Source organism: Christiangramia sp. OXR-203 (assembly GCF_034372165.1).
In the GTDB taxonomy this organism is placed as follows: Bacteria; Bacteroidota; Bacteroidia; order Flavobacteriales; family Flavobacteriaceae; genus Christiangramia.
The window spans coordinates 1,960,103-2,017,773 of sequence record NZ_CP139698.1; the positions used below are offsets into that span (position 1 = coordinate 1,960,103).

57 protein-coding genes and 2 pseudogenes (2 of these 59 running past the window's edge) are annotated in these 57,671 nt (G+C 35.5%); 27 read left to right on the forward strand and 32 right to left on the reverse strand.

Going from position 1 to position 57,671, the window contains the following annotated elements:
- A protein-coding gene (locus T8I65_RS08920) for a RagB/SusD family nutrient uptake outer membrane protein (RefSeq protein ID WP_322300360.1) crosses the window boundary here: on the forward strand, positions 1-338 show its final stretch. It extends 1,066 nt beyond the left edge of the window; only the last 338 of its 1,404 coding nucleotides appear in the window; its start codon lies off the left edge, out of view; its stop codon occupies positions 336-338.
- Positions 325-3,141, forward strand: a complete 2,817-nt coding sequence (locus T8I65_RS08925) for a M16 family metallopeptidase (protein ID WP_322300361.1) — start codon at positions 325-327, stop codon at positions 3,139-3,141. Before T8I65_RS08920 ends, T8I65_RS08925 begins: the two co-directional genes overlap by 14 nt.
- A 66-nt stretch (positions 3,142-3,207) precedes the next feature.
- On the opposite strand, the gene T8I65_RS08930 is transcribed toward T8I65_RS08925, so the two are convergent.
- The 3 genes from T8I65_RS08930 to T8I65_RS08940 all read right to left on the reverse strand — a co-directional run bounded on the left by T8I65_RS08930 (position 3,208) and on the right by T8I65_RS08940 (position 5,039).
- Positions 3,208-3,492 carry a DUF6520 family protein gene (locus tag T8I65_RS08930; RefSeq protein WP_322300362.1) on the reverse strand — a complete coding sequence of 95 codons (285 nt, stop codon included), beginning with the start codon at positions 3,490-3,492 and terminating at the stop codon, positions 3,208-3,210.
- Positions 3,493-3,726: 234 nt separating this feature from the next.
- On the reverse strand, positions 3,727-4,650 hold the full coding sequence (locus T8I65_RS08935; RefSeq protein WP_322300363.1) for an AraC family transcriptional regulator: 924 nt from the start codon (positions 4,648-4,650) through the stop codon (positions 3,727-3,729).
- A 20-nt stretch (positions 4,651-4,670) separates the two neighbouring features.
- The gene (locus T8I65_RS08940; RefSeq protein ID WP_322300364.1) at positions 4,671-5,039 is read right to left on the reverse strand and encodes a hypothetical protein; all 369 of its coding nucleotides are present in this window, start codon (positions 5,037-5,039) and stop codon (positions 4,671-4,673) included.
- A gap of 224 nt (positions 5,040-5,263) precedes the next feature.
- On the opposite strand from T8I65_RS08940, the gene T8I65_RS08945 reads away from it, so the two are divergent.
- The 5 genes from T8I65_RS08945 (at position 5,264) to T8I65_RS08965 (ending at position 10,569) form a co-directional block, all read left to right on the forward strand.
- On the forward strand, positions 5,264-7,672 hold the full coding sequence (locus T8I65_RS08945) for an aminotransferase class I/II-fold pyridoxal phosphate-dependent enzyme (RefSeq protein ID WP_322300365.1): 2,409 nt from the start codon (positions 5,264-5,266) through the stop codon (positions 7,670-7,672).
- A gap of 100 nt (positions 7,673-7,772) precedes the next feature.
- Positions 7,773-8,606, forward strand: coding sequence for an RteC domain-containing protein (locus T8I65_RS08950; protein WP_322300366.1), 834 nt, complete (start codon positions 7,773-7,775; stop codon positions 8,604-8,606).
- A gap of 282 nt (positions 8,607-8,888) precedes the next feature.
- Positions 8,889-9,173: a helix-turn-helix domain-containing protein gene (locus T8I65_RS08955; protein ID WP_089663749.1), complete on the forward strand. Its 285-nt coding sequence runs from the start codon at positions 8,889-8,891 to the stop codon at positions 9,171-9,173.
- A gap of 3 nt (positions 9,174-9,176) precedes the next feature.
- Positions 9,177-9,929 carry a hypothetical protein gene (locus tag T8I65_RS08960; RefSeq protein WP_322300367.1) on the forward strand — a complete coding sequence of 251 codons (753 nt, stop codon included), beginning with the start codon at positions 9,177-9,179 and terminating at the stop codon, positions 9,927-9,929.
- Positions 9,913-10,569 carry an ATPase gene (locus T8I65_RS08965; RefSeq protein ID WP_322300368.1) on the forward strand — a complete coding sequence of 219 codons (657 nt, stop codon included), beginning with the start codon at positions 9,913-9,915 and terminating at the stop codon, positions 10,567-10,569. The genes T8I65_RS08960 and T8I65_RS08965 overlap by 17 nt, the downstream gene beginning before the upstream one ends.
- A gap of 6 nt (positions 10,570-10,575) precedes the next feature.
- On the opposite strand, the gene T8I65_RS08970 is transcribed toward T8I65_RS08965, so the two are convergent.
- From T8I65_RS08970 to T8I65_RS08995, 6 genes are all read right to left on the reverse strand, one after another.
- Positions 10,576-11,595 carry a PfkB family carbohydrate kinase gene (locus T8I65_RS08970; protein WP_322300369.1) on the reverse strand — a complete coding sequence of 340 codons (1,020 nt, stop codon included), beginning with the start codon at positions 11,593-11,595 and terminating at the stop codon, positions 10,576-10,578.
- An 8-nt stretch (positions 11,596-11,603) separates the two neighbouring features.
- Positions 11,604-12,740, reverse strand: coding sequence for a hypothetical protein (locus T8I65_RS08975; protein WP_322300370.1), 1,137 nt, complete (start codon positions 12,738-12,740; stop codon positions 11,604-11,606).
- Positions 12,725-14,608, reverse strand: a complete 1,884-nt coding sequence (locus T8I65_RS08980) for a hypothetical protein (RefSeq protein WP_322300371.1) — start codon at positions 14,606-14,608, stop codon at positions 12,725-12,727. Before T8I65_RS08980 ends, T8I65_RS08975 begins: the two co-directional genes overlap by 16 nt.
- Positions 14,608-15,696 (reverse strand): hypothetical protein, encoded by a 1,089-nt coding sequence (locus tag T8I65_RS08985; protein ID WP_322300372.1) that lies wholly within the window; start codon positions 15,694-15,696, stop codon positions 14,608-14,610. Before T8I65_RS08985 ends, T8I65_RS08980 begins: the two co-directional genes overlap by 1 nt.
- The gene (locus tag T8I65_RS08990; RefSeq protein ID WP_322300373.1) at positions 15,693-17,594 is read right to left on the reverse strand and encodes an SIS domain-containing protein; all 1,902 of its coding nucleotides are present in this window, start codon (positions 17,592-17,594) and stop codon (positions 15,693-15,695) included. Before T8I65_RS08990 ends, T8I65_RS08985 begins: the two co-directional genes overlap by 4 nt.
- A gap of 395 nt (positions 17,595-17,989) precedes the next feature.
- On the reverse strand, positions 17,990-18,235 hold the full coding sequence (locus tag T8I65_RS08995; RefSeq protein WP_322300374.1) for an N-acetylmuramoyl-L-alanine amidase: 246 nt from the start codon (positions 18,233-18,235) through the stop codon (positions 17,990-17,992).
- 357 nt (positions 18,236-18,592) lie between these two features.
- Between T8I65_RS08995 and T8I65_RS09000 the strand changes: the two genes are divergently transcribed.
- From T8I65_RS09000 to T8I65_RS09035, 8 genes are all read left to right on the forward strand, one after another.
- Positions 18,593-18,880, forward strand: a complete 288-nt coding sequence (locus tag T8I65_RS09000) for a hypothetical protein (RefSeq protein ID WP_322300375.1) — start codon at positions 18,593-18,595, stop codon at positions 18,878-18,880.
- A gap of 29 nt (positions 18,881-18,909) precedes the next feature.
- Entirely contained in the window at positions 18,910-19,194 is a 285-nt protein-coding gene (locus tag T8I65_RS09005) for a hypothetical protein (RefSeq protein WP_322300376.1), read from the forward strand.
- Positions 19,181-21,595, forward strand: coding sequence for a TraG family conjugative transposon ATPase (locus T8I65_RS09010; protein ID WP_322300377.1), 2,415 nt, complete (start codon positions 19,181-19,183; stop codon positions 21,593-21,595). Before T8I65_RS09005 ends, T8I65_RS09010 begins: the two co-directional genes overlap by 14 nt.
- Positions 21,592-22,173, forward strand: coding sequence for a conjugal transfer protein (locus tag T8I65_RS09015; protein ID WP_322300378.1), 582 nt, complete (start codon positions 21,592-21,594; stop codon positions 22,171-22,173). Before T8I65_RS09010 ends, T8I65_RS09015 begins: the two co-directional genes overlap by 4 nt.
- A complete protein-coding gene (locus T8I65_RS09020; protein ID WP_322300379.1) occupies positions 22,173-23,018 on the forward strand; it encodes a hypothetical protein in 846 nt (281 codons plus the stop codon). The genes T8I65_RS09015 and T8I65_RS09020 overlap by 1 nt, the downstream gene beginning before the upstream one ends.
- A gap of 66 nt (positions 23,019-23,084) precedes the next feature.
- Positions 23,085-23,699, forward strand: coding sequence for a conjugal transfer protein TraK (locus T8I65_RS09025; RefSeq protein ID WP_322300380.1), 615 nt, complete (start codon positions 23,085-23,087; stop codon positions 23,697-23,699).
- Positions 23,700-23,710: 11 nt separating this feature from the next.
- Positions 23,711-24,640: a conjugative transposon protein TraM gene (gene traM, locus T8I65_RS09030; protein WP_322302792.1), complete on the forward strand. Its 930-nt coding sequence runs from the start codon at positions 23,711-23,713 to the stop codon at positions 24,638-24,640.
- 28 nt (positions 24,641-24,668) lie between these two features.
- Positions 24,669-25,502 carry a DUF4138 domain-containing protein gene (locus T8I65_RS09035; RefSeq protein WP_322300381.1) on the forward strand — a complete coding sequence of 278 codons (834 nt, stop codon included), beginning with the start codon at positions 24,669-24,671 and terminating at the stop codon, positions 25,500-25,502.
- Between the two features lie 30 nt (positions 25,503-25,532).
- Here the strand turns inward: T8I65_RS09035 and T8I65_RS09040 are convergent, their stop codons facing one another.
- The 7 genes from T8I65_RS09040 to T8I65_RS09070 form a co-directional block, all read right to left on the reverse strand.
- The gene (locus T8I65_RS09040) at positions 25,533-26,510 is read right to left on the reverse strand and encodes a nucleotidyl transferase AbiEii/AbiGii toxin family protein (protein ID WP_322300382.1); all 978 of its coding nucleotides are present in this window, start codon (positions 26,508-26,510) and stop codon (positions 25,533-25,535) included.
- Positions 26,510-27,232, reverse strand: a complete 723-nt coding sequence (locus T8I65_RS09045; RefSeq protein ID WP_322300383.1) for a DUF6088 family protein — start codon at positions 27,230-27,232, stop codon at positions 26,510-26,512. Before T8I65_RS09045 ends, T8I65_RS09040 begins: the two co-directional genes overlap by 1 nt.
- An 81-nt stretch (positions 27,233-27,313) precedes the next feature.
- Positions 27,314-28,894, reverse strand: coding sequence for a type IV secretory system conjugative DNA transfer family protein (locus T8I65_RS09050; RefSeq protein WP_322300384.1), 1,581 nt, complete (start codon positions 28,892-28,894; stop codon positions 27,314-27,316).
- A gap of 19 nt (positions 28,895-28,913) precedes the next feature.
- Complete coding sequence (gene mobB, locus T8I65_RS09055) at positions 28,914-29,945, reverse strand: MobB family relaxase (RefSeq protein WP_322300385.1); 1,032 nt, start codon at positions 29,943-29,945, stop codon at positions 28,914-28,916.
- Between the two features lie 9 nt (positions 29,946-29,954).
- Entirely contained in the window at positions 29,955-30,344 is a 390-nt protein-coding gene (locus T8I65_RS09060; RefSeq protein ID WP_322300386.1) for a BfmA/BtgA family mobilization protein, read from the reverse strand.
- A gap of 580 nt (positions 30,345-30,924) precedes the next feature.
- Positions 30,925-31,374 (reverse strand): JAB domain-containing protein, encoded by a 450-nt coding sequence (locus T8I65_RS09065; RefSeq protein ID WP_026934546.1) that lies wholly within the window; start codon positions 31,372-31,374, stop codon positions 30,925-30,927.
- A 73-nt stretch (positions 31,375-31,447) separates the two neighbouring features.
- Complete coding sequence (locus T8I65_RS09070) at positions 31,448-31,807, reverse strand: single-stranded DNA-binding protein (RefSeq protein WP_026934547.1); 360 nt, start codon at positions 31,805-31,807, stop codon at positions 31,448-31,450.
- Between the two features lie 891 nt (positions 31,808-32,698).
- Here T8I65_RS09070 and T8I65_RS09075 point away from each other — a divergent pair.
- Both T8I65_RS09075 and T8I65_RS09080 read left to right on the forward strand, forming a co-directional pair.
- Positions 32,699-34,111 carry an MBL fold metallo-hydrolase gene (locus tag T8I65_RS09075; protein ID WP_322300387.1) on the forward strand — a complete coding sequence of 471 codons (1,413 nt, stop codon included), beginning with the start codon at positions 32,699-32,701 and terminating at the stop codon, positions 34,109-34,111.
- Positions 34,112-34,117: 6 nt separating this feature from the next.
- Positions 34,118-34,564, forward strand: a complete 447-nt coding sequence (locus tag T8I65_RS09080; RefSeq protein WP_322300388.1) for a protein tyrosine phosphatase family protein — start codon at positions 34,118-34,120, stop codon at positions 34,562-34,564.
- Positions 34,565-34,749: 185 nt separating this feature from the next.
- On the opposite strand, the gene T8I65_RS09085 is transcribed toward T8I65_RS09080, so the two are convergent.
- From T8I65_RS09085 to T8I65_RS09130, 10 genes are all read right to left on the reverse strand, one after another.
- Positions 34,750-35,538, reverse strand: coding sequence for a DUF2231 domain-containing protein (locus T8I65_RS09085; protein ID WP_322300389.1), 789 nt, complete (start codon positions 35,536-35,538; stop codon positions 34,750-34,752).
- A 297-nt stretch (positions 35,539-35,835) separates the two neighbouring features.
- Entirely contained in the window at positions 35,836-36,288 is a 453-nt protein-coding gene (locus tag T8I65_RS09090; RefSeq protein WP_322300390.1) for a heme-binding domain-containing protein, read from the reverse strand.
- Positions 36,289-36,897: a DUF3347 domain-containing protein gene (locus tag T8I65_RS09095; protein WP_322300391.1), complete on the reverse strand. Its 609-nt coding sequence runs from the start codon at positions 36,895-36,897 to the stop codon at positions 36,289-36,291.
- 130 nt (positions 36,898-37,027) lie between these two features.
- On the reverse strand, positions 37,028-39,418 hold the full coding sequence (locus T8I65_RS09100) for a multicopper oxidase domain-containing protein (RefSeq protein WP_322300392.1): 2,391 nt from the start codon (positions 39,416-39,418) through the stop codon (positions 37,028-37,030).
- An 11-nt stretch (positions 39,419-39,429) separates the two neighbouring features.
- Complete coding sequence (locus tag T8I65_RS09105) at positions 39,430-39,924, reverse strand: DUF305 domain-containing protein (RefSeq protein WP_011709132.1); 495 nt, start codon at positions 39,922-39,924, stop codon at positions 39,430-39,432.
- 31 nt (positions 39,925-39,955) lie between these two features.
- Positions 39,956-40,501 carry a DUF3347 domain-containing protein gene (locus T8I65_RS09110; protein WP_011709131.1) on the reverse strand — a complete coding sequence of 182 codons (546 nt, stop codon included), beginning with the start codon at positions 40,499-40,501 and terminating at the stop codon, positions 39,956-39,958.
- A 77-nt stretch (positions 40,502-40,578) separates the two neighbouring features.
- On the reverse strand, positions 40,579-41,148 hold the full coding sequence (locus T8I65_RS09115) for a helix-turn-helix domain-containing protein (protein WP_011709130.1): 570 nt from the start codon (positions 41,146-41,148) through the stop codon (positions 40,579-40,581).
- Positions 41,149-41,167: 19 nt separating this feature from the next.
- On the reverse strand, positions 41,168-41,743 hold the full coding sequence (locus T8I65_RS09120) for a DUF2911 domain-containing protein (protein WP_011709129.1): 576 nt from the start codon (positions 41,741-41,743) through the stop codon (positions 41,168-41,170).
- Positions 41,744-41,942: 199 nt separating this feature from the next.
- On the reverse strand, positions 41,943-42,551 hold the full coding sequence (locus T8I65_RS09125) for a DUF3347 domain-containing protein (RefSeq protein ID WP_041250025.1): 609 nt from the start codon (positions 42,549-42,551) through the stop codon (positions 41,943-41,945).
- 219 nt (positions 42,552-42,770) lie between these two features.
- Entirely contained in the window at positions 42,771-43,169 is a 399-nt protein-coding gene (locus T8I65_RS09130) for an HYC_CC_PP family protein (protein WP_011709126.1), read from the reverse strand.
- Between the two features lie 574 nt (positions 43,170-43,743).
- Between T8I65_RS09130 and T8I65_RS09135 the strand changes: the two are divergent.
- Positions 43,744-43,860: pseudogene (locus T8I65_RS09135) on the forward strand (transposase); the annotation flags it as partial.
- 33 nt (positions 43,861-43,893) lie between these two features.
- On the opposite strand, the pseudogene T8I65_RS15755 reads toward T8I65_RS09135, so the two are convergent.
- From T8I65_RS15755 to T8I65_RS09150, 5 genes and pseudogenes are all read right to left on the reverse strand, one after another.
- Positions 43,894-43,953, reverse strand: a pseudogene (locus T8I65_RS15755) (hypothetical protein); the annotation flags it as partial.
- A gap of 10 nt (positions 43,954-43,963) precedes the next feature.
- On the reverse strand, positions 43,964-44,083 hold the full coding sequence (locus tag T8I65_RS15760; protein ID WP_367183336.1) for a BfmA/BtgA family mobilization protein: 120 nt from the start codon (positions 44,081-44,083) through the stop codon (positions 43,964-43,966).
- A gap of 642 nt (positions 44,084-44,725) precedes the next feature.
- Positions 44,726-45,175, reverse strand: coding sequence for a JAB domain-containing protein (locus tag T8I65_RS09140; RefSeq protein WP_300439970.1), 450 nt, complete (start codon positions 45,173-45,175; stop codon positions 44,726-44,728).
- Between the two features lie 78 nt (positions 45,176-45,253).
- The gene (locus T8I65_RS09145) at positions 45,254-45,610 is read right to left on the reverse strand and encodes a single-stranded DNA-binding protein (RefSeq protein ID WP_041250022.1); all 357 of its coding nucleotides are present in this window, start codon (positions 45,608-45,610) and stop codon (positions 45,254-45,256) included.
- 364 nt (positions 45,611-45,974) lie between these two features.
- Positions 45,975-46,703, reverse strand: coding sequence for a phosphatase PAP2 family protein (locus T8I65_RS09150; protein WP_011709116.1), 729 nt, complete (start codon positions 46,701-46,703; stop codon positions 45,975-45,977).
- A 131-nt stretch (positions 46,704-46,834) separates the two neighbouring features.
- Between T8I65_RS09150 and T8I65_RS09155 the strand changes: the two genes are divergently transcribed.
- The 5 genes from T8I65_RS09155 (at position 46,835) to T8I65_RS09175 (ending at position 52,920) form a co-directional block, all read left to right on the forward strand.
- On the forward strand, positions 46,835-47,509 hold the full coding sequence (locus T8I65_RS09155) for a response regulator transcription factor (RefSeq protein ID WP_011709115.1): 675 nt from the start codon (positions 46,835-46,837) through the stop codon (positions 47,507-47,509).
- 73 nt (positions 47,510-47,582) lie between these two features.
- Positions 47,583-48,773, forward strand: a complete 1,191-nt coding sequence (locus tag T8I65_RS09160) for a sensor histidine kinase (RefSeq protein WP_011709114.1) — start codon at positions 47,583-47,585, stop codon at positions 48,771-48,773.
- Between the two features lie 68 nt (positions 48,774-48,841).
- Entirely contained in the window at positions 48,842-51,265 is a 2,424-nt protein-coding gene (locus T8I65_RS09165) for an outer membrane beta-barrel family protein (RefSeq protein WP_300439964.1), read from the forward strand.
- A 364-nt stretch (positions 51,266-51,629) separates the two neighbouring features.
- The gene (locus T8I65_RS09170) at positions 51,630-52,391 is read left to right on the forward strand and encodes a membrane protein (protein ID WP_011709112.1); all 762 of its coding nucleotides are present in this window, start codon (positions 51,630-51,632) and stop codon (positions 52,389-52,391) included.
- Positions 52,392-52,458: 67 nt separating this feature from the next.
- The gene (locus T8I65_RS09175; RefSeq protein WP_011709111.1) at positions 52,459-52,920 is read left to right on the forward strand and encodes a PepSY-like domain-containing protein; all 462 of its coding nucleotides are present in this window, start codon (positions 52,459-52,461) and stop codon (positions 52,918-52,920) included.
- 67 nt (positions 52,921-52,987) lie between these two features.
- Here the strand turns inward: T8I65_RS09175 and T8I65_RS09180 are convergent, their stop codons facing one another.
- Positions 52,988-53,923 carry an NAD-dependent epimerase/dehydratase family protein gene (locus tag T8I65_RS09180; RefSeq protein ID WP_011709110.1) on the reverse strand — a complete coding sequence of 312 codons (936 nt, stop codon included), beginning with the start codon at positions 53,921-53,923 and terminating at the stop codon, positions 52,988-52,990.
- A 149-nt stretch (positions 53,924-54,072) separates the two neighbouring features.
- On the opposite strand from T8I65_RS09180, the gene T8I65_RS09185 reads away from it, so the two are divergent.
- The 4 genes from T8I65_RS09185 to T8I65_RS09200 form a co-directional block, all read left to right on the forward strand.
- Complete coding sequence (locus T8I65_RS09185; protein ID WP_011709109.1) at positions 54,073-54,786, forward strand: glycosyltransferase family 2 protein; 714 nt, start codon at positions 54,073-54,075, stop codon at positions 54,784-54,786.
- Entirely contained in the window at positions 54,783-55,412 is a 630-nt protein-coding gene (locus tag T8I65_RS09190; protein ID WP_011709108.1) for a lipid-A-disaccharide synthase N-terminal domain-containing protein, read from the forward strand. The genes T8I65_RS09185 and T8I65_RS09190 overlap by 4 nt, the downstream gene beginning before the upstream one ends.
- Before the next feature lie 70 nt (positions 55,413-55,482).
- Complete coding sequence (locus tag T8I65_RS09195) at positions 55,483-57,138, forward strand: ArnT family glycosyltransferase (RefSeq protein ID WP_011709107.1); 1,656 nt, start codon at positions 55,483-55,485, stop codon at positions 57,136-57,138.
- A gap of 120 nt (positions 57,139-57,258) precedes the next feature.
- A protein-coding gene (locus T8I65_RS09200; RefSeq protein ID WP_011709106.1) for a phosphatase PAP2 family protein crosses the window boundary here: on the forward strand, positions 57,259-57,671 show its 5' portion. It continues 175 nt past the right edge of the window; 413 of the gene's 588 nt are visible here — the first part of the coding sequence; its start codon is at positions 57,259-57,261; its stop codon lies off the right edge, out of view.

Consider the following 57,671-nt stretch of genomic DNA (forward strand, 5'->3'; position numbering starts at 1 on the left):
AGCAATATCTAATTCGGGCAGAAGCAAGAGCAAATTTGGGTAAGATCAACGATGCACTAAATGATCTTGACGTGATTCGTAAGCGAGCGGGGTTACCTGCTTTAACGGAGATTACACCAGGTATAGCTGAGGAAGAATTAATGGAAAAGATATTTCTCCAGCGAAGGCTTGAACTATTTACAGAATGGGGACATCGCTGGTTTGATCTTATAAGAACCGACCGAACTACAAATGTTTTTGGGAATAACCCAACCTGGCAGAATACAGATATACTTTATCCAATTCCAGCCGAAGAAATTTCGAAGAACCCAAACTTAATTCAGAATGATGGCTATTAAAAAACATTATGCTTTTATCCTACTCTTTGGTTTTAGCACCTTCCTCTCCTATTCTCAAATTTTTCAGCAAAGTTTGTCTGAAAAAGCTATACCTCTGGATAGTACGGTGAGATTTGGAGTACTAGATAATGGTTTTACATACTATTTGAAGAATAATAACAATCCTAAAGGCGAAGTGGTTTTAAAAATGTTGTTGAAATCCGGAAGTTTCCATACCGACGAAGACCAGATTGAATATGCGCACCTTTTGGAACACGTAGCAGTAAAGGATCTTGAAAAGTTCAAAGATCTGGATGTAATCCTTACTGTAAATGGTATTCATCTTACAGCGTTTACGCGACGACTTTCTACCGGTTATACCCTACGAATACCTAACTATAATCAGGAGAAACTCAACCTTGGACTGAATGTTTTGAAACAATGGGCAGAAGGTATTGTAATTGATTCCTCCCGGCTGGATATGCATGCAGGAAGTATTCTTGGCGAAATGCGACCTAATGATACATACGCGAGCAATCTTTATGATAAAAAATTAAAAATCATTCTTAAAAATATAGAATTTCCGTTTAAAGATAGCAAGGAAAGTATTGAAAGTATAAAAACGCTGAATATTAATCGCTTAAGAAATTTTTATAAAGACTGGTATAGACCAAATCTACAAGCGGCAATTGTGGTAGGTCCTATCAACCTGGACAGCATAGAAAATGTCTTCCGTAATAAGTTCTCACGGTTATCGGGGCCAAAGATCGAAAGGGATCCTTCGTCAGCCATTAAAAAGTTCAATTATCAGTTAACCGGAAAAAATCAATATGAATCCATAAAGGATACCCTAAACACTAATTGGAGGTTAAATATAATTTCCAAAAGACCTAACCATGAGTTTAAAATTAAATCAGAGAAAGATTTTTATATAGCTGTCATTCAAAATTTATACGAACTCATAATAACAGAAAGAAACAGAAATTATTTAAGTCAATATAATCCAAAATTCTCGGGTAACGCAGTTAGTTACCACGGGAATGGAGCTGCCAGTAGTCAGGTTAGTATAGGGTTAATGAATATTGAACTGGGATCTGAACCCTCAAAAATAGGAATTAAGATTGCTGATGCGGTAGAAGCTGATAAAATCATTCATTCCAATTTTACCCTGGAAGAATTGAACGATGCTAAGGAGAAGCTCATATCAGCATGGAAGGACGAATCTTTAAGTTCTATCAATTTAGCAAATCAATATGAAAATCATTTTGTTTATCAGAATTCAGCACCTTCTGAAAACAGACTTAAAAATCTGCAAAAACTGCTACAGGAATTGACTCTTTCCGAGCTACAGAACTTTTCAGATAACCGAAAGAATTTACTCAAAGACACGGATTTTATTTTTATTAATGTTCCCGAGGCTTTCATTCCGGGAGAGAAAAAAATCGAAAGGATTATTTCAAAGGTATATAAGTCTAATACACCGGAAAATCATTCTCCAATTAACAAGATAGATGAGATTAAGGAAGTAATTAAGGTAGAAGATATATCCGAACTTAGTCTGAATGAAGACGTAATAGGTGTTACTACCCTAAATTTAAAAAATAATATTAAGGTATTATTCAAACCAACAGCCCCACAATCCTCACAATTCAAGAACCGGATTGAGTTTTTGGGCTTTCAACCTATACGGTTTGATGGTGATTCAATTAATTATGAACTTGAGTTATTAGCACATAATTATGCTACATTCACAGGTACCGATCACCATAATCATTTTCAGATAGAAGAATTTAAGCGTAATCATAATATGAAATTGAATTTTGGTTTCGATCATGCTAATTTTCTCATAGAGGCTCAGTTTTATAAAAAAAACTTACACGATTTTTTCAACCTATTATATCAGTATATTCAATCCCCTGAGGATCACGACCAGGCTTTTCAATATTGGAAAAAGAAAAGGATTCACCGAAAAAGTCCCTATGCGAATAAAGGAGGGTCTAATTTTTACAAGGAAGGAATAGAAACAATTTGGAACCCTTTGTATCCAAATCTTGACAAGATCTCCTACGATGATATTAATAAGAAAGCTTTAATGAAAGCTTACAAAGATCATTTCTCTAATTTCAACGAATATACTTTTATCGTTACTGGAGATTTCAAAACTAAGGAGTTGGTTAAAGAAATATCACTCTATCTGTCTGAGTTTCCAGTATCCGGTCGTAGAGAAGGAAAAAAAATTACTGAATGGAGTAACAGGAGTGAAAATATAAATGACACCTTAATATATCCCGGAATTGGTCAATCATTTTCTGAAATATTCTTGCCCATAAAAATAGAGCCAAGCATAAAGAATCAAGTGTTACTGAATCTTGTTAATACTGCCTTCTATGAAAGACTGGTAAAGGTTCTGCATGAGGATTGTTATGCACCAGGGGCTGGCGGACAATGGATCGATTTGAACGATAGTTTATATGCTTTTCACATTAGATTCAATAGTGAGCTTGGTAACGAACACAATATGTTTTTAAATTCAATGAATGAAATCAAAAAACTGAAGAAAGACGGGATTGATAATGAGTGGTTGGAAGCTCATATCAAACATGCGAGTCAACTTTTTAAATCCCGAATCAATTCTTTTGGATATTTCAATTTTTGGCCACAATTTTTAAAAAAAAGTCTGGAACAAGGGAGGAATTATGAAGAGTACATTTTACAATATACTGGAATATTGGAAAATTTTGTAACCCAGGAAGATGCAAATAAGGCTATTAATAACTATATTAAAACAGATAATTTACAGAAGTTTCTTGTATTGCCTGAATAAACCAGAAAGGGGAAAAATAAATAAAAGCCTACCGGCTAAATAACCGATAGGCTTTTTTATCAATTTCTATTGAAGAATTATTATGGTGCCATCACTTTGATCCTTTTTGGTAGACAGATCCATCTCGTCATAAAGATCATAGATCGGTCCACCGGCACCAAACTGAACTCGACAAACTTCGTTGCCACCGGTACAGTTTTGTTCAGGAACAGCTCTCCAGGTACCGTTATCATTCACATAGTCATTGGCAACAACTTCAGGTTGCTCTTCAATTTCGCTTCCCAAGTTTGTAAAGGACATGCCTAATACTACCAGAAGCGCCATAATCGGAATTAAAAATAACTTTTTCATAATATTAAAGTTTAAATTCACCTACTCTTTCAAGGATTTTCGGCTTCTCCTACTTTCTGCGCAAAAAGATTTTATAATTTCTTTCATTGGGTGTAAAAGCCAGCATGGTACTGAAAAGTAAAGAAGTAATAAAAATCTTAGTATTTCAATTTTTATAACTCTGGCATTTTACAATAGTAAATTTCACCAAATCCTGTCAAAGAAAATGGTTGCTAAAGCCGTTAAACTATTCTATTATAAAATCGACCGTTGATAATCCCTTCTATATTGAGAAGGTGTCTGCCCAAATTGTTTGCGGAAATTCTTGGAAAAATGAGAATGATCCTTAAAACCGCATTTTTGAGTAATTATGGAAATTGGTAATTCCGTAGTTCTAATCAAGAGTGCTCCTTTGTCAAGCCTTTTTTCCATATGAAACCTATGGATGGTAGTGCCATACATTTTTTTAAATCCTTCTTTGAGTTTCGTTTTATTAGTACGATGAATAAGACCTAATTCTCTAAGAGATGGAAGATCGGTATGAAGATTTTTAAGGATATAAAGACGTACTTGTTTCAGTAAAATTTTTGTTGCAGCGCTTTCCTTTTTTCCTGATTTTAATGAATGTCTTATACTACTTACTTTTCTCAGAGGTTCTTCACCATTCGTAAAACGAAAAGCTGTAATGACATATGCACAGGAGGGATCTACTCCCACCATCCTTTGAATAGTGCAAGGACATCTATGTAATCCTTTATTTTCAACAATGAAGTCAACAGGAATAAATTGCTGATACATTTTTCCAGTAGCTGAATCAAGTTCGTCCGTCAGCGCTTTCTCCGAGTTTTTTGAAAGAATTTCAGAAACCGGGCAGTCAAATTTGTCCTGATTCCATTTCAAAATTTCAGGAGTGTTGGAAGAATATGACGTGATGTAAAAATCCTTATCTAAAAAGATTGAAAATTGTATTTCCGGTTGCTTTATTTCCTGATTTGCTCCAAAACAAAAATTATATATTTCCTCTGACATCATATTCAGCAGTACGGTAACAGTATCAATGGGATCTCTTCTGCCGGAAGGCTCCTGACGAAACATGAAGTTACCACAGGCAATTTCTATGATTTGCTGATATAAAGAATTGAATCTCATTTTATCCTCATTGTTGAATGCATATTCCATAATTCTTATATTAAAGATTACTATTTATAGTCCTGCAGAAACAAAAGCGCCTTCTTTTTATCTTTAAATACCCGCATAGGGTAATCCGGGGTGCTTGTTTTTATAAAGAGTTGAGTAATAGCCATCGCATGATCATCTTTCACCAGAAGAGCCAGAGCTGTCGTCATAAAGGCACCTTCTATTGCGAGATAATCCCTGGCTTCCTTCTGTGCATTGGTAATGGCCCTTAGATCACAAAATATAGGGTACGAATTTTCATTTTGCAGCTGCAAACGTTGACTAACGATCTCTCTGGCCATACTCCTATTGATCTCATAAATTTCTTTATAGACAAAGAATAAGATCCCCTCAGAGATCCACATTTTCGCGTAGGTTCCATCCACCACCATCCCGTAAAGTTTTGGATATCACTAATATATAATAAAAAATAAATAGTCTTATCAGAACACCTTAAATGATTTCATTTAACATGTTTTAAAATTATAAACATAGATTTTACCTGCATTTGGATGAAAAGCCGTATGACTGTTCTGAAAAGACTTTTACCAATAACGGTTAGATTTATAATAATTTTTTGTCATAGTTTAATATGAGAATTTTCAAATCTATAGTTATGGCTAAAATAAGACACAACAATTTTCTTGATACCGTAGATGAAGTAATCACCAATGCAACAAATGCAGGAGTCTTACACCTGCATGCTGAAGGTCCGAGTTTAAACGGACGGAAAATAAAAGTTAATGGAATAGAATCCTTTCATTTTGGAACCACGGGCTATCTGGGTCTCGAACAAGACCAGCGTCTTAAAAATGCAGCCATAGAAGCTATTCAAAAATATGGCACCCAATTTCCACTTTCAAAGACTTATATCTCTCATCCATTGTATGCGGAGTTAGAAGAGAAAATAGAAGCCATCTACAACAATCCAATTCTTATAACCAAGAACAGTACGTTAGGTCATATCGCGGTTATACCAACTGCGGTAAGGGATGAGGATGCGGTAATCTTAGATCACCAGGTGCACTGGAGTGTTCAAAACGCGGCCCAATTCCTTAAAATTAGAGGTATACCTGTAAGCCTAATTCGCCATAATTCCATGGACATGCTTGAAGACCGAATAAAGAGATTATCCGGGAAGGTTAAAAAAATATGGTATATGGCAGATGGGGTTTATTCCATGTATGGTGATTATGCCCCCATAGAAGATCTTATCTCCCTTTGTGAAAAATATCCTCAGCTGCACTTGTATTTTGATGATGTGCATGGAATGAGCTGGAAGGGCCATAACGGTAGTGGCTATGTAATGGAAGTCCTAAAAGGACTACCGGAAAATATTTTACTATTTGGCACTTTAAGCAAAACCTTTGGAGCCTCAGGAGCGGTACTGGTCTGTCCAGATCGAAAACTCTTTAGAAAAATTAAAAATTTTGGTGGCCCCCTCACCTTCTCTGCCCAACTTGAACCCAGCGCTGTTGCTGCGGCAAGTGCTTCGGCAGACATTCATCTTTCTTCGGAGATTTATTCTCTACAAAAGGCACTACAGCTCCGGATAAATTATTTTAATGATCTTCTTGCAAAAACCAACCTACCCTTAATTTCAAAGAACGACTCCCCGGTTTTTTATATTGGTACGGGCTTACCCGCCACCGGCTATAATTTTGTAAAACGAATGCTGGATGATGGATTCTTTGTAAATCTGGGATTATTTCCAGCGGTTCCTGTGAAAAATACTGGAGTAAGAATTACAATTTCCTACCACAATGAATTAGAAGATATAAAAGCCTTGGTGGATGCCATGGAGTTTCATTATGAAAAAGCATTGAAAGCAACGAATAGCACTTTGGAAAGGGTTGGCAAAGCTTTTAATATAAACGTGAAGCCTACTACAATAAAAGAAAAATCAGATTCAAATATATCAGTGATTTATGCCGAAAGTATTGAGAACATAGATACAGATTTATGGAATAAACTTCTTGGAAGTCAAAATATGCTTAATAAAAATGGTCTTCAATTTCTGGAAAAATGTTTTTCCAATAATGAACAGAAAGAGCATAACTGGAAGTTCCATTATTTCATAATTAAAGATCAGAAGGATGATCCAGTGTTAGCTACATTTTTAACAAGTGGCTTATGGAAGAATGATATGCTTGCCCCTGAATCGGTATCTAAAGCCATAGAGCAAGATAGGGAATCCAATCCCTATGCGATGACCACTAAAGTACTGTCTATGGGATGTCTCTTTACCGAAGGTAGTCATTTGTATGTAGACCACAAGCATTCACAATCTGAGGAAGCTATCAAAGAACTCTTATTAAGAATCGAAACACTGGGAGAAAAACTGGGAACTGGAATGTCCGTACTACGTGATTTTTCAAAATCAACAGCCTTAGCAGAACTGTTTCAAAAGGAAGGTTACATTCCCGTCTCCATGCCGGATTCCTGTGTAATTAATAATTTGAATTGGAATAGTGAAGAAGAATTTATTGAAACATTAAGCTCCAGGTCTCGAAAACATTTCAGAAAAGAGGTACTGCCGTTTGAAGATAAGTTCCATATATCAATTTTAGACTCCCCTACTCCTGAAAAAATTGATATCTATCATGAACTCTATAAAAATGTGAAATCAAAAAATTTCGGATTAAACACCTTTACCTATCCGAAGAAAGTATTTCAAAATATGGCATCCGATTCAAACTGGGAGTTCATCGAATTAAAGCTTAAGAAGGAAAAGCAGATAGCCGGTGTAATGTTCTGTTACAAAAATAAAGAAGGTATATACGTCCCCAATTTAATCGGAATGGATTATGAATATTCCAGGGAATATCAGGTATATCGTCAGTTATTACATCAGACCATAAAAAGGGCTAAGAACTTAAACTTTCAGAATATAGATTTAGGTTTCAGCGCCTCCTTTGAAAAACGAAAATTTGGTGCATCCATAATTGAAAAACAGGCATTTATTCAAACTTCCGATAATTTTCTGTTAGAACAATTGGATATGATGAGAAATGAAATTTCATAATTGATATTGTAATCGCGGTCCTTACCTAGTCTTTATAAAACCAAACGATTTGAAGATCCCGTTACCACACTATTTTTTAATGATTCAAGGTAATAATAAGATGTTTGATGACGTAATACATGAGTTTCACAATAGTTTAAATACTACGGTGGTTCCAATTCCCCATCCCTTAAAAAAAGCGGATAAAGGGATTGATATTTCAAATCACACCCTCTCTAAATTAAAAGAAATAGTAGAAAAAGAGGATTTTGAAAATACCCCGGAAGAGATCGAATTCTTTAAAAAAATCAAACCCTGCCCCATGAGTTATCTCATCTATTTCTCAGAGGTGCGATCCTGTGAAACCCGAAAGCCTAAAGCAGGCAAAAACTTTCAGTTTAGATTTTTTGAAAAGGAACTACGTAAGATCAATAAGTTCTTTTATAAGAACAATGATTTTGTTCAATATATGGAACAAGGGCATGAATACCTGGATCACCAGCTTTTTACTAGGAACCATCGTAAGAACTATCCTTTCACTCCCATGATCAATTACTACCAGTATCCTGAATTTTCAAGCTCTCATGATATGCTATGGGCAAAGATCCAGGCTATGTATCGGCTCATCCATTTCATTAGAGAAGCAATGGAAACTCTACGACCAGGAAAACAAAGTGGTTTGATGGATAAAAAACATAAGGTCATGCTGTGGTCAGGGTCAAAAACTTCACTGGTAGAACTTATCTATGCCTTATACGCCAATGGAGATCTTAACCATGGTACTGTTGATATCAGCACAATCACTTCTTCTTTTGAGGATTTCTTCAATATCAAACTGGAGAACATCTACAAAACCTACTCTGAAATAAAGTCCCGAAAAGGTCCCAGAGCAAAATATCTTCATAATCTTATCCTGCGTTTGGAAGCTAAGATGAACCAGGATGATGAAAAATGAACTTTTCGTAGTTACGAGTTACTACGAAAAATCCAAGAATTGCCGTACAAAATCAATTTTCTAATAGTTTGGTTTATAATTCTAAGCAATACTTCCTCAAAAAAGACCATACTATAGCAATAGATATTAAATGTTAAATTTTCTCGTAACTACGAAACCCATAGGGAAAGATATCCACCAAACAGTACCAATTTAGTAGAACGAAAGTCAAACTATGATAGGGGCTATCAATTAAAAAGCTTTAACCATTTGGTAGTCCCTTTCTATTAAAAATGTTCTATTATGCCAACAAGTATTATTACCACAGACGATCTTCGAGAATTCAAAATGGAATTACTCGAAGAATTAAAAACCCTTCTTTCCAAACAAAATTCCGGGACACTGAAACGCTATCTTAAATCCTCTGAGGTTATGGATCTGCTTCAAATCAGCCCGGGAACTTTACAAAATCTTCGAATCAATGGTACGTTGCCCTATACCAAGGTGGGTGGGATCATTTACTATGATGTCCAGGAGATCCATCGGGTGATGGATGAAAACAGAGTTAAACACAATTTTGATCTATAAAGGATGAATTATATTAAGCAACTCAACGCGGCTTTTGAGAAATTCTTTTTTGACGAGCGCCTAAACCCAACCCACATTAGCCTGTATATGGCCTTATTTCAGGAATGGAATAGTAGCCGGTTTGCAGATGTATTTTTTGTAAACCGTAGGGAACTGATGCGCGTGGCCAAGATAGGCTCTAAATCTACCTATCATCGTTGTATCACAGACCTTGATTCATGGAATTACCTCTCTTATTTCCCTTCCAATAATCCGTATAAAGGAAGTAAAATTAGGATGGCCATTATAGGGACAACTGATGAACCAGTTACAGGAGACTACGATCCCATATTGGAACAGCTTGCGGAACAGTACTGTCCCAAAGATGAACCAGTTGTGTACCAGCACCATCCCATCAATGGACAAGCTGCAGACCCGCACCGTCCCGCCAGTGGACAAGCATTGGTACCTTATATAAACAATACTAAACAAATAAACATTCATAAACAGCCAAAGGGCAGGCAGGCCGTTTTAATTTTTTTTGAAGAAAAAGGATTTAATGCTGATGAAGGAAAAAAATTCTTTGATCATTACCACTCCAATAATTGGAAAACAAGTGATGGAAACGAGGTAAGGGACTGGCAAGCCTTAGCGATCCACTGGATGGATAGAACCGAATTATTCAACGAAGATAACAAGGAAATAAAAAAGGAAGCGTCCCATAATCAGGACAACCTCAAGACCACTAAAACCAAAGATTATGCACAACCCCTCTAAAATAATCGAAGGCGGCGTAGAATATTCTTTAGGCAGGTTTGATGGAAAATCCGTGCAGTATGATTTTCCGAAAATCCTGGTGTACCTGAATGCGAAAGGTAAGCTCCTCTTTGGAGAAAAGTTTAAAATTTACAAGAAGGATAAAGAGATCTTATTAAAGCTATGCTCCTACTTCATCAAGGATAAGGAAAATTGCAAAAAATTTGATATTGACATAGATAAGGGACTCTTACTTACCGGTCCCGTGGGATGTGGTAAAACAAGTCTTATGAAACTCTTACATTTTTTAGTGCCACACCAACGAAAATATGTTGTGATGCCCTGCCGGAATATTGTTTTTGCCTTCAATCATTTGGGATATAAAACCATAGAAGATTATGGAGAAAGTAGTTTTTTCTGTTTTGATGATATGGGTGTAGAACCTATGGGGCGGCATTATGGAAAAGATTGTAATGTAATCGGGGAAATCCTGCTCTCCCGTTATGATCTTTTTCTTGAAACCAAACTGAAAACCCATGCTACTACTAATTTAAATGCAGAGGAGTTGGAAGAGCGCTATGGAAATAGAGTACGCAGCAGGATGAGGGAATTGTTTAATTTGATTGCTTTTGATGAGAAGGCTGGGGATAAGAGAAAGTAAAAGTATCTAAACAAGTTCTTTTAAAAATTCTTGATTGGTATTTGATTTTTCTTTAGCAATCACACTCTTCGTATAGTCAATGAATAATTCAGATTCTTTCCCTAGTATATCCGTCAACTTATCTAATTCTTTCTCATCAATATAATCCATTAATCCTCTAGCTCCGACATAGAGACAATTAATCGCACCTAACTTTTGTCCATAATTCAGGCAACAAGATATTTCATCGTAATTGAGCTTATCAATAGACTTTTCCATTCCCGATAATTTTTCAATGATTCCCGCAGAACACCAATCTCCTGCGCCAGCTGAGTCTATCAATCCATCTATATTGATTGGTTCAGAATGAATCCATTTACCGTTTTTAAATCTGTAATCTAGTCCCTCTTCACCAAGAGTTATTATCTCTAAAGTAATATTGGTTTTTTGAAATTTATCTTTGTAATCCGAAATTCTTTCATTTGAAACTTTGATAATATCAGATATTGCTAAAGCTTCTGCAAACATTTTTTCATTACCAATTGAAGATGGTTCAAAGAAAATTGTGGCACCATTCTTTTTATTGATTTTAGCTAACTCAATAGAGGATCGATTAAGTCTATCGAAATAATAAAAATCTGCTGATGGTAATCTTGGTTCTAAATCATTAACGCTCTTATTAAGCACTGGTTTAAAATTGGGAAACCATTTTCCTGTCTTTGGACTTCTGAATTCAAATCTATGCTTAGGATTTCCATTTCTATCCGTGAGGATCCTATGAATAATTATTGGCGCACTTCCATCCTCTTTTTTAGATATTAATGAAGTGTTAACATTATTTTTGGCGAGGTCTTCCAAAATAAGCTGAGTTGCCTCACTTTCGTCCAATCTTGCTATTGGATAACTATTCCAGCCTAAAAAGGATAAGATGGTCAGCACATTTCCGCAGGAACCCCCGGCTGTAATAAGAGGTTCTGTCTTTTTATTATCATTTAAAATTATATCAAGTGCCACTAAACCAGTGCCAACACAAACATTGTTATTCATCTAAAAATTTAATTTTGGTATGGAATTCCCGTTAGCCAATTTACGAAAAGTTCACTTTTTTTTACGGTATATTTTAATTCATTTTCGTATTCAATTTTGTAGTCCATAGAATTTACATTTAGGATACCAATACTGAGTTTCTTCTTTTTATTCTTGTACTCGTAAGCTGCTAAAATTGCTCCTATGGATAAAAGCTTACTGGAAAAACTCGATATAATAGCTTTGCAGCCGCCTAGCTCACTCAAAGTCTTGTTGTAGTTATCAGCTGCTTTGATTATTTTCTTGTAAGCCTCAAAAGGATTTTGTTCCGGTACGTACATAATATTTTGAGACTCAATTTGTAACTCATTAAAGAATAAATCGTGATTCTCAATATAAATATTATCAGACCGCCTTAAGTCTTTGGAAGGGAATGGCAACAAAGGACATATTTCTGCCGGCTCAATGAACTGATTAGCACTTCTAAACTGATTTGTTTTTCCCTCTCCCGTAAGAGGAAACCAAATCTTAGGGATGCTTTTTGAAACAACTTCTATTTGGCCACCAAAACCGTGTTGATACTCTAAATCATTATTTATCCCTACCTCTGTTATCATCGAATCAATTTCGGCGTTTTCGGTAGTTGCAATGAAAAAATTTATAATACTATCACATTGTAAATTATCTATTAGACTTAAAATTTTACCAGTAGTTGAAAAATATATGCTTCTGGGCAGCGAACTTATATCTAGAAAAATATCTGTGTAATCAGATATTAGTTGTTTTGTAAAAAACTTAGCAGCCTCTATTTCCCTTTTCTTACCTATATCCTGAAGCTGAATTTCAGTTATGTTTACATTTTTTAGTGATCTGATCTCTGCTAAATTTGAATCCGTTAAAGCTTTATACTTCTTGGAATGCTTATTTTTTTCTTGTCTGAATTTTAAAAGAATAACTTCGATTTCTAGAGGATCTACTTCGTTATTTAGCTCCTTGATACCGAAATTCATTCTGGGATCAAAACCCAATCCTAAAATAAACAGTATCTTTCTATTGTTTCCATTTTTTAAAAAATGCTTCTTAAAAAAAGTATTACACTGGTCGTTTTTGAAGAAGATATAAGGATCCCAACGAAGGTTTGAAGATTCTGCTACTTTTTTATCCATCTTAATAGTTCATTAGGTTTTATTTTATTCCAACCTCCAAACTGAAGAGGTAAATTGTACATGACACAAAGCCACCTATTTAGATAATAAATATCCCATTGCTGGCCTTTTTTTCCCTGTATAACTTTTTGAACTTCAAACAGATTATAAGCCAAGCACGTTTTTATAACATCCCTCAAGGGGTCATAGAATTCACTCTCTTCCCAATCTTCATCTTTTATGAGTTGAAGCGTCGATTTTTGATGAATAGCAAATCCTGTTATGCCTGGTGCATACGATGCGGTATCTGAAAAAGTTTTTGACTGTAGAAACCTACCTAAATTATTTAAAAACCTTTTTACCTCTAGCGAGTTAGGTAAAAGTATATCCAATTCATCCCATTTTTGAGCTACAACCTTTTTTATGATTTTTTCTTGACGCTCAGCTGTTAAGGACGGGTTTTTTCCAGCTATTGAATTGGATAATATCCCCTCAAATATTTCGGCCGAAAATGATAAAAATTGTTCAATGTTATTACTTGAAATTTTCGAAAGATTCGAAAAACCGTAATAGTAAGGTATCTTATCATACCTGTTTAAAAACAATTTACCTACACTAATTAATTCATTATTCCCTTCCAAGAGCTGTTCCTTAGAGAGTGAAAAGTTAAAATCGAGTTGATTCTTGTTTTCGTCTCTATGGATTAATAATATGGCCTTCCTGATTAGGTATGCCCTTTCCGGTGTAATTTCTTCACCAACTTCATTAACGAGGTAATCTACCCATTCACTAAATTTTGAATTGAAAGACGAAACTTTAAAAAGTTCTGTAATCGATTTATTAATCGCTGTACTTAATTTGTTTTTGTAAGTACTGGTCTCTATAAAATCACTCAAATATTCTCTAAATGACGTTATACCTTCTGTAGAATAACTTGCCCTACTCAGCGATATCTGTAAAAGCGCTTTGTTAAATTTGGCTGTATTGCTGCTCCAAAAACTCTCAAGGTTAATTTCATTATAATCCCTGTTTAAAAACGAACTGAAATCTTCAATCTTTACTAACCTTTCAGAAATCCATACGCTACAATACTGTCGCTGTTCTGTTACATATTCGAAGAGAGATTTTCGCTGATTTTTAGATAATTTGTGCGCATCGTCAATCATAAAAATTATTTTCTCCGCAACTTGCTCTCCATTGAACTTGATGTGTTCCGGATTCAAGGAATAGATTGAAAATAACTCATCGTGACCCTCTATGGAATCATAATCAACTGTCAAGAAGCTATCTAAGACCTCATATATTTCAACCTCAAGATTTGATGCCCAATTAAAAAGATCTTCCCCCGTGCAGGGCAGATTAATTTTTTTAAAGTAATTGTGGTTGTCCTTATATTCAAAAGTAATTTGGTCCAAATCGTCAGGGAAGTTCAGACTTTTTAGTTCTGTTACCCTTTTTAGGGTTGCCAAAATTAATCTTGAATTCAATAGTGCATAGAACAACCTTTTCTTGTGATGTGGGTTGATATCGATTTCTTCTAGCAATTCATAATTTCTTGTGCATTTAATCAATACACCGAGGGCTAAAACCTTTTTGTTATCAATTACTCCAAGCATTTTCAATTTAGAATGCGTTTCTTTGTAATCTGAATTGCCCTTGTGATTATGAACTAGAGACAATAAACCAGGCTCAAATATTCTCAACAATGATGTTTTGCCTGCACCTGCTGAACTTCTTATAAATAGTACGTTGCCCCATAGATTCTGTTCCTTTTGCTGCTCAATAAGTACGTTTAATACTTCCGGGCTGAATAGGCGCAGGAAATTAACATCTGATTCTATTTTTTCAGATGCTCTCATTTTGAAAGGATTTCTTAATTTATTGCTCATTAGAAATGCCTTGTTATCCTAGGAAATAAACCTCTATATTCTTTATCGTCAGGAAACCACAAAATAGGTATAGAATTATTGGGTGTATTATGGTTCAATACTAACGGCAAAGAACATTCATTAAAGCCTAAATATGGCTTATCACACTTGCCTTTTTTGTAATGTAAATCTATGATGCTATCGTCAAAATATTCTTTCATCAATTTATTGAATGCCTTATCCTCTGCGATTCCCTTTTTAATCGAATTGGGAATTATTTGAATTACACTTATGTTTATGGTTATTGAACTTTTATTTTCTTCTTTCCATTCCGCAATAGACTTCTCCAAATATTCTTTAGCTTCTTCCGTAGCAATGTAAAACAGTACATTTATCTCTAAGGAATCAATACTGATCAATTCTTGTAAAGAATTATCTTTGTAGTTTTCTGGATGCAATAAAAAGTCAATAAACTTAAAAATCTTGCCTTTGTATTTATCAGCTTCCAATCTAAAATAACTTTTACCGCTAGCTGTAAAATCATCTATGAGAAATATAGAACTAAATTTCTCGTGCCCATCTTTCTTTAATTCTTTTTGAAGGTCAGCAGATTTTTCTTCTGAAATATAGTAAGTGGAAAAAACCTGTTCGTTATTCAACCCACTCATTCTTCTAAAATAATCGATTCTGGAACCGTCACTAAGACCAATAAATAGTGTTTTCCTTTTATTGCTCTTATATTCATCGCTATGATAAATTTCATTTATTTTGAAATGGTCGATATTTAGTTCATAACCTGTTTTTGTGAACAAAAATGGTTGTACCGCATCGGAAAAAGCTAAAGACACAAGTTGCTGAATTTGGTTCTCAGATATAAAAACAAGTTGTGTCTTAACGAAATTATAGGCGACCTTTCTTTCCTCTATAGTTTTGAATTGTCGTAACCAACTGGTAAGACTACCTAAAAAAAGCATTCCAGGTGAGAATTGTCTGTATTCATCATATTTAAAATTAGATATTGCTTGTAGCATAGGTCTTTCAACCTGAACTTCATCTACATCCCATTGCATTATTTTAAGCAACAATTTTTCTGCTAATCTCTGCCTCATTTATTGATTTCGAATTTCATATGATTTTTGTAGAAACGAATTTTACTAAGATATTCTTCAGTAGCCTCTACATTACTTAATCCCAAACTGGCTAAATTCCAACAGGTGTCTCTCTCTAAAGAAACTTCGTCAACGCTAAGTGATAAACTTGTCCCAAGTAACTTATAATCATTGCCTGGCCACATCCCTTTATCCCCTATACATAAATAACTACCTTTTAACCCTAGTGTTTTTTCTTGCTGTTTACAGAAATTGACTATTGAAAGTTTTGATGTGTTTCTGGGAATTATATCAATTGAGTGGTCAGATTCTAATATTTGTACATTGAGGTCTGCGTGGCTTAATATTGTTCCTCTTATATAGGACTTTAGTTTTACGGCATTATTCTTACTTTCTATCTCAATAGTAATTTGACCTGGACGCAGTTCTATAGAAGCCTCATACCCCTTTAATTTGGATTTTAAAATTTCGTAAGATTTTAAAATAGACTCTTCGGCATCTTGCTTCAGGTTTGGAAGTTCATTTTGACCCAAACTACCTATCTCAAAACCATTATAATATGAGATAAAGACATTGTCATAAAACTTTTCAGGGATAAAAGTTTGCAGATTTTCTCTAGCAGATTTACCTCTGCCTGTTGAGATGCCAACTAAAAATCCATTTTCCAGGATTTCAATTAGTCTACTCTTAATTTTATTATCTACACCTTCATATCGTTTCAAGCTACTACATAATGTACCGTCAAAGTCAAATATGATTGTAGTAAGTTTTTCACTCTTAATTTTTTTGATAAAATTCTCATAGTTTTTGTTCCAGGCTTTCAGTAATTTAGGGTTGACAATATCAAGAGCACCTATTTTTCTATAAATTGAATTATAAGCCCTAGTAGATACAGAGAATTTTTCTTTAAATATAGAGTAGTAACTGAGATTATATAATTTTCTGCCAAATTCAGGGACACCTGGTCTGCCAGGATCGATATTTGCGTTCTTGCCTAGTTCCTGGACTAGCCGAAACGATTGCAACAATTGGTCTATGCTCGACATAGGAAACTGACATTTACTATCAATAATTATAGAAGGTATCGCCTCTGGTAGAACCTTAATAGTTTTTTCCGCAAGTGACCTGTCAATATTATTGGTGAGCAAAACTATTGCGGAATTTTGCGGTCTTTTGTCAAACCAATTATGTCTTCCATGTCCAAAATTTCGATAATCAGCGGTAGTCAAATCGCAAAGCGAAGCCTCAATGCATTTCGATTCAATATCCATTGCAACACATTTACTTGAACCGCTGTATAACACAAACAAAGTGTAACTCGCATCAATTTTATCCGAAAATTCTTTTATGGTTTTCGAAATATCCCTGACATTTTCTTTGAGAACATTTAAAGCTTTTAACTCACTGAAAACCCTAGTGAATATGGCAAAATATGCTAGTAGGGAATTGGTAGCCAAAAATCCATCTCTTCCTGTTGGGATTTCATACTCATAGACTTTAGCTTTGGAATATAAATCGGATAGCTTGCTTAAAGGAGAACCTTTCGCCATACAAATTGTATGCAACGCCTTAGGATTTTCTTTGATAATGCTCTTAAAAGCAAAAAGAATATCCTTATTTTTTCCACTTGAGCTGACCAAGAAAAAACTTGAGCCGCTAAAGTTCTTTTTAGAATACATTACTTCCAAAGGTGTAACAGACTTCGCTACGACACCAATTTGCTCAAATAAGAATTCAAGAAGATAACAAGCACTTAAAGAACCACCAGAACCTATAATATAGACAGTGGTATTTCGACAACTTTCTATTGATTTTTTTAGTGCATCAAGATTAAGCTCTGAAACCCAATTTAATAAGTCATAATTTAGTTTAAGTTCTTCAGTAAATGGTTTACCCATCTTAAATGACAGTATTAAAATTTGCGAATTTGCAATATAATATTATTCCACAGCTTTTTCTCATTTGCTGAAATTTATTTAAAACCTGTTTCTGAATTATTAAAATCCCCTGAAATTCCTTTCATAGAATTCTCAAAATTGATTGCGGATTAGATATAGTTTGAGACTCATTTCTTTCATAAATCTCTAAATTTTAATTAACCTTTCAAATAATAATAATAATAATAATAATGCTAGAGCTTTATAAGGTTTAAAAGTCTGGTAGTAAACCGCCTCCTCCTAATTACTCAAAAACCCCGATTCTAAAAAGACACTGGGATAATAATAAACCGTTTCCCTAATTACCTGAAAATTTCCAAACTTCACTCCCCTACTTTCAAAATCCAGCTTCTTATTTAGGTCATCTGTAACTGAAAAGCAAACCGAGTGGAATCATCTGAATATTTTGAAGTACCAACAGTCACATAAACTTCAATACCTCTTGCTTTTCGATTGTCCGAATGATTACAATGCAGCGAAATAAACATATCAGCCTTTAGTCTCTTAGCCAGCTTAGTTCTATCCGACAATGAAATCAAGGTATCACTATAGCGAGTCAAATAAATAACTAATGGCGCATCCTTCTGCTCATTTAGCTCCAAGACCGTGTCCTTTTCCTGAATACCATTTATTCCAAGGCACCGGAATCTTTTCCACCGTGTCCGGGATCAATAACTATTATTTTTTAATTCTGAGATCCCTGCCAGAAAATGAAACACATTTTCAGGAGCAAAATCATAAAGCTGACGTTTTTGAGTGTTTTCTAAATTTTCAAATTTCAGGTTATCAACAACTTACCCATTGATATTCATAGAATTTAACACCAAATAATAGCAACGAAATTGAAATAACAACAAATAATATTTTATTCACAAATATCTGATTTTCAATTATTTGAAAATATTTATGTGTAATTTTTCTTTAACGAAAACAACATCAAAAATCTAAACTTTTCCGTTATGAAAAAATCAATCTATTTGGCAACTGCAGTTTCACTGCTTTCAACATCTCTCTTTGCACAGATTGGAGGAATTGAAAACTCCGTTAACGATGTTTCTGATACTATTAGGAGCATCTTCCCTATTATCCTGGGGGTCATCTTCCTTATTGGATTTCTATTTAATGCTGGTCATTTCTTTGGAGAAAATTCTGATCTCAAAAAAGGAATCACCAGGGTCCTGGTCTTTGTTCTCATTGCCGGCGCTGTCGTGGGTATTTTTTCCTATCTGATCACCATTGTAGTATAAGATCGTGAAGTAATAAGGAACTAAACGTTATGAAAAAATTTGAGATCTATAGAAATATGAGAAAGAAGGCAATCATTTTTGGATTGCCTTTATCCCTGTTCGCACTGATGATGGTATCCATAATAGCTTCACTTCTGGTCGTCATCTTTTCTTTCAGTTTTGGGATTATTAGTGGGGTATGCCTTTTCAATTCGGTTTTATACATCGCCTTGATCAGGTCAGTGAATAATCCTCAGGTATTTCATGTGGCCAAAGTATTCCCAAAAATCATAAGTAATAAAAAAAATTCCGGCTTCGACTATGAAAAAGATTAACCTATCAGCCCATAATCCTATTGTAGATATTCGAGACAATATCATTTTTGCCAATAATGGTAATGTGGTTTTATGTTATGAGGTGATCTTACCAGAGATATATTCCCTATCTGAAAAAGATTTTGAAGATATACATGGAGCATGGTTTCAGGCACTTAAATCACTACCGGTAGGAACTGTTGTCCATAAGCAGGATATTTATTTAAAGACAGCCTATTCGTGTGAGAAATTACCACGCAAATCCTTTTTAGAAAAAGCCACCCATGATCATTTCAAAGGAAGAGGATATATGCAGCATCGCAGTTTTCTCTTTTTTATCCTGCCCAAAAATAAAGCCCTTAATAACTCCAAATATGTCAATCCGTTTAGAAATATCTCAAAAGCAATTGTTAGGGAATTAGATGATACTATACAGAGCTTTACAGCTGCAGTGAGCGATTCGGTATCATTTATCAATAACAGTCGTAAAATAGATATCCTCCCACTTGAAAGAAAATGTATAGAGCACCTGACTAACAGTTATTTCAATGGTTTCAATGAAGGTTTTGATACTGATATTCTATTAGAAAAAGGGAATATAAATATTGGTGAAAATTATTTTGACGCCCTGGCCATCAATAGCGAACTATGTTTTGGCGAAAGTGTTCAAAGTAGCAAGACCAATGAAAATTTCACTTCAGACGATTTTGTATTCCATCAGGGATTTATTGATGGTTTAGGGCTCACCCTGAATGAAAATCATATGATAAACCAGATCATATACCTGGACGATAAACATAAATGGCGCAGGCTGCTGGATAAAAAAGTTGAGGAATTAAAAAAGAGTTCCAATTTCGGATCTCAAAACAAAATAGTACTGGGGAAAATACAGGATACCCTTGATCGGATCAACGGGGACGAAAATTCCAGAATCATACGCGGTCATCTAAACATCATCTATTGGGATCGGGAAGCTAAAAATCTGGATAGGATTGCTTCCAAAATAAAGACCGAATTCAAAGAGCTTGACATTCTACCCTATTACCCTGGAGGTGAAGAACGTAAAAATTATATACTAAACAGTTATTGCTGTTTTTCGTCCAATTTCTCCAATGAAGATCTATATGTGACAGACCTAAAACATGCCCTGTGCCTGTTTATTAATAATACCAATTATAAGTCTGATCCTACAGGTATCATCTTTAATGACCGGGAACATAACATCCCTGTACTTAAAGATGTTTGGGACGAGAAAAAGAAACGGATCAAGGCACGGAATTTTGCCATTTTTGCCCCAACGGGTGAAGGCAAGTCTTTTTTGGCTAACAACATCCTGAGACAATATTTTGAAAGTGGGATACGCCTGGTCATTATTGACCTGGGAGGATCCTACACCAAATTTGCCAAACTATATCCGGGACAATATACTGTGCTTCGCTATGAGAGTGGAAAGAGTCTAGGTATCAATCCTTTCTACATCAATAATAAAAATGATCTAAGCCCGGAACGTCTGGAAGATTTATCGGTGTTCTTATTCGAACTATTCGGCTCTGATCTGAAAGTAACCAAGGCTCAGTCCGTATCAATTAAAAAGATTTTAAGCCACTATTATATAAACACATCTGAGAATCATTCTTTAGATAGCTTTTATCACTTCATCGAAATCAACCAAAAAGAGTTGTTGAGCAAACTCAAAATCCATCCCGACTACTTCAACATTACAAACTTCTTACATATCATGTCGGAGTATGTTGGTGATGGTCTATATAGTTTTCTATTTGAAGTCAGCGAAGATCAGACCTATAAAATCGAGGATAAACGTTTGATCGTTTTTGAACTGGATGAAGTAAAGGATAACAAGGAAATTCTTTCGGTAATGTTGAAGCTGATCAAGTCGGCTATACAAAGAACCATATGGAAGAATCGTTCGGAAAAAGGAATCATACTTTTTGATGAATTTGCCAAACAACTAAAATTTGAAAACGTACTGGAGAGCGTGGAATTTTATTACCAGGCTATCCGTAAACAGAATGGTGCTATTGGAATCATTTTACAATCGATCAACCAGCTTCCCAATAATTCCACTTCGGCGAGTATCCTGGAGAACACACAGGTGATTTACAGCCTCCATAACGAAAAAGGATATGAAGAGCTGGTAAGACGCTTAAGTCTTTCTACACACGATCTCAACCAATTAAGATCTATAAAGAACAACCTTACCGGTTCCAGAAAGTACACAGAGATCTTTATAAAGATTGGAAAACAAAGCAATGTGTTCCGGCTCGAAGTACCCATGGAAGTTTATGCGGCATATCTGACTGACGGGTCAGAAAATGATACCATCATGGCGCTGTATGACCAACATAACTCCATGGAAAAAGCAATTACAGAATTTATTAATCCTAAAACCAGGAAATCATGAAAAAGCAAACTCAAATTTTGATTGTAGTAATGGCTATAGCCTTTTTATTGCCTGCACGCGCTGCGTGCCAGGGAATGCCCGTTTATGATAATACCAATTTTATCAGTCTGGTAAAATCCCTTGTAGAATCTGCAAAACAGACAGCCAATCTGGTAAAGACGGTTAATTTTCTAAAGGCTCAAAAAGAGAATATAGAAAAGGTCAATAGTGTCATTCAGGATCTACAGGCTGTTCGGGAGATCGGACGAAATAATCAGCGATTGATCAGCGTCATGCAGAATGACCTTCGAGACATTCTGGATTCTCCGTATATCGAACCCGATGAAGTAATCAGGGTCACAGAATCCTTTGATGCAGTAGTAGAAAATTCCCTGGCAACCATGGATTTTATCGATGAGATCTTATCCAGTGACCATTTAAAAATGAGTGATGCAGAACGGGCCGAGGTATTAAAACAAAAAGAACTGGAAAGCCAGGAAATGGTGAATGATGTGCGCTTGAAAACCAGGCGTTACCAGGACATCATATCATTTAGGAAGATGCAGGACAGGATCAATAACCGGGAAACTACTTATTAATGACAGCTGGTGCCATCATATCCGCAGTAGGTCTGGAATATATTGATACTGTGTTCCAGACGATTCAGAGTAGTGAGTTCTCGCAATACACTATAGTAGGAATGAAAACCTTAGCTGTTTTATTTTTCCTGGTGAATATTCTGAAGGAATATAATGAGGGTGTAGCGGAAAAGGATGGATATACGTGGGGGCTTAGTCCTGGTGAACTGGCTAAGAATTTTGCCGTGGTATTGCTGGTTATTTTCTCTACTCAGATTTTAGGATTTTTTGATGAAATCCTGGTAGCCATAGAGAACCAATACCGTGAAACTGCTCCTGCCCTCCTCCCCTTACAAATGCAGGAAATCCCGATTGAAGAAGATGTTTCCGCACTGGATGCTATGCGCAAAGCCATGGCCTTACTATATGAAGCACTGGTCACTCCATTATATGGTTTTAAAACTTTTGCCTTTCTGATCAGCCTGTTTTTATGGATCCTGGATCTGTTCATTTATCCCCTTTTCCTTGCGGAGCGCTATTTCATACTAGGAATCATGCAGGCTTTCTTTCCTTTGATCCTTAGTCTTTCGGTATTTGAGAAGTTCCGTTCGATGGCCTATAGCTTTTTCAGATTATATGCGGGAGTATATATGCTTGTACCGGCTTTTTTTCTGGTCAATGTATTTATTAACGCGCTCTATACGGAGATTAATACTAACTTCTGGCAGAACCTTTTCGGAACCGATTTCGGGAGTAATTTCTTTGCTCCGGTGGTGGAACTGGGATCAATTGGTTTTATCGTCTTTTTAAAATTCAAATTATACCACCGCGCCATCTCCTTTACCCTGAGATTATTCACCAGCTAAACCTTTGCCAGTTATGGAAAAGATAGATCAGAATAAGCAGATGCAAAAACACTAAACACAAAAACTATGAAAACTCCTTATAAAGATATTTATACAGTCTTAAAGCTCAACCGATTTATAGTATTAGCTATTGTTATAAGCGCACAAATATTTAGTGCATTTGCCCTCTGGGTCACCTTCACAACGAATAAAAAAGCGTTGAACTCTGCTTTTGCCATTAACAATGACGGGAGTATTATTCCATTAAAGCTAGTCACCCAAAAAGAAAATTTCCAGGTGGAAGCATTAGCACATCTGAATTTGTTCCACACCTACTTCTATGGTATTGACGCCACCAATTATGAGAAGAACCTGGAAAAGGCCTTATGGCTGGGTAATAGTTCTGTTGCCGATCTATATCGTCAGAAAAAGGCCGATGGAGTTTATAATCGCCTGCTTCAGTATTCATTAGTACAGAAGGTCATCAGTATCGAATCGGACATCGAAGAAATGGATGATCAGTACAGGTTTAGAACCAAAACCATTTTTGAAATCAACCGAGGCTCTATTGTGGACACTTATGAACTTATTTCCACAGGAAAACTTATAACGGTAGACCGGCATTTTCCAAATAATCCACATGGCCTCCTGATCACGGATTACTTTGAAAACAGCCTAAGAAAAATCGTTCCTGAATCTTAAAGCATATTATGATGAAAATAGAAAAGAATAAGATCGTAGTTGCAAGTATCATCGCTATCACCATCATTTTTTTGATCTCTTATACGATCATGATCACAGGTGATGATCAAAATGAGGACAAGAACCTAAAACAAACAACGGTTCCAGAACTGCAGGAAGATCCACCATCCTATGATTCCAAACTGGATGCCATCAACGATTTAAAAGAGGTAAGAGAAACCAATGTCCCCAGTATTTATGACGAAAAACTGATGGATTCTCTGGGTTATTACGATGCAGAACTTCCCGAAAAGGAAAAACAGCACATTATCGATAGTATTTATTTTTTGGGAGAAAGAAGGTATGCGGAAGTAAGTGCGGTGGCTGCCCGGTCTAAAAAATCAATTCCCAGGAAAGTGCAAAGTACAGATACTTCAGCAATTCGGGAAGAAGTGAAGATCCAGGCTAAAGAGATGGGACTGGAGCATCAGCTATTTTTTGCATCCAATCCTAAATCAAACAAGATTGCAGCTTCCGGAAAAACCGATCCCAAAATTTTAGCTGTAGTCGATGGTACCCAGGTGGTCAGGGCTAATTCCCGGCTCCGTTTACGGTTGGACCAGGATGCGACTATTGGCAATAAGCCGGTCCCAAAGAATACCCCCCTTTTTGGTTTTGTAAGTTTTCAGCCTAACCGGGTGCTTATCGAAATAGAGAATATAAAACATCAACCAACCACATTAAAAGCTTTTGATCTACAGGATGGAAGTGAAGGTATTTATGTGGAAAATAATTTTCGTGAGGAAGCGACTACCGAAGTCCTGGATGATCTTTTAGGAGAGATCAATATTCCCAATGTTCCGCAGGTAAGTGGTGTAGGCAAACTTCTAAAAACCAAAAATCGTAATGTAAAAGTTACGGTCCTGAATAACTTTAAACTCATATTAAAACCAGGATTATAAAAACCTGGTGTAAATTAAATTCTATGTCATGAAAACATATCTTCTTATTTCCGCGATGCTCTTAACAGGCATCCAACTTTATTCTCAAAAGGCAGAACGCTTGGACACGATTTTTGCCAATGAGTACAAAAATGTAGCTCTATTTTTTCCGCAACCTATCAGCCAGGGTATTACAGGTGCCAGCCATTTTGTTTTTAGCCATAATAGGGAAAGACAACAACATTTTGCTTTATTACAGGCCAAACCAGGTAAAGAGAGTAATCTTCTGGTAATAGATGCCGGAGGTTCGGTGTACTCTTATATACTTAAGTATAAGAAGGATCTCTCCAGATTGAACTATTTCATCCAGAGTACAGCCCGAATAGGCACTGAAAAGCGTGATCTGCCAGCCCCCTTTAAGGATGTAGAACCAAAACCAAACCAGCTCGACAGAGACACCCATTATCGAAATTTTTGTTTCTATCTACTGAATAAAAAGGAACGGATTGGTAGGGTAAAGAAAAGAAACCAGGGCATCATCTTAAGTGTTGAAAATATAGTTTTTAACCAGAACGAACTGTATTTTGTAATTCAGATTGAGAACCAATCCAGCCTGGATTATGATGTCAATTTTCTAAATCTGTCTGTGGCTACCAGGCAAAAAGGAAAGAAAAAATCGATGCAATCACTTAAAAAAGATCTCGTGTTTGCCTATAAAGCTCCTACGAAAATTAAAGAAGGTCACACTGCTCGATTGGTGTATGTATTTCCTAAGTTTTCTCTGAGTAACGACCGGCAGGTATTACTGGAGCTTAACGAAGGAAAGGGTGAAAGGGACGTGGTATTAAAAATCTCTCATCGGTTAATAAATAATCCTAATTAAGAAAGATTTGACTAAAAAAAAGCTGAATTTTCAGATAGACCACTTTATATCTTTTAGTCTTGATGCGATATTCATTAAGGATTGCAATACTTCTTTTTCGTCTGGAAGTTCTCCGGTTAGTAATTCCCTGAATTGACCATTATAAGTTGGGCTTAAACTTTCCCAAACCTTCCCGGTATTTTTAAAAAATAAAGATTCTGACGGATGTCTGGATAACCATTCTTTATCTGTGGGAATAGCTTTATCATCATCTTTTCCCACCTGCAAAAGCATTGTTTCAAAATCATCTGATTTTAGGAATGTCGAAATTTTACACTCCTGCAATAACTGGTGTAAATCGTAGGTATGTCGGATCTTATTTTTTAAATCCTCTAAAGGATTCTCCGTATATGAAAATCTCACCAGGCTGATGATTTTCTCACAAAAGGTTCGTTCGATGCTTATTGCCGTTAGATTAAAAGGTTCGAGTTGATATTCTTTTATAAGGTCCTGATTGTTTGTTGTAGCAATAAACTGTGTGATCATGGAGTGTACGCTTACTTTTTGCGAAGGGTAAGATCTGCCTAAACTGGAAACTTCCAAAACAATCTGGTCCCGGACCTCCCCATATATACCCTTTACCCCGACTTTATCATAACCGTACACCAACTTTCTGATTTTGCCTTTTTTATTTTCCAGGGGGTGATCAGGAACAAGCTTCATTTCTGATTCCAACACGCTTGTGACCTTCTTAAGTTTTCTTTTTAAAGAGTTATCCGTTTCTCCATCCTCTTTTATGACAACGAGATCTATATCCTCGGAAAACCGTTGAATGATACCGTAACATTTAGACAGCGAAGTTCCTCCCTTGAAAACGGCAATATCTTTGGAGTTGGGCTCCGTAAAGATGATTTTAAGGGCAAAGGTCACCCAATAATCTTTTTCTACATAGATTTCGGAAATTCCGAAATGTTGGGCAGTGGCCACGATGGCACCTTCAAAAGCGGCTTTATAGTGATGTAATTTCATTAAGAAATATTCCAGTTTGAGATCGTAGGTAAGATGCTTTTAGATAAGCCAAATTTATAAGTACTCAGATAATTGATACTGTCTTTAAGTGATGTACTGAAGGAATTTAAAGAAAGAGCTTCAAGGATGGCCCCTAACAGTGCTCTCACTTTTGGAGGATATGCTTTGGCAATTGCTATCAGATTATTTTTCTCTACATCAGTAAGCTCCTGAATTTTTTTCCTTAAAAAGGTGATTCCCCTTTTTTTATCCATATCCGGAATATTTTTAAAATCTTTTATAACGTCTAATAATTGAAGTAACGATACATTGTTTTCTTCAACAGGCACATACGCTTTTGCAGGTTTAAGGACAAGATTACCTATTTTGGCTTTAATCTCTTTGTTACCAGCTACCCTTACCACATTAGAGATTTGAGTAGTCAATCCCAGTTCATTGTATAGTCGCAATCCGGTAACGTATGCAATCTGCTTGTCCTTTTCAAAGAGATACAAGTCAAGTAGTGTAGTTTCTCTGGGCTTTAATTCCCCAAAAGCAGTTTGTTTAGGTTTGTAATATACCCCATTTTTATATCTCCTGATTACATCATCCTCAACTAATCGGCTTAATGCCTTTGCAGCAGCAAGGAATTCATTTGGAGGAATTCCAAGGGTATCATAGGTAAAAACCTCTCCTGAATCTAACTTATTAATTTTACTTTTAATGGATGCTGCAATATTCATAGTACCGCAAAGATAATCTTTAAACTGAATTATGTCAAGTTTTTTATGGTTTTTACTTGACTAAATATAATGTTATTGTAGTTATTTAAAAATGGATTTAGCTTCCTGATAAATTCTTTCAAAATTCCTTTCCAAATCGGTTGAAGAAAACTCCTGAGCTTTTACTGGGAGCTCTCTTACAATCCTTTGTAATTTAAACTGTACTTTTTTATCCTTCCCATCAGCATAGGTAATGAACTCACCCTGTTTCAATCGAAAGAAAACATCTGCTCTAATTTTCGGAATTTCATTTTCCCCGGTAATCACTCGTGTATCGAAATTCAGGTTATGGCCACTACTCACACTCTTAGTCGGATCCTTTATAATTTCAAAGAAACGTTCATAATATTTCGCGGTATCAGGATCATTTACCTTCCCAAAGAACTGGTAAGATAGATTGCTTAGTATAGCCTTACTAGCTTTATCCCCATACATCATATCGTTCTGGATCTTATCCTGCATCACATATACAGTGGCAATATCATAACTTCTTAAAGTAGCCGGAATGCGGTGCATATTCAGTAAGCGTAAGGTAGGTGCTTCTTCCATCAATAGAAATGACGGATTGGAATTACGTACACTCATTTGTTTGGTAATGGTATGGATAATGGCTGCAATTACCGCAGAATAGGAAGATTCAAATTTAGGGTTATTCACTACGGAAATTACTGCGGGATTTTCGGGGTTATTTATGTTTAGAGGAACGTCATCTGCAGAAAGCGCCATAAATATACTTTGGGTACTGATTCGTTTTAAGGCATTGGCCAGGGTACTCTTTACTCCTGCTGTCTGTCTTTCCGAATCTTTACCGCTAATAAAGGCATCTGCCATCGCCCTGGAAGTTCTGTTCGAGTCCAAAAAGGCTATAAGGCTCTCAGTATCCAGAAATTGATATATCGCTATCAAATGGGGTAAAGTGCAGTACTGTGGATAGGATGTTTTCAATTTCCAGATCATCCCTCCTATTAAACCTTCTGCAGCATCATTAAAGAATTTTGTGGTTCCACTGGTGCCTGTTTCTTTTTGCTCTAATAGATTTTCAATAAGGACTCTGGAAATTTCATTGACGCTCTCTTCATTTTCCAGATAGCGGGGTGCAATCGGATTGACCCGGTGAATAATCTTATCAAAGGAAATGATCTTAAAAGGAATATCTGAATCCTTAAAAAGCGGATAAGCCATTTCGGTAAGTTCAAAATCCTTGTAATCATGAATCACCCCACAGAAATTGTACTGCTGAAAATGCTTTAGAAAACCATAGACCACACTTTCCGTTTTTCCACTACCGGCAGAACCGATGACAGATGCACCGCGTTTGATATTCCCAATTTTAAAGTCTTTGCCACTGGTTTTAAAATTTACCTGGTACTTCCTGGCAACCTTATCCTTTATTTCAGTGGAATGACAAAAAACATAGAAAACCGTATTGATTAGTAATAAGGGGCAACCCACAAACAGTAGGCCTTCTATAATCAGCTGGGGATAAAAGTAGTAAAGAATAAACCCTATTAGCAAAAGGGAATTGATCAAAAATGCATATCTGGAAATACGGTATAAACCGAAAAAAAGCAGAATACAAAAAGTGACGATTATGGTGATATTTACAATGTTGAATTCTTCCATATCATTTATATTATTTCATTTAAATTCCGATAGAGCTTGATTTAACTGCTATATCCACTCCCCTTCTCAACCGGTTAAATACTTTTAAAGCCAACTGGGCTTTATTGGTTGGGATGTTTGGCATCATAGGCATTCCGGTTTCTTTTAGCATTTTCATGGCAATTGCTTTTTCACTGGTTGGCAGTTTTATCAAATTTGAAAAATAACTTCTAGGGTTTTTAATGAACTCTTTCCTAGCGGTATAGGTTTCCACAAAATTCCGTTGATATCCGAAGTTTTTATCGAATGTTTTTTCAGCTTTCCCAAAGAACTTATCACGGTCAAAACCCCGTTTGACTATTTTCCCATTTAGCTCAACCTTCGATGCTTTGTATTTGCTACCGGGAGATAAGCTGTATTTATTCGAAGCATCCCTGCGGCTCACTATAATATGAATATGGCTTTGGCTCCCTTCTTTGGCCATTCCCTGAACGATTCGTTGCCCATCTTGTTTATGGGGAGCTGCTTTTTCCAATTTAGAGATTGCCCGTTTCATCTGGGCAATATTTCCGAGTTTCTCTCCGCGTTCAACTTTTTGGATATCATTTTTTATTTGAAGTATTTTGGTAGCAAAGGGCTGATTTTCCCGTACCTGTGTATCGGTGCCTTTAAAAAATCGTTGATGTTCAATTTTGGCGTAGTATTTTATATCATCAATATTGACCGGTCGGCCATTGAGTTCACGATTAAAAGAAGCCACATAATCTTTCATCACTTCTCGGGTATATTTTTTTAAATCTTCGCTGTTGTTTTTCAACCTGTTCAATTCATATTTAGAAGGGCTTATCGTAATAGTATAAAACCTTGGTTCCGTTTTTTCCAGTTTAGCGGTATTAGCATTAATTTCCCAAACTACTTCCTCTGCCGAAATTTGATCATTATACTGATTGAAAAAGTACTCCTTTTCCTCTGGATCCAATCCCTCATTTTCCTTTTCCAGATAGTCCACGAAGTCGGCTGAACCCTGAGAGTAATTCCCCCCTAATTTTTGTGCTGTGATCGTGATATACATCTTATTATTTTATGTATCCTTATTAATGCGTTCTTGATACTTAGGTTGGTTTTCTTGAGAATTTTTCTTCTCCAGAATAAGAGGTTCTTTTTTTGTTGCTGACTCCTCAAATAAGGATTGAAGCATTGCTACGGTAGGTTTGGTTTGTCCTTTCTCAATATCTTTTAAGATAGCGATGACTCCATTGATCCTTTTTTTAATCAGGTTTTCCAGGGTTTGCATTTTTGGGCCCATAGATTCCGTGGGAGAAATGCCATTCTCTTCAAAAAACTCAATCATCAACAGCAGGCTTATCGATTGGGATTTTGAGATGGCACGGCTAAACCGTCTAAACTTTTTAGCTACGGAAGACTTGATCTTCAATGTCTCGAATTGCTCTTTTTTAAATTTTTCATCCATTTTTTAGTAAAAAACTGACCATTTATCAGGGGCTGAGGAAGGCTTTTAGTAAAAAATGATTTCCTAACTCTCTGATTTAAAATAAATTAAAATTTAAATAACTGATTATCAGTTATTTAAAATATAGTATCAGATATATAACGCGGCTGTGCCCGTTATCCTCTTGCTATTCCTTTTCGTCCCGCCAGGCGGGACAAAAATCTCATACAAACTAGACCAATGTCCATTTGCATTTTGAGGAATAAAATTCCATTATGTAAAAAATTATGATTGGTAAGGATATCAGCGAAAGTCAAAAATTGGGATACCTTACATAAAACTATGTGCTGAAGTTCAGCTAATTAAATATACCATATTTTTTTTCAAAAGGAAATTAATATGCTATAGAATGGCTAAAATTTTTTAGTTTTATTATTCATTTATTTCCATACTTGGAAATTAAAAAAGGAAGATTCAGGTAACAGCGAATTTTCCTTTTCTAAAATTTTAGACTACCGGTAACTAATAAAAATTTGAGGGGTAGAATAAAAAAATACCCCTAAAGTTTTTAGAGGTATTTTATAAGGGATTAAAAAATAGTTTACAGGATACCTTCATCCGCAAAGCTTACATAATCACCATCTGGTGTCAGTATTAAATGATCCAGGACTTTAATATCTAACAGTTCCGCTGCTTTGGTAATTTTTTCAGTCAGGCGTTTATCTGCTTCGCTCGGTTTCAAAGTTCCGGACGGATGATTATGTGCAAGGATTACAGAACAGGAAAGGCTTTTAAGAATAACCGCAAACAAGATGCGTAGATCTACCAAAGTACCTGTAATTCCACCGGTAGAAACTTCAAAAATACCTTTCACTTTATTTGCGTTATTAAGCAGCATTACTTTAAAAGTTTCCTGCAAGCCGATCTGGTCTTTGTTCCAGGTATTGTATAATAGTTCAGCAGCATTAACGGATGAACTTATTTTAGGCGCCTGAGAGATCTTAAAATTCCCCTGATATTTTATCGATATTTCATTAACTTTCGTTTTCATTTTAATCTGATTTAAGGTTAAAATTGAAAAAGAGGGCGTTACCGTGAGCAAGTACCCGCCCTCTTTTAATTAACTACTGCTGGCTTTCTGTCTTAGCAGTTCCATTACCTAAAAGAAGAATTTCACTGGCTACCACTTCGGTGACATATCGCTTCTCTCCTTCTTTGGTCTCATAGGATCGAGTGGTCAATTTACCTTCAATGGCAATTTCTTTTCCAGTGCCCACATAATTCTCTACGATTTCAGCGGTTTTTCCCCATGTCACAACATTGTGCCATTGCGTATCCTGTACTTTTTCTCCTTTTGAATTTTTATAAAATTCATTGGTTGCAATTGAAAAGCTGGCTACTTTTTTACCACTTTCAAGATTTTTGATTTCCGGGGTTTGTCCCACATTTCCGATTAACTGAACTTTGTTTCTAAGCGTACTCATAATTAAAAGATTTAAAAATTAATAATTGATTTACTTATTATATCCGGGGCGTTTTCCTGTTTTTGATTTTTTTTACTTCGCTTCCGGGTATGTTGTTTTGAAATGATTTCATGAGATTTTTATTTGATTTACTTCCTATAGAGCCGTGTGCTGTTACCTTTTTTGATGCTGATACATTTTCAAGAGTTAGAATTAGGGAAGACTTATAAAAAGGAGTATGCGACTGGCTTATGCAGTCTGTACTAACTTCTAAATATTGGTATTTTGCATTACAAAAAAGGTAGGGACAGCAACGGCCGGGAAGGAAATGGAAATGCTGAAATTAAAAAACAACCGGAAGCGAAGTAAATGAATAAATGGAATTCCTATTAAGCGGGCGTCCTTTGTTACTTAGTTTATAGAATAAGGCTATAAGATTAGCACAACTTATTATTTATCGAATACATCAAGAGAAAAAATGAAAAGGATGCTCAAGATGTTCTTAAGAAAGCTCTTTACCCAAAATGGAGTATTTAGCGAAATGAAGCGGTAATGTACTGACTGCTATACAACTTATAGAATCATTGAAATTAATGGTCGCAATCTCTGGCTTTTTTCTGTTTCTACAGGTAAAGCTACTTGAATCAAATTTTTCCAAAAATTCTCTTTAGTAGAAAAGTAGGGCCAATTATGACCCCTTATTTATATAATAGTTGTATCTCACTTTATTTTTGATTATCTATTATCAAATCGTAAAAGCACGGTGTCAAAAACAAATATTCTAAAACCATTAACAACTAACAATGAATGTGTTAATCTCTTGTTATACCTATAAACCTTTCATTTTTCTTAACCTTATTTATCTTTTATAACTCTTAATTTAGATAGTCAAACTTGTATTTTATACATTCTATGGCTTTTAGATTTGAACCCATATTAGCAGAAGGTATCGCTCAGGTTTCATATTTTATATGTGATGAAAGTGCTGGGTGCGCTGCAGTTATAGATCCCCGGTCCGATGCCGATATTTACCTTCAAAAAGCACGGCAATATGGAGTAACTATTACACATGTTTTTGAAACCCACATCCATGCAGATTTTATGAGTGGGGCTCGTGAGTTGGAAGCCCGTTGCAAAGGAAGCGCTAAAATTTTTGTGAGCGTTGAAGGTGATGCCACATATGATTTTGCATATGAACCTGTTCGGGAAGGAGATGAGTTTGAATTCGGTCAAGTTAAAATGATGGCTAAGCATACTCCTGGTCATACACCCGAACATTTATCCTATTTATTATATGAATCGCATAAAGAAGACCCCTGGGGCATTGTAACTGGAGATTCACTGTTCGTTGATTCTTTAGGACGACCAGATTTATTGGGTGATGAGAAGACAGATGAATTGACCAAGGCCCTTTTTAACACCATGCGGGAAGTTTTCTGCAAACTGAGAGATGAAGTGATTGTTTATCCATGCCATGCAGCAGGCTCGGCCTGTGGTCCTGATATAGGCGACCGTATGAATACCACCATTGGATACGAGAAGAAACATAATCCATTTATGCAGATGGAGACTTTTGAGGAATTTAAAGAAGCCATTCAGGATAGTGCGCCTCCAGTACCTACTCATTATCCAAAGATGAAAAAACTTAACGCAAAGGGGCCAGAAACTTTTGGGCATACGCCCCCAGTCAGGTCTTTAAATGTAGAGGAGTTTGAAAAAGAAATGAAGAACCCCGATACGATCATTATCGATACGCGGGATATGTTGGCTTTTGGAGGCGGCCATATAGAAGGTTCTCTTAACATAGGACAACGTCCCACTCTATCGGTTTGGGCCGGTTGGTTAATTGAAATAGACGCTCCTCTTCTACTGGTCTTGCCTGAAGATAAAGATCTAGAACGGGTTGTAACTTTACTTTGGCGCACCGGACATACCAATTTTAAAGGCTATCTGGCTGGGAACATGCGCAGTTGGCAGGAATCGGGTAAACAAATTAAGAAATTGACCCAACTCAGTGTACATGAACTCAGCGCAAACAATGGGCAATATCAGCCATTGGATGTACGTAAAAAGAAAGAATTGCAAAATGGATACATACCTGATGCCAGGCATATTTTTCTTGGCGAACTCTCTGATAAGATAAGTACCTTAAATAAAAAACAAAAATTTGCCGTGTATTGCGCCAGCGGCTATAGAGCCAGCATTGCGGCCAGTCTTTTACAAAAAAATGAATTTCAGAATGTGAATAGCATTCCGGGAAGTTTTAAGGCATGGAAGGCTGCGGACTTATCAATTGAAAATAAATCACAATATCAAAAAAAGTAAGAAATTATGGAAAATGAAATCAAAAAAGTAAATGATGAAATTTCGGTGGCAGCATATGATCCGAATGAAAACAGCTTTAAAACTTTTGCTGATAAGGGTTTTAAGTCGGTTATTAATTTGCAGACCGATGAAGAAGAACAAAATGTTTCCCAAGAGAAAGAAAAAGAGCTGGCTAAGAAGCTTAACCTTGAATACAAACATATTGGTATATCTAAGGATAACTTATCAGATGCAATCGTTAATAATTTCCGACAGGAGCTTGAATCTCTTCCAAAACCAATCTTGGTTCATTGCAAATCAGGAAAACGTTCAGGCGCCTTTGTAATGATGCATATTGGGTGCCAGAAGGATATGTCCGGGGAAGAAGTGATTAAACAGGCTGAAGAAATGGGTTTTGAATGTGATGTACCGGAATTGGAGCAGTTTCTCAAGAAATATGTAAACGATCATTAACAAAGGTATATACAAAGAATCTATTTGTGATATAAGGACTGATACATCATAGATATAGTAACAAAGGAATGGCGCTACGTTTTTTTGACATTTATACAGGAATTTTATACCTGAAAATAATTCCATGCAAAATAAATGGTATGATTTTTATGATGCCTAATTAATTAGTGATTCGATATAGCTATCTATTGAAAAGAGGAAAAAGGAAGGATAACTAAAGTAATCCACCACAAATACGGCTGCCAGGCTATAATTAAACCTACTGCTATAATAATTGTTAAACCAATAGTTAAAAAAGCTTTCCTCATATTTTTTTGATGCGAATGCTCCCCATCTTCTCCATGGCTGTTTCCGTTTTCATCCCCTAAAAACTGCCCTTGTGGCCCTACCCCTTCGATATACACAAGTTGCGATCCATAATGCCCAGCCCAGCCCACAGAATAACCTGCAAAGGCAAGTACTAAAAAAACTGAAATCTCAAACCATCTTTTTTGTTTTAAAAGGAAGAGGCTTCCCAATTTTAGCACAGCAGCAATAGCACTAGTCCATATCGTCCAAGTGGCATATTTATCATGTTGTTCCAGCACTTTTTTAGCAGTCTCGGTAAGACCTTCAGTATTTGGATGTACAAATGTTCCGGCGACATAAGCTCCAATAAATCCAGCACCTACTGTAAGCAGAATGACCCAGTCCATAGTACGGTTCATTGTGAAGAGTTGTATAAACTGCAGCAACACGGCTAACAATAGTAAAGCAATGGGAAAGTGGACCACTAAAGGATGTAGGTTAGGAAATTCATCAAGACCTACAGCTTCAGAACCCTGGACTGGAGAAAAGGTATCAGGCACTGTATCTTCCAATGTTACTTCGACATTATTTAAGGATACTGAATTGATGTCCTTCACCAAGGCATTTGAGAAATTTACAAAAAAGACCAGAAGTAATGTGGTGAATAATAATTGTTTAGTTCTCATTTTTTATGTTTTTAAATTAGTTCCCAATTAACTGAAGGAACAAGGCTCCTATGATTATAATTACAATGAACCCAAAGATTATAAAGTTGAACCATTTTTTAAAGCCATTCCCTCTTTGTCCTTTTTCATTTCCAGTCTTGCAACATTCTTTCATCTAATTCTTTGTTGCGCCTGAAGGGGGAAGGGTTATTCAGTACATAACACCTCCCCTACAGGACTTTAAACACCAAGTACCAGAAATTTCAACTAACCAATCAAACAATTATAAAAATTATTCTTTCTGATACTGGGTTTTATTTATAATTCACTTTTAAGGCCGGTTATATAATTTATAATTTCTAACTTATCTTCACTTGAAAGTTTCGCTTCCCCATGGATCAGGGTATAAGAATCCAATGGCATCTCACCGTCTTCAATCTGGCTTATAATAGATCTCAACTTGCTGTTCTTTCTGCGATCTGAATAATCACCCCATTCGTTAAAATTAAGTTCTGCCTTTCCCTCTCTAATATGGTCCTCCAGGAACCAGGCCACCGGCTGTACTTTATTATACCAAGGATATTCAGTATTATTACTGTGGCAGTCGTAGCAAGATACCTGTATCTTATTCTGTATTTTTTCAGGCACAGTGTTGACCAACATAAAATCTGTACAGGACACTTCCTCACTTTGATTGCGTTCTATCGGAAAAAATTGTATTACAACCAATGCGACCAAAAAAAACCAGCCAATGAACTTAATTACTTTCAATTAATTAATCTCTTTTTGAATTTTTCCGCAGTCCATCATTTTACTTCCGAAATACGGGTTTTGAATTTCTTTACTAGCACTTAACCACTGTGCGCCTTTATTGTTGTTATACATTGGACAAAAATCCTGATATAACTTTTTATTCGTTCCGGTTATGGCAATCATATCTATAACATCTTTGCTCAAAATATCGAAATGTTCCCGTTGATGGTCAATGGCGCTTTCGGCAATATGTTCTGCATGTTCCTTTGCATCTTCAATGATATCCGTTAACTCCTGCTGTTCCTCTGAAGAATAATTGCTCTTGTCAAAATTCTCAAATTCACCAACCAATTTGCCTCCGGCCTGAGCCGCTGCTTCCTGATCATCTGCCACCAGGGCATTTTTCAGCTGCAGGTAGTTATCGATAATGGTATTTGTAGCATTATTACCTGCATTCTCGGCCATCATTTTTCCGGAACCTTCCTGATTATCAACATCTTCCTGATACATCTCACTGGACATCGGTTCAGAGACTTCCTCTTTCTGATTCGCGTCCTTACAAGACATTGCAGTTAGTGTCACCAATACCATAAGGTAAATTTTTATTGTCATTCTTACTTTTTTCATTTTGATTTGATTTAATTTAATTTATAATGAAAGTTTTAATCTGTTCTATTTTGCGAGAGTTGTAAAATTCGCTTAACATTATTCTTAATCCTATCTGTGTGTTTTTTACATTGCTATTTAATTTAAATTATTAAAATCTTAGTGAAAGTCCGCCTCCAGCTCCAAACCGGTTGTCATAACTTCCCATAAGAGAAAAGTTTTTTCCTAAAAAATATTCCAGGCCGGCGCTCCAGGTAATTTCTTTTTTAAAATTTTCATCTTCAGGTAAATCGTCTACCCAGCCAAAATCTGCCTGAAATTCATACTCTCCAAAGACAGCTAATCTGGGAAAAATCATGATTTCCCGGGCCAGACTTATCTGTGGTCTTAATTTGCTATCCAGCCGAACATCCAAAGCAAACATATAAGGAGTAAAATACCTGATTCCACCAATTGCAGTAGTTTGAAGTTCTTCCATGCTATCCTCCATTTCATTCTCCACATTTATCCCTCCAAAAACACGAACCCAGTCATTAAGGTAATATTCATAGGAGATTTCAGCTTCCAAATTCTTATTCCAGCCATACTCAGCTAAAACAGTAAATTGATTTCTGATGTTGGAGCTTACCACATTTAAAGTAGACATATGTGAAGCTACATCCAACATCCCCCAGGTATAGAATTTATCGGTTTCATTAATGAGGTTAGAAATAGGGAATGGCTTCATACGTTCATCCCGTGGGGTATCATAACTTACCACTCTGGCCATACCAGAATCCAAATGATAAAGGATGTGGCAATGTAAAAACCAGTCTCCATATTCATTAGCATAAAACTCTATGGTTACTTCTTTCATAGGAGGAACATTCACGGTATGCTTCAAAGGCGAATATTCTCCATTTTCATTTATTACCCTAAAAAAATGACCATGCAGGTGCATAGGGTGGTGCATCATAGTGAGGTTATTAAAGGTAATTCTGGTAACCTCATCGCCTTTTATTTTGATTTTATCGGCTTCAGACAGTGGTACGCCATTTAAACTCCAAATATAACGGTTCATATTTCCAGTTAAATTCAGTAAAACATTGGTGACCGGGATGCTATCGTTAAAAGCCGTCTTTTCTGGCGATTTAAGGTAATCGTAATTATATTCCGAAAATAGATCCATTGCCTGCATATCTTCCATTTTTCCCTTTTTCATATCCATCCCATTCATTTCGTCATCCTTCATGGCCATCCCATCCATCCTTTTATCTTTCTCACCCATTCCTCCCATTACAGAATCTTTTTTCATATTCATTTTAGAGTGGTCCATTCCTCCCATTACAGAATCCTTTTTCATATTCATTTTAGAGTGGTCCTCTTCTCCCATCTTCATATCGTCCATTTGCATCCCCCATTTTTCCTTTAACTCATATGGGTCCGGATCTTTAGGATTAAATTGTAAAGCTGGCGCGCCCATCTTCATCTTCATTTTTGCCATTTTTTGCATCATACCAATTTTATCTGGTTTTGGCACATTAGGAGCAGGGAGTATTCTCCCCTCCCCAAGAAAAGCTGAAGCTGTTCCAGAACCATCCTGAGCCATGATTTTAAATTCCACTTTCCCTTCATCAGGAATAGTCACAATAAAATCATAGGTTTCTGCCACTGCAATAAAAGTTTTATTTCTTTTAAGCGGAACAATATCTTTTCCATCAGCCGATACTAAAGTGGGGGTTTCCCCACCAAAGGTCATCCAAAATGAAGTGGAGGCGGAACCATCAATAATACGCATCCTCACTTTTTCACCTGGTTTAAAATCTGGGTATTCAATTTTATCCTCGCCATTAATTAAGAAGGCAGGATAATAAATATCAGCAATATCAGCCCCTTCCATTCGTTGCCTCCAGAAATCTAATTGTGCTCCCAATGCTCCTCGTTTTATTACCTGATTTAGTGGTGTCGCAGTTCCTTTTTTAATGTTATACCATTCCGTTCCTCTTTTTAGAAACCTTAAAACATCCTTAGGTTTTTCATTGGTCCAATCTGAAAGTACCAGCACCAGTTCTTTATCATATTCCAGTGTTTTTTCTTTTGGATGGATCATAAGCGCACCGTAAACGCCACTTTGTTCCTGTAGCATGGTATGGGAATGATACCAATATGTTCCATGTTGCTTTATCTCAAATTCATACTTAAAAGTAGTTCCAGGTTTAATGGGCGGAGTGGTAAGGTAAGGCACCCCATCAAAAAAATTGGGCAACAACATTCCATGCCAATGGATAGAAGTTTCTACATCCATTTTATTCTCTACATAAATTACCGCGTATTCCCCTTCAGTAAATTCTAATACAGGGCCAGGAATTCCGCCATTAATAGTCATTCCCATGGTCTCTTTACCCTTGGCTTTAACAACCATCTCCTGATCTATAGTTATTTTGTATTCACGCACCGGTAAATTATTAATATTTCCTTCTACCGATGCCTCTAATTCTTCCTGGCTGTAGCCTGAAAAGCCTAAAAATATCAGGAGAATTAGAAAGTAGTTTTTCAATTTCATAGCTTTTTATTTTATTTATTTTCGTTCTCCAAACGATAAATGATCTTCTTCATTTGGGCGATTTCCCTTTTCTGGGCCTCAATAATTTCTTCGGCCAGTTTCTTGGTTTCAGGATCCTGAAGGTCTGCCCGTTTACTGGTTAAAATTGCAATGGAATGGTGAGGGATCATCGCTTTCATATATAAGACATCTCCAATAATGGGACGTTGTGCCCTTACCAAACCTAAGGCTGAAACAAATAACACCAGGCTACCGATATAAATAGCGATATTCTTCTTCTTACTTTTATACATTTTCAGCATAAGGGATAACATGATCACTGCCATTGCTGCTATTCCCAGGCACGTCATATAAAAGCGGGTTAAACTAAAATATACATGGTCAAACTCATACGTATTCATGTACATCGTGATATACATAGCTATAAAAGACAGACCGAGCATTAGGAAAAACCGACCATAATTACTTCCACCAGACTTGTGGTTATTGTTGTTTTCTGAATTCATACAATTAGGTTTTACGGTTAATTGGGAAATTTTACTTTTTTATAGTTTTCTTTACGGAGCCGCAGTTGAGCATTTTATCACCGAAATATGGATTTTTAATTTCCTCAACGTCAGCATACCAGTACGCACCATCATTATTAAAAGCCATAGGACAGAATTTCTTGTAAATAGTCCCACCGGATAATGCTTCCTCAAACATTGGCCCAGCCAATTCTGTAAAATTTGAAAATAATCTTCTCTGCTCCTCAATATCGTCAGTATCTCCCAATTGCTCAGCGATAGATTTTAATTCTGCACGCTCTTCTGAGAAAGAATCGGCCATACTTTTAGCTGCATCCTTTGCCTGGCCGGAGTCCTCATTGGTAAGTGCCATTTTAATTTCCAGGTAGTTATGCCAGATTTTCCCTGTCATGCCATCTATAAAATCCTGATCGGCGATATCAGCCGTTTCTTTTTCAGCTTTCTTTACTTCCTCTGGAGTATTAATTTCTACACTTTGGCCTTTTTCTTTATCCATACAGGAAACAAAGATCAAGACGACTAGAAATAATATCCCAATTTTTGATAATTTTCTCATTTGATATTTTTGATTGGTTACAATCTTCTAAATTACTTTTTATCGGCAACTTATATTGTTACAATTATGATAGATACTTACACAATTTGGTCTAATGAACTTCTTAGGTTTTTATTCTGTTTTTTATAATTTGAAAGGCTCATCCCTGTTTCGTTCTTAAACTGTTTGGATAGGTAATTAAGGTTGCTGTAATCCAGAAGCCGACTTATTTCAGTAAAATTAAATTCATTAGACTGAATAAGCTCTTTAACCTTTTCAATTTTCAACTTTATAAAATATTTTTCAACGGTAGTATTTTCTGTATATGAAAAAATTCTACTCAATCGAATATAATCATATTCAGTTTCCTCAGACAAATAACTGGAAAGTGTACCTGTCTTTTGAACAGGTAGATTTTCAAACAACCTTAATAGGCTTAATTTGACTCTCTCTACCAGAATTTCATCTGAGCTTTTTAATAATTCAAAACCATTTACTTTAAGAACTTTATCCAGTCTTTTTGCGTCTTCGATTTTATTATTGCTTTCATAAACAACCCGTCCCAATTCCACATCTTTCACTTCAATCCCTGCCTCACACAATTCATTCCGTACCACCTTAATACAGCGGTCGCAAACCATATTTTTGATAAATATTTCTACGATCATAATTTTGTTGTTTTTATTCTTAGTCTTCCACCTGGAAAGGAAGTTTTAAAAGCACCCTCTCCCAGGCCAGGGAAATCTCACCAATATCCTCACCTGTTTTACTTATAGTATAGTCCAGTTCTTCTTGAATATTTTCAAGTTTTTCAGGCTTTACTTCTACAGTTATAATATTCTTCATAGGATCGTATTCATCTTTTCCATGCTGGTCCCAGTGACTGTTAAACATTACTTTCCAGACATTTTTTCCAGGGATTGTAAAAAACGCATATTTACCCGCTGGTAAGAGTTTTTCTCCAAGCATAAGGTCTTTATTAGTTTCTAGCCAGGTAACATTATGAGCTCCAGATTGCCACACAGTATTGTACCCCACCAAACCTCCAAAAACAATCCTGTTACGAACCCTTGGGGAAGAATAATCTATATGTACATGGGCCTCCCCTACCATCGCCATAGCACTTTTATGAGGGCTCATTACTTTTTTATTTTTATCTATAGCCTCACTTTTGACTATATCATGTGTTCCATGTTTATGCTCCTGTGCGAAACCGGAATAGGCCAGTACACCTATAAATACAGTAATTAATAGTGTTTTCATTTTTATTTTTTTTATTTAGTTTTGATACGGCTGGCAGAAGAATGAAGTATTATTCTTCATTAATCCCTGTGATTTTTTTAATATATAGCTGTAAAATCTGCCAAGGGTAATCATTTATATTTTTTTAGGTTAAGGAATAAATTGTAGAGCTGCAAAAGTGGATAAAAGGATCACTGCAAAGTGGTTGTATTTTTTTCCTTTAATTAATTTCTCTATAGATAGAACCACATTTCAGCATTCTTTTTCCGAAATACGGATTCTTGATTTCCTCTGTTGAACTTAACCACGCTGCCCCTTTATTATTGTTGTACATTGGACAAAAATCCTGGTAGAGTTTTTTATCGGTTCCTGTTATAACGATCATACCTAGAACATCCTTGCTCAAAATTTCAAAATGTTCACGCTGTTGGTCAATGGCGCTCGCAGAAATAAGTTCTGCATGCTCCTTTGCATCTTCAATGATGTCTTTTAACTCCTGCTGTTCCTCTGAAGAATAATTGCTCTTGTCAAAATCCTCAAATTCACCGGCCAATTTACCTCCGGCACTAGCGGCTGCTTCCTGGTCATCTGCTACTAGAGCATTTTTTATCTGCAGGTAGTTGTCTATGATTACTGATATGCTTTCAGACTGGGATTCACCTATTTTTTTTCCCTTAAAATCTAATTCAAAAGTATCTCCATTCTGCACCAGACCCTGTTCCCTGTTTTCACTTAATAGGTTTTGATCCCTACTGTTTTCTTTACAGGATATTACAATGATGGCCATTAATGTTGCCAAAATGCTGATTTTAAACCTTGGTTTACTCATTTTAAATAAATTTAAGTACGTTCTTAATATGATTGTAAATATTGAAAAAAGCCCCCTTCTAAAGATGAAGAAGGAAACATTGCTGTTTTGACAGGGAACCTATTATTGACTACGGCAAGTTACTGCCGCCCGGACACACGAAAAAACAGTTGCACAGAACAATTGAAGGCGTCCTGAAAACCTTAGGGTTTCAGGACTAATGTTCCCTCAGAATAAATCTCAAATAAGAAATGTAGCGTATAGTACCGAAATATCCTTAACAATTAAAGGCGGAGCGTAATCATCAAAAGGAGCCGGCTTTTCAGGTGTAAAATAATGCGGGATTAAAAAAGAATATGCAATAGTGATAAACAGCTGATCGATTGAGTCATGATTTAGCTGAATATTTTTAAAGTCTTTTTGCCCCTCTACGGTAGTTTTTGTAGTGGAACAGCAATCGCCCTGCACTAAGCCTTCGGAAGAAGCCTTTTCCATGCCACAGGTTTTTGCCTTTAAATTAATGGCGGTATCCACCAAATAGTCCCCACAAAAATGCTTGCTTATGGTAAAAGAAACAGTGGACATCAACATCAAAAAAGATATCAAATGAAGCAGGCTATTTCTAAAAGAATTTTTCATTTTTATGATAGTACCAAGCAAATATAAAAAAATAAAATATAAAAAAAGTTGTAATTTTATGGAATAGAGTTATAAAATCATGGATTTAGTAGATTTTTTTTAATTAAATCTATATTATTGAGTAAAGATAATTCTTAAATACATAAAGAAGTGTGTAATAAATGTCTGGCGAACTCAGGAATAATTAGAGACTCTGTCGTTTCACTACAGTGTTAGACCTCCCGGATTTTAACTTAAAATGTAAATTGTTAGAAAGTTTAGCTACCGTTTGAAATACGTAATTGGCTCCTCCGTTCAAATTTACGGGTAGAGACCGTATGAAGCTATTTTTTTGTTATAGCGAGCAAAGAATATAGTTCATAGGTTGTGTGGGAATAAGAAGGCGCCTTTATCGGCTTAACCTTTTTTCTTTCGTGGTTTCTAAAATTATACCTTTTCTTCCATACCTTTTTTGGCAGCTGTTTAAATTGTTATTCCATAATTAGATGGAGAAATTATAGGATACCAATGAATGTGTAAGCTTCCCTTAAAACCGAACTGTTTAAAAGTAGAATAATTCTTAATTTTAAACAGTATGAAAAAAAGTAAATTTTCCCCTCAGAAGATCTCTAAGATCCTTAAAGAATGCGATAATGGTAAAACTGCTGCTGAGATCAGCCGTGAATATGGCATCAGCACAGCTGCTTTCTATATTCTTAATGATTGCTATTATAGAATTTATTCCTTTTGAAATAATCTTTTCCAGACTTTCAAATTTAGGTCCTAGATCTTCGTGTGGAGAAATTTGGTTTTTTTCAAAAAAAAGCTAAAATCACATCTACAGATTCTGTATGTGATTTAGCTACAAATTTTGAATATTCACGAAATCGACGTGCAGTTTTTTTCTTGATGCGGATAGTTGCAAAATTGTCCATAATTGAAAAGATTTTCAAGTTTTTGCCGCAAAATATTAACGTTTTACTGGGGTGGGTTCCCAGTCGATTTGCGTCAAAAAAAATAACTTTAATTAATTGAACATCAATAGTTATATGGTTTTTGTGGATTTATAACATCGCTCTGCGTGTTATCCTCTTGCTATTCCCCCTTTTTGTCCGCCAGGCGGACAAAAAATTCATACAATACAGGCTAAACGCCAATTTCCATTTTCTTAGAATTCAAGATTCCTTGTGAAATAAATTGATGGATATAGTAAGCAGCGAAAGTCAAAATAATAGGCTCACTATCCGTAAAAATAAATGCTGAAGATCAGCCTTTTAAAGATAAGGTTTTTTTACTAAATGAAATTTTCAAAGCATAAAAAAAACATCTCTGGTATTTCAGAGATGTTTGTAATTCTATTTGGTCGAATTCAGATATTAAAAACATAGGTGTTATTATACATATTTCGTATCGCTTCCTCTTCGATAAGCCGTTTAAAATTGAAACCATGTTCTTTTGCATATCTTCTAATATCATCACCAGATTTAGTTCTACATCCCTTTTGGAATTTTTCAGAAGTCGTTTCTGTGCTTCCTTATTTAAGTTTGAATAATTTAGATATATCATAACTTTTTGGTTTAAAGGATTCCACTATCTGCGAAACTAAAATAATCACCATCGGGGGTCAGGATTAAATGGTCCAGGATTTTAATATCTAAAAGTTCTCCCGCTTTCCTAATTTTTTCAGTCAGGCGTTTATCTGTTTCGCTGGGCTTTAAAGTTCCCGACGGATGATTATGTGCAATTATCAAATTTACGCTTAATGACTTTAATACCACGGCAAAAAGGATACGCAGATCTACCAAAGTACCTGTAATTCCACCGGTAAAAACTTCAAAAATGCCCTTCACTTTATTGCCGTTATTAAGTAGCATTACTTTAAAACATTCCTGCAGACCGATCTGATCTTTATTCCTTTCATTGTATAATAGTTCCGCAGCGCTTACTGAAGAAGTTATTTTAGGCGCCTGAGAGATTTTAAAATTTCCCTGATATTTTATCGATATTTCATTAACTTTCGTTTTCATTTGAATCTTATTTAAAGGGTTGAAATTGAAAAAAGAGGGCGTTACCGTGAACAAGTACCCGCCCTCTTTATTTTAAAATTACTCGGCTGAATTATTGTCGTTCTTTACGCCTAACAAAAGAATTTCACTGGCTACGACTTCGGTAACATATCGCTTCTCTCCTTCTTTGGTTTCATAGGAGCGATTAGTCAATTTACCTTCGATGGCAATTTCTTTTCCGGTTCCTACATATTTCTCTACAATCTCAGTGATTTTCCCCCATACCACAATATTATGCCATTGGGTTTCCTGTACTTTTTCTCCGTTAGAATTTTTGTAAAATTCATTGGTTGCAATGGAGAAAGTGGCTAGTTTTTTTCCACTTTCAAAATTTTTAATTTCGGGGGTCTGCCCCACATTTCCGATTAACTGAACTTTGTTTCTAAGCGTTCTCATCATTAAAGTTTTAAAGATTTCTAATTGATTTACTTATTATATCCGGAGCTTTTCTTTTTTGATGCTGATCCATTTTCAGCATATAGAATTAGAGAGGACTTATAAAAGGGCAGACGCAGTCAATCGGCTTATGCAGTCCGGCTAACTTTTATATGCTGGTATTTTGCATTGATAAAAAGGAAGGTACAGTATCGGTCAGGTAGGTAAATGGAAAACGATAAAATGAAAAACAAAACGGAAGGAGAATAAATTCTAATAACTCAAATTGCAGCTAACTAATTATTTCCAGTATAATAAAGTTATCTCTAAGCATTACTTTAAGTTAGAATTAGAAAAATGAATAAGTATATTAGAAATAATGATTTTAAGTTTCAGGATCTCTGCTAAAAATTTTAATCAAATTAAATATCATTACACAAAAAACGACCCATATAAACCCCGCAATGAACCCGCCAAATACGTCTGAAGGATAATGTACTCCAAGATAAATCCGGCTTAATCCAATCCCGAGGATTAAAATTGCGAAAATTGTGATCAGAAAAAACTTAATGAATTTATTTATCGGTAAACTGAAGATGAGATATATTATAAATCCATAGAATGCCATCGCCATAGTAGCATGGCCACTAGGAAAACTAAGCGTTTCTACTTTAACCAGATGTTCTGAAACAGGTCTAGGTCTATCTATTGTTTTTTTTAAAAGTAAATTAGAACCCAGAGCAAGAATCATTACCAAGGCAATTTGAGCTACATATTTCCAACTTTTTAAAATCCAATAAAAGAAAATAGCACTTAAACTAAACATAATCACATATCCAAGTGTATCCCCAAAATTGGTTATAAATGTAAAAACAGTAGTTATTGCACGAGATCGAAAATCTATAAAAAAATTAGTGACTGCGGTATCATAATTCGCTAAAACATCAGATTTTAAAAATTCAGTAAGCTCTATAAATAATTTGATCCCCCCTATTACAATGATAGCAGTAATTAAAGTAGTTATAATATAGGGAAGCTTGTGATCGTATTGTCTAAATTTATTTGAAAGAATTTCTTTTATCTTTCTTAATACGCTAAAAAGTTGTTTTCGCATAGTTCAAAATGAATAAATTATAATTAACGTGCAAATTAGGATTCGAATCTAAAGACAAATTGAATTTTCTATATTTACTTTAATATTTCTTTAGAATCAACCTCTACCTTTATTCCCTTAACTTTTTAATAATGAAATATCTAATTGCCGAGGATGAAAAAGAATTACAGCAATCTATCGCCACTTATTTGAGTCATGAAGCTAATGTGTGTGAAACCGCATCAGATTATCACGAAGCTTCAGAAAAATTAGAACTCTATGAGTACGATATTGTTATCCTGGATATTAACCTAGTTACTGGGAGCGGACTCGATCTACTCAAAAAACTCAAAAAGCAACAAAAAAAATGTGGCGTGATTATTATTTCAGCAAACAGTTCATTAGATAATAAATTAGAAGGATTGGATTTGGGTGCAGATGATTACATCACTAAGCCTTTTCATCTTGCCGAACTAAATTCACGCATAAAAGCAGTCCTAAGACGTGGGCAATTTGGTGGAGATAACACTATAAATTTTCAGGAAATTAAGTTGGACACTATGGCCCGTAGTGCCTATGTAAATGGGAAAGCTATTACACTTACAAGAAAGGAGTATGATCTTCTTTTATTCTTTATCACCAATCAGGGAAGAGTTCTATCAAAAGCAATTATTGCAGAACATCTTTGGGGAGACGATAGTGACTTGTTAGATAATTTTGATTTTATTTATGTGCACATCAATAATTTGAGAAAAAAACTTACTAAAGAAGGTGCAAAATATATCCAAACGGCCTACGGAAGTGGTTATAAATTCATCGCAGATTAAAAATTCAACCCCAAATAAAACAAAACTATTAAGAAAAGCTTCCAAGACTTTTCTAATTACCAGTATTGTGATAATGATACTCTCAGGTATTGTTCTTTTCATATATACCAAATCGCTTTTGGAGAATGAAATTGAAGAAGAGCTCTATTCCAATAAAGACCGGGTAGAGCGTTTGCTGAAAAACAATCCTGATCTCGTGGGAATCCCACCAATCATGATGGCTGAAAAAACTGAAATTTCAGAAGAAAATGTTCTTATTGACACACTTATTTTTGATCCGCTTCAGGATGAAGTAGAACTTTTCAGGCAATTATCTGGTACCAGGAATATTAATGGTCAAGAGTATAAAATAACGGTCCGGGCAATGGTTATTGAATCTGAAGATATTCTTTCTGCAATTGTCCTCACATTCCTGTCAATAATTTTCCTAGCTTTTATTTTCCTTTTTTATCTGAATAAATCCCGTAATGAAAAACTATGGCAACCATTTTTTGTGAATTTGGAACGCTTAAAAAGTTTCTCTTTAAAGTCTGATAAACCTTTAGAACTTAATGATTCAGATATTGTTGAGTTTGATGAACTGAACAAGCAAATGCTGGCATTAACTTCAAAAGTTCAGGCCGACTATCGAAATTTAAAACAATTTACCGAGGATGTCTCTCATGAAATGCAGACACCACTTGCAATTATGCAAGCTAAAATAGAAACGCTCTTTGATCAACAAAATATAAACGAAAAACAATATGAGCAGCTTAGCTCACTTCAGTTTGATATACAAAGACTTAAACAACTGAACAATCGGTTGATATTACTTGCCAAAATTGATAATAATCAGTTTACCGCAGATGAGAATATTTCGATAAATGAAACTCTTAAACAGTCAATTGATAATTTTACTGAGATCACTCAGACCAGGATAGCCCTTAATGGAAAGGATGAAATAACTGCTATTATGGACAAAGCGCTCGCTTCTATACTATTTAATAATCTATTGACCAATGCTATAAAACACAATTTTGGAAACCAGCCTATCAGTGTGGTTATCGAAAAGAACCATGTTCAAGTTATCAACGCCGGAACTGAAGGCCTAAGTAATCCAGAATATATTTTTGATCGTTTTTACAAAGAAAGTAAAAAACCAGATTCCACAGGTCTGGGTCTTTCCATAGTGAAGAAGATTTGTGACTTTTATGGGTTTTTACCTTCCTATAGATTTCATGAAAGCAGTAAAAAACATATTTTCCAGATTGAATTTGATACTTGAAATTTTTTAAGTCTAAAACTTTAAATTTCCTTTAGATCGCACCACTACATTCACGAAAAATTCAGCTGATGAAAGTATGCCTGAAGAAAGAAACTCTTCTTTTATTTTTCTTATTTATTTCAACCATTGCCGTAGGCCAGGGTATTACTGTTACAGGCCAGGTAATAGAACAAGATACGCAGGAAACACTCCCTTTTGTAACCGTATCTATTTTTGATGCAACTAGTCTAAACATAGTAACAGGTACCGTAACCAATGAATCTGGCCAGTTTACGGTAGAACTGCCTACCGGAAATTATCTACTGAAAATATCATTTGTAGGTTTTGAAACGCTAGAAAGAAAAATAACTGCCGGTGGACTTAACCCTATTTTTGATTTGGGAAAAATTGAGCTTGCCACTTCTTCAGAATCGCTGGATGAAGTAGCTATTGTTGCAAAACGAACAACAGTCTCTTCAGATCTTGACAAAAAATCTTTTAGCCTTGATGATAATGTAGCACAATCTGGCGGATCTGTACTAGATGCCATGAAAACTATGCCTGGAGTAACTTTTGACCAGGAAGGAAAAGTGGTGCTTCGCGGAAGTGATAAAGTAGTGGTGCTCATTGATGGAAAACAGTCCAGTTTAACCGGGTTTGGTAATCAAAAAGGCCTTTCTAATATTCCCGCGGCTAATATTGAACGTATCGAAATCATCAATAATCCATCGGCAAAGTATGACGCCAATGGATTTGCGGGAATCGTCAATATCATTTATAAGGAGGAAAAGCAAAAAGGGCTTAATGGTGATTTGGGAGTATCTTCTGGTTTAGGTGTTTTGTCTAAGAGAAAAAAAGACACCCCCACAGATTTTGGCAGCTACTCGATCAACCCCAAACTTATTCCCAGCCTGAATCTTAATTACCGTACCGAAAAACTGAATTATTTTCTGCAAACAGAAATTATTCTACAGGAAGCTTTACCAAATAATGAATTTACTTCTAGATATTATGACGATGGCAGAAACATCATCTCCCAAGTTCCGGAAAACCGCAGACAATTTCGAAGCATTATAACCGGAGGTGTTGACTATGAAATTTCAGAAAATGACAACATTACTTTTTCAGGAATGTTTGATCGGGAGAAACACATTGACACTTCTCAAGTGGCATTTATCAATTTAGACAATAATGTGCGTAACCGTTTATATACTTGGAAGGAAGATGAGGTGACCAGTTTTATCAATGCGGCTGTTAATTATGAGCATAATTTTAAGCAACCAGGTCATAAACTCTCCGTAAATGCTCAATATACGCGGGGATTGGAAGATGAAAGTTATTTTTTAAACGATAGTTCTACGGTTCGTATAGGTCGGGACATGACAAATATTAAGGCCATTGAGCATACTAGCAGTTTTTCTACAGATTATGCGAGGGCGCTAAGCAATGGGAGGATAGAATTGGGTGCAAAAGCTCGCTTTAGAAGACTTCCTGTGGATTATACTATAGAACGTGGGAACCAAAGTATTATATATCCCAGTCTGGGCGATTTTTCAGAATGGAGAGAAAATCTTTTTGCTGCCTACGGAAATTACCTGCTGGAAAAAGAAAATTTTGATATAGAAGCTGGCTTAAGGGCAGAACAGACTGATGTTTCCTATCAACTGGACCCAGAAAATATTTATTATGATTCTAACGATAACTATAATTATTTTGAATTTTTTCCCAGTGTACGCTTTACCTATAAACTAAATAACAAAAACAAACTTTCCGCTTTTTACAACCGTCGTATCGACCGGCCAGGAGAACCTGAATTGCGCATTTTCCCTAAATATGACGACCCGGAACTGCTTAAAGTGGGAAATCCCTATTTACGACCACAATTTACCAACAGTTTTGAATTGGCGCATCGTTATTCCTGGAGTTCGGGATCCTTATTTTCTGCGATGTATCACCGCGAAATTAATGGGGCATACCAGCGTATTTTCAGTATTGATGACAGTAATCCACAATACGATATCGTAAATAGAATTTATCAAAATACAGGGCATAGCACCAACACCGGTATTGAATTATTATTCAGTCAGGAAATTGCCGATTATTGGAAACTAAACTCAAGTTTAAATATTTATAGAAATGGTATTGATGATTTTCAGGGAACTTTATTGTTTCCTTTTGAGCGACCATTTTTCATAGAAGAGTCTAAAGATACCGCTGGGGATTTTAAGATAACCAATACGTTTACTTTTCCTTGGGAACTGGAAGCTCAAATTACGGGGCTTTGGTACAGTGCCCGAAACATTCCCCAGGGAGAAGAGCTCGCTCGTTCTTCTATTGATGTAGGTTTTAAAAAATCAATTTGGGATAAAAAAGGTGAGATCACTTTATCTGCATCAGATCTGTTCAACAAATTTGGTTTGAGACAAAAGATCAACGGTCAGGATTTTACGGCTCTGTATGAAAATTATTATGAGACTCAAATTGTAAGACTTGGTTTCAACTATAAATTTTGATATTTGAAACTTAAATTTTTTAATCTTTTAGTAGATATAACTTTTACTTAAAGTTTACTTTAGATTACCTCCTTAGATTTCAGTATTAAAGAATACATTAATTTATAAATCAGGGCTTATTGGCTAAAACTACTTTTTAGGTAAGACAATCTTTATTTGAATTAGCCATTATTTAAGGTACGATACCTGAATAAAAGCCCTGAAAAGGAAGGATCATCCTTACGAACTTGTGCCGAGCGCATTCGAAGTATCGTATTGCAAATCATCCTTCCTTTGTCAGGCACAAAACTCTAATATCCATAACTTTAAGATTCCATTAGAATTACGTAGTAATTTAATTCCATTATTTAAACAGACTTAAAAAATGGAAAAAATCATTTTAAACAAAGTTGCAGAAATAACTGTATTGTTCTGGATTATGAAAATTATCGCTACCACATTGGGCGAAACTTTAGGTGATTATATCGCACAGACTTTAGCACTCGGATATACTTTGGGTATTCTTATTACACTAATATTCTTTGTTGTGGTATTGGTTATTCAGCTTTATGCTAAGAAGTATATTCCGCTGTACTTTTGGCTTGTAATTATTGCTACCACAACCCTGGGGACCGAAATTTCAGATTTCATGGATAGGAGTCTGGGCCTTGGATATACTTACGGTAGTTTGATTTTATTTACTGGCCTCCTGGCAATACTATTAATATGGTATAGCAACTATAAAAACCTACAAGTCTATCCCATTTTTGAGAAGAAAAAGGAACTATTTTTTTGGACGGCCGTACTTTTTTCAAATAGTTTAGGAACGGCCTTTGGCGATTATCTCGGAGATGTGGCGGGACTAAGCTATTTGCAGGGAGCACTTATAACCGCTTCAATTATCGCAGTTGTAATTCTCTTGCACTACTTTACTAAGCTCAACCAGATTTTTCTGTTTTGGATAGCTTTTGTATTTACCAGACCTTTTGGGGCAACCTTCGGTGATTTTCTTACCAAACCTCGGGATAATGGAGGTATGGATTTGGGAACACTACCTGCTTCTTTAATCTCAATTGTGCTGATTTCCATTCTAATTTATATTTCACATAAAAAACATCATCAGAAGATGATGAAGGAATCTCTTTAGATTTGCTTAAAGCCAGCTTGAGATTTGCCCTGTAGATTTACATTATAATTATAAATAATTAGTACATATGAAAAAATTAATTTTAGGGGTAGGAATGGTTGTAGTGGCAATGACTACCATAGCATTCACTTCAGAAAATAAGGATAAAGTTCCTCAGGTCGTTAAAAACGCTTTTGCAAAAAAATTTCCCACAGCAAAAAAGGTGGAATGGGAAAAAGAAAATGAAACCGAATGGGAAGCTGAATTTAAAATGAACAATGTTGAATATTCAGCTAATTTCTTAGCAAATGGCACTTGGCAGGAAACCGAGCACGAAATGAAAACCAACGACGTTACACAGAATATTTTATCCTCGTTAAAGTCAAACTTTCCAGGATATGAGATAGAAGAAGTTGAAATATCTGAAACTTCTAAAGGGTCTTTCTATGAATTTGAAATTGAAAAAGGGAAGATAGAAATGGAAGTTACTCTTGATAGTAGCGGTACTATTATAAAAAAGCAAATGGAAGAAGAGGAAGACAAAGATTAAGTGTTAGTTTTCATAATTGATTGGTTAGTTTGAAATGCTCGATACTATTATTTAGGATCGGGCATTTTCATTGACTTTTAAACCAATCGATCTGTTCCTGCACTCCTTCTTCAAGAAGCACCGTGGGATTATAATTAAGTAAATCTCTTGCTTTAATAATAACTGCTTTCGTACGCAATTGATCGCCACTACGAGCGGGTTTTTCCTTACTCTGAATTTTGGTTTTGAGTAATTTTTCAACAACCTGCATACCTTCCTCTGTAGTGTATTCTTTATCAGTTCCAAGATTAATTATCTGCCCATCACATAGCTTCTCCTTACCTATTACACTTACAATTCCTTCAACAATATCTTTAATATGCGTAAAACTGCGTTTATGAGTGAGGCTACCTAAAAATAAAGGGAACTCTCTCCCATTCAAACCACATTTAATTAACTGACTGAACATTTTATCCGGGCGTTCCCGAGATCCATAAACTGAATATAACCTTAGAGAGCAGGCAGGAAAATTCCCAAGTCGGGAATGGGTCATGGCTATTTGTTCAGCAGCAAGTTTCGTGACCCCATAGTTAGATACCGGTTTTGCCATTTGTTCTTCATCACAATATACATCGGAACCATAAATCGATGAAGTCCCAATATTGATAAATAACTTTAAATTAAGATGTTGATTTGCAAAATCGGTTAAATGATGTGTCGCAATGATGTTATTATTTAGATAATCTTCAAACGTAGAAGTACTTGAGATTCCAGGTTGCGCAGCACAATGAAAAACATAATCAAAATCTCTGGGTAGAATTGTAACTAAAAAATCTACGCAGATATCCTGCTCGATCATAGGAATTCCAAAACTGCGTAATTGGTTGGCATTCTGCCTTTTTAAATGGACGTTATAGTAACCTGAAAAGTTATCCATCCCAATTACTTCATGTCCCATAGAATGCAATTTTTCAGCAAGGTGGGAACCAATAAAACCAGCTGCACCGGTTACTAATATTTTCATTTATATTCATTTGAATTACTTCAAATTAATGAAGAAAAAGCCTTTATCACAAGGCTTTATAACAATAGTTGTGAAAACAGTAAAACTTAAAAATTACTTTAGATTTACAACGTAGTATTGCAAATTAAGCTAACAATTCCTGCCTAAGAATGCCAAATACACTCACCATAATTGTACCTGTTTACAACGAAGAAAAAAATCTGACCAGAGTAGAAAAAGAATTGCAGTCCTACATCGATCAATGTAAGCTCAAAATCACCGTTTTATTTGTAAATGATGGTTCAAAAGATTCAAGCTTGCAGATTATTAAGCAAATATGTACCCAGAACAAAACTTTCAATTATCTCAATTTTGATAAGAATTATGGATTGAGCACTGCTATTAAGGCAGGTTTTGATCATGCTGAAAGTTCGCTCGTTGGATATATTGATTCAGATCTTCAAACGAGTCCAAAAGACTTTAATCTTTTATTGGAATATATTGATGATTATGACCTAGTAACAGGAGTACGCTCCAACAGAAAAGATAGTTTAATAAAAAATATGTCCTCTAAAATAGCCAACGGTATTCGTAGAAGCTTTACTCAGGACGGGATGGATGATACCGGGTGCCCGCTCAAGATCATAAAAGCTGATTATGCTAAACGTATCCCCATGTTTCAAGGCTTACACCGCTTTTTACCAGCAATGATTCTGCTTCAAAATGGAACGGTAAAACAGGTGCCAGTGCAACATTTTCCAAGGATTGCGGGTAAAGGCAAATTTGGTGTCTGGAATCGTCTGCTTGGTCCTTTAGCAGATTGCATTGCCTATATATGGATGAAGAAAAAATATATCAATTATAAGATAGCAGACAAAGCATGAGTAGTTGGTTAATTTATACTATTGGTTTTTCTGCTCAATTATTATTTTCAGGTCGTTCTATTTTACAATGGATAATTTCTGAAAAACAAAAGAAGGTGCTTACCCCCGTATTATTCTGGCAACTGAGTTTGATAGCTTCTTTTCTATTATTCATGTATGGTTATTTACGCAATGATTTTGCCATCATGCTGGGCCAAATACTGACCTATTTCATTTACATACGCAATATGCATCTGCAAAATCAATGGCTGAAATTCCCGAAAATGCTGCGTTGGTTTTTATATATTTTTCCATTTATCATTCTTTATATTGGCTATAATAACCATGTTTATGATCGCGCTAAATTATTTCAGAATGATAACATTCCGCTTTGGCTTTTGTTATTAGGTATTATAGCTCAAGTGATTTTTACTTTGCGCTTTGTTTATCAATGGTTTTATTCTGAAAAGCGGAAAGTTTCTTCCCTGCCTTTGGGTTTTTGGTTCCTAAGCTTATTTGGTTCTTTAATGATTCTTATTTATGCAATATTTAGGAAAGATCCTGTGTTACTTTTAGGTCATTCATTAGGCATTTTTCTATACGTTCGAAATATTTTGATCCTTAAAACCGAATCTAAGATCCTTTAGGTTTGCTTTAGATTTCGTTTAAATTTTCAAAAGATTTCAGTTCCACTTTTGTAGCAATAAACTACAAAGAGTGACCCTAAAAAATACTACTGACCGCTTTTATCTATTATTTATTTGTCTTGCATTTATTTGTCTCATCATTGGTTTAGGTTCTTATGGTCTTGCGGAAAGTAGTGAAGCCAGATATGCTGAAATCAGTCGTGAAATGTTTCTTTCAGGTGACTATCTAAATCCACAACTTTTAGGGATTTTTCATTTTCATAAGCCACCTATTACCTATTATATTACCTCTTTGGGCTATAAAATATTTGGTATCAATGAATTTGGCGCTAGATTTTTTCTTCAAGTTGCTATTGTAATTCAGCTTCTTCTAATTTATGGTTTAGCTCATTTACTATTTAGAAGTAGAAAAATTGCTTTTCTCTCCGGATTGATTTATTTCTCCATGCCTATTGTTCTTATATCAAGTCGAAACCTTACTACAGATGCATATTTAACCACCTTTATCATGGCAGCTATTTTTAGCTGGCAGTATTACATCAGCAATAAAAAGTTACCTTTTCTCTATCTGTTCTATATACTACTTGGGTTGTCACTTTTGACTAAAGGTCCGGTTGCACTCTTATTTGTTCTGGTATATATCTTCACCTATAAAATCATATGTAAATCTGGTTTTAAGATCAATACACATCATGTATTTGGTGTTTTAATATGCTTAACTATAGGAGCAAGTTGGTTTTTACTTTTAGTGGTTGAAAATCCAAAGCTCTGGGACTATTTTATTGAAAAACAAATTGCGGGAAGAATGACTGGTAGTTCTTTTAGTGAAAGAGCTAAACCTTTCTGGTATTTTATTCCCATAATATTTGGTTTACTTCTCCCCTGGCTAGTTGGAAGTATTCCTACTTTTAAATTTAAACTGAAATCTCTTTATAAGACAAAAAATCAATCTCTGGTTTTATTGATATCCAGTAGCCTGTTAATTCTACTTTTCTCAGTATTTCGTACCAAGCTTATATTATATATCCTTCCTGTATTTTGGATGATGGTTATTTATATAGCCAAACAATTAGAGAGCCTGGACAAGGAAAGTAAGAAATGCATAAGCCTGGTTTACTTGATAATTTTGACCATACTATTTATTGGTCTTCTTATTTGCTGGTTTTCTGAATTTGAGTTTATTAATATTCATACTTCAGCAATTATCACCTCCTTTTTAGTAACTATATTTTCTTTCGCTGTTCACTATTTCATAGAAAATGATAAAAAATATAAACCGGCAGTAGTTGGGGCTATTTTTAGTGGTGCTGTACTTTTAATTTCCAGCACTATTTTAAAAACAAATAGCCCATTAATTAACTCTACCCGACATATGGCAAATTTCATCAATACTATTTCAAAAGAGAAGGATAAAACCATCTTGGTTTACGACTATTTACTTACTTCTATTCCATTTTATTCTAATGCTGAATATATCACACTACAATCCACTCATAGAACAACAGATAGGGAAGTTCAATTTCAGAATAATGAGGATTGGAGGAAACAATTATGGGATGTGAATACTCCTGATGTAATAGCTAATCTTAAACAGTTATCCAAAGCCCGACATACTTTTCTTTTAGTTCGGAATAAATCGGAATTAAACGAAAATATCCAATTCTTGAGAAATGCGTTTGATCAAAAAAAGGAGTATCCTAAATGGACGATTTTTTACAATAATTAAGACTTTAGATTTCCTTTAGAATCTCTTTAGATTCTCAAAAGACTTTTCGTTCATCTTTGCTATCAGAGAAAATCAAAAGCCTATAGATAACATTTACTCAAATCTAAATTTTACTAATTAATGCTTATCTATTTGCAAAATTTCAAATCTTCATTTTGGACAGTAATCATCGTTTGCTGTCTTCTATTTGCTCAGTTTTCTTATGCTCAGGATACAAGTGAGACCATTCCACAAGTTGGCACAGTACAAAAAATAGGTGACGTAATATTGATTGCTTTACCTGTTGCGACTTTAGGAACCAGCTTGATTAAGGGGGATAATGAAGGAGCCTGGCAATTTACAAAGGGGCTATTACTTACAGAAGCAGTCACATTTGGTTTAAAATTAGGGGTAAATAAGCAAAGACCAGATATGAGTAATGATAATTCTTTCCCATCAGGACATACCTCTACCGTTTTTCATAGTGCAGGATATATACATAGAAGATATGGTTTTAAATATAGTATACCTGCCTATGCTCTTGCGGGATTTAC

Coding starts and splice junctions, on each gene's coding strand:
- T8I65_RS09115 (WP_011709130.1), bottom strand. CDS start 41,148: ATGATCGTAGAAATATTTATCAAAAATATGGTTTGCGACCGCTGTATT.
- T8I65_RS08980 (WP_322300371.1), bottom strand. CDS start 14,608: ATGAGCAATAAATTAAGAAATCCTTTCAAAATGAGAGCATCTGAAAAA.
- traM (WP_322302792.1), top strand. CDS start 23,711: ATGAAAATAGAAAAGAATAAGATCGTAGTTGCAAGTATCATCGCTATC.
- T8I65_RS09040 (WP_322300382.1), bottom strand. CDS start 26,510: ATGAAATTACATCACTATAAAGCCGCTTTTGAAGGTGCCATCGTGGCC.
- T8I65_RS08925 (WP_322300361.1), top strand. CDS start 325: ATGATGGCTATTAAAAAACATTATGCTTTTATCCTACTCTTTGGTTTT.
- T8I65_RS08985 (WP_322300372.1), bottom strand. CDS start 15,696: ATGAGGCAGAGATTAGCAGAAAAATTGTTGCTTAAAATAATGCAATGG.
- T8I65_RS09065 (WP_026934546.1), bottom strand. CDS start 31,374: ATGAAAACGAAAGTTAATGAAATATCGATAAAATATCAGGGGAATTTT.
- T8I65_RS09005 (WP_322300376.1), top strand. CDS start 18,910: ATGAAAAAATTTGAGATCTATAGAAATATGAGAAAGAAGGCAATCATT.
- T8I65_RS09165 (WP_300439964.1), top strand. CDS start 48,842: ATGAAAGTATGCCTGAAGAAAGAAACTCTTCTTTTATTTTTCTTATTT.
- T8I65_RS09110 (WP_011709131.1), bottom strand. CDS start 40,501: ATGAGAAAATTATCAAAAATTGGGATATTATTTCTAGTCGTCTTGATC.
- T8I65_RS09175 (WP_011709111.1), top strand. CDS start 52,459: ATGAAAAAATTAATTTTAGGGGTAGGAATGGTTGTAGTGGCAATGACT.
- T8I65_RS15760 (WP_367183336.1), bottom strand. CDS start 44,083: ATGGACAATTTTGCAACTATCCGCATCAAGAAAAAAACTGCACGTCGA.
- T8I65_RS09130 (WP_011709126.1), bottom strand. CDS start 43,169: ATGAAAAATTCTTTTAGAAATAGCCTGCTTCATTTGATATCTTTTTTG.
- T8I65_RS08975 (WP_322300370.1), bottom strand. CDS start 12,740: ATGGATAAAAAAGTAGCAGAATCTTCAAACCTTCGTTGGGATCCTTAT.
- T8I65_RS08935 (WP_322300363.1), bottom strand. CDS start 4,650: ATGGAATATGCATTCAACAATGAGGATAAAATGAGATTCAATTCTTTA.
- T8I65_RS09075 (WP_322300387.1), top strand. CDS start 32,699: ATGGCTTTTAGATTTGAACCCATATTAGCAGAAGGTATCGCTCAGGTT.
- T8I65_RS08970 (WP_322300369.1), bottom strand. CDS start 11,595: ATGAATAACAATGTTTGTGTTGGCACTGGTTTAGTGGCACTTGATATA.
- T8I65_RS09190 (WP_011709108.1), top strand. CDS start 54,783: ATGAGTAGTTGGTTAATTTATACTATTGGTTTTTCTGCTCAATTATTA.
- T8I65_RS08965 (WP_322300368.1), top strand. CDS start 9,913: ATGCACAACCCCTCTAAAATAATCGAAGGCGGCGTAGAATATTCTTTA.
- T8I65_RS09160 (WP_011709114.1), top strand. CDS start 47,583: ATGATACTCTCAGGTATTGTTCTTTTCATATATACCAAATCGCTTTTG.
- T8I65_RS09095 (WP_322300391.1), bottom strand. CDS start 36,897: ATGAAAAAAGTAAGAATGACAATAAAAATTTACCTTATGGTATTGGTG.
- T8I65_RS09105 (WP_011709132.1), bottom strand. CDS start 39,924: ATGAATTCAGAAAACAACAATAACCACAAGTCTGGTGGAAGTAATTAT.
- T8I65_RS09125 (WP_041250025.1), bottom strand. CDS start 42,551: ATGAGTAAACCAAGGTTTAAAATCAGCATTTTGGCAACATTAATGGCC.
- T8I65_RS09170 (WP_011709112.1), top strand. CDS start 51,630: ATGGAAAAAATCATTTTAAACAAAGTTGCAGAAATAACTGTATTGTTC.
- T8I65_RS09155 (WP_011709115.1), top strand. CDS start 46,835: ATGAAATATCTAATTGCCGAGGATGAAAAAGAATTACAGCAATCTATC.
- T8I65_RS09085 (WP_322300389.1), bottom strand. CDS start 35,538: ATGAGAACTAAACAATTATTATTCACCACATTACTTCTGGTCTTTTTT.
- T8I65_RS09045 (WP_322300383.1), bottom strand. CDS start 27,232: ATGAATATTGCAGCATCCATTAAAAGTAAAATTAATAAGTTAGATTCA.
- T8I65_RS09025 (WP_322300380.1), top strand. CDS start 23,085: ATGAAAACTCCTTATAAAGATATTTATACAGTCTTAAAGCTCAACCGA.
- T8I65_RS09100 (WP_322300392.1), bottom strand. CDS start 39,418: ATGAAATTGAAAAACTACTTTCTAATTCTCCTGATATTTTTAGGCTTT.
- T8I65_RS09070 (WP_026934547.1), bottom strand. CDS start 31,807: ATGAGTACGCTTAGAAACAAAGTTCAGTTAATCGGAAATGTGGGACAA.
- T8I65_RS09050 (WP_322300384.1), bottom strand. CDS start 28,894: ATGGAAGAATTCAACATTGTAAATATCACCATAATCGTCACTTTTTGT.
- T8I65_RS09035 (WP_322300381.1), top strand. CDS start 24,669: ATGAAAACATATCTTCTTATTTCCGCGATGCTCTTAACAGGCATCCAA.
- T8I65_RS09120 (WP_011709129.1), bottom strand. CDS start 41,743: ATGAAAACACTATTAATTACTGTATTTATAGGTGTACTGGCCTATTCC.
- T8I65_RS09180 (WP_011709110.1), bottom strand. CDS start 53,923: ATGAAAATATTAGTAACCGGTGCAGCTGGTTTTATTGGTTCCCACCTT.
- T8I65_RS09185 (WP_011709109.1), top strand. CDS start 54,073: ATGCCAAATACACTCACCATAATTGTACCTGTTTACAACGAAGAAAAA.
- T8I65_RS08950 (WP_322300366.1), top strand. CDS start 7,773: ATGTTTGATGACGTAATACATGAGTTTCACAATAGTTTAAATACTACG.
- T8I65_RS08945 (WP_322300365.1), top strand. CDS start 5,264: ATGGCTAAAATAAGACACAACAATTTTCTTGATACCGTAGATGAAGTA.
- T8I65_RS08930 (WP_322300362.1), bottom strand. CDS start 3,492: ATGAAAAAGTTATTTTTAATTCCGATTATGGCGCTTCTGGTAGTATTA.
- T8I65_RS09060 (WP_322300386.1), bottom strand. CDS start 30,344: ATGGATGAAAAATTTAAAAAAGAGCAATTCGAGACATTGAAGATCAAG.
- T8I65_RS08955 (WP_089663749.1), top strand. CDS start 8,889: ATGCCAACAAGTATTATTACCACAGACGATCTTCGAGAATTCAAAATG.
- T8I65_RS09020 (WP_322300379.1), top strand. CDS start 22,173: ATGACAGCTGGTGCCATCATATCCGCAGTAGGTCTGGAATATATTGAT.
- T8I65_RS09010 (WP_322300377.1), top strand. CDS start 19,181: ATGAAAAAGATTAACCTATCAGCCCATAATCCTATTGTAGATATTCGA.
- mobB (WP_322300385.1), bottom strand. CDS start 29,945: ATGTATATCACGATCACAGCACAAAAATTAGGGGGGAATTACTCTCAG.
- T8I65_RS09015 (WP_322300378.1), top strand. CDS start 21,592: ATGAAAAAGCAAACTCAAATTTTGATTGTAGTAATGGCTATAGCCTTT.
- T8I65_RS08990 (WP_322300373.1), bottom strand. CDS start 17,594: ATGGGTAAACCATTTACTGAAGAACTTAAACTAAATTATGACTTATTA.
- T8I65_RS09150 (WP_011709116.1), bottom strand. CDS start 46,703: ATGCGAAAACAACTTTTTAGCGTATTAAGAAAGATAAAAGAAATTCTT.
- T8I65_RS09140 (WP_300439970.1), bottom strand. CDS start 45,175: ATGAAAACGAAAGTTAATGAAATATCGATAAAATATCAGGGAAATTTT.
- T8I65_RS09145 (WP_041250022.1), bottom strand. CDS start 45,610: ATGAGAACGCTTAGAAACAAAGTTCAGTTAATCGGAAATGTGGGGCAG.
- T8I65_RS08960 (WP_322300367.1), top strand. CDS start 9,177: ATGAATTATATTAAGCAACTCAACGCGGCTTTTGAGAAATTCTTTTTT.
- T8I65_RS08940 (WP_322300364.1), bottom strand. CDS start 5,039: ATGGTGGTGGATGGAACCTACGCGAAAATGTGGATCTCTGAGGGGATC.
- T8I65_RS09080 (WP_322300388.1), top strand. CDS start 34,118: ATGGAAAATGAAATCAAAAAAGTAAATGATGAAATTTCGGTGGCAGCA.
- T8I65_RS09000 (WP_322300375.1), top strand. CDS start 18,593: ATGAAAAAATCAATCTATTTGGCAACTGCAGTTTCACTGCTTTCAACA.